The sequence below is a fragment of the Pseudomonas profundi genome (assembly GCF_008638305.1).
Lineage (GTDB): Bacteria > Pseudomonadota > Gammaproteobacteria > Pseudomonadales > Pseudomonadaceae > Halopseudomonas > Halopseudomonas profundi.
The window spans coordinates 1-57,671 of the sequence record NZ_VTPZ01000013.1 but is presented as its reverse complement, the minus strand read 5'-3'; the positions used below and the strand labels follow the sequence as shown (position 1 = coordinate 57,671).

Annotated in this window: 44 protein-coding genes and 1 pseudogene (1 of these 45 running past the window's edge); 24 read left to right on the top strand and 21 right to left on the bottom strand. The window is 58.6% G+C overall.

Going from position 1 to position 57,671, the window contains the following annotated elements:
* Both FZE95_RS15835 and FZE95_RS15830 read right to left on the bottom strand, forming a co-directional pair.
* A protein-coding gene (locus FZE95_RS15835; protein ID WP_150301847.1) for an endonuclease/exonuclease/phosphatase family protein crosses the window boundary here: on the bottom strand, positions 1-586 show its 5' portion. 476 nt of this gene lie to the left of the window's left edge; 586 of the gene's 1,062 nt are visible here — the first part of the coding sequence; its start codon is at positions 584-586; its stop codon lies off the left edge, out of view.
* A gap of 99 nt (positions 587-685) precedes the next feature.
* Positions 686-868, bottom strand: coding sequence for a DUF2806 domain-containing protein (locus FZE95_RS15830; RefSeq protein WP_150301846.1), 183 nt, complete (start codon positions 866-868; stop codon positions 686-688).
* Between the two features lie 275 nt (positions 869-1,143).
* On the opposite strand from FZE95_RS15830, the gene FZE95_RS15825 reads away from it, so the two are divergent.
* From FZE95_RS15825 to mdoH, 3 genes are read left to right on the top strand one after another with little or no spacing between them, the layout of a single operon-like run.
* Complete coding sequence (locus FZE95_RS15825; protein ID WP_223825095.1) at positions 1,144-2,694, top strand: glucan biosynthesis protein G; 1,551 nt, start codon at positions 1,144-1,146, stop codon at positions 2,692-2,694.
* A 10-nt stretch (positions 2,695-2,704) separates the two neighbouring features.
* Entirely contained in the window at positions 2,705-2,956 is a 252-nt protein-coding gene (locus FZE95_RS15820) for a hypothetical protein (protein ID WP_150301845.1), read from the top strand.
* Complete coding sequence (gene mdoH / locus FZE95_RS15815; RefSeq protein ID WP_150301844.1) at positions 2,956-5,109, top strand: glucans biosynthesis glucosyltransferase MdoH; 2,154 nt, start codon at positions 2,956-2,958, stop codon at positions 5,107-5,109. The genes FZE95_RS15820 and mdoH overlap by 1 nt, the downstream gene beginning before the upstream one ends.
* A gap of 429 nt (positions 5,110-5,538) precedes the next feature.
* On the opposite strand, the gene FZE95_RS15810 is transcribed toward mdoH, so the two are convergent.
* The 3 genes from FZE95_RS15810 to FZE95_RS15800 form a co-directional block, all read right to left on the bottom strand.
* A complete protein-coding gene (locus FZE95_RS15810; RefSeq protein ID WP_150301843.1) occupies positions 5,539-6,735 on the bottom strand; it encodes a CaiB/BaiF CoA transferase family protein in 1,197 nt (398 codons plus the stop codon).
* A gap of 256 nt (positions 6,736-6,991) precedes the next feature.
* Complete coding sequence (locus FZE95_RS15805) at positions 6,992-7,681, bottom strand: DUF4142 domain-containing protein (protein WP_150301842.1); 690 nt, start codon at positions 7,679-7,681, stop codon at positions 6,992-6,994.
* Between the two features lie 130 nt (positions 7,682-7,811).
* Positions 7,812-8,189: a Rho termination factor N-terminal domain-containing protein gene (locus tag FZE95_RS15800; protein WP_150301841.1), complete on the bottom strand. Its 378-nt coding sequence runs from the start codon at positions 8,187-8,189 to the stop codon at positions 7,812-7,814.
* A 173-nt stretch (positions 8,190-8,362) separates the two neighbouring features.
* Between FZE95_RS15800 and FZE95_RS15795 the strand changes: the two genes are divergently transcribed.
* Entirely contained in the window at positions 8,363-8,581 is a 219-nt protein-coding gene (locus FZE95_RS15795) for a PLDc N-terminal domain-containing protein (protein WP_150301840.1), read from the top strand.
* A gap of 21 nt (positions 8,582-8,602) precedes the next feature.
* Here FZE95_RS15795 and FZE95_RS15790 read toward each other — a convergent pair whose 3' ends face one another.
* The 3 genes from FZE95_RS15790 to FZE95_RS15780 form a co-directional block, all read right to left on the bottom strand.
* Positions 8,603-8,890: a hypothetical protein gene (locus tag FZE95_RS15790; RefSeq protein ID WP_150301839.1), complete on the bottom strand. Its 288-nt coding sequence runs from the start codon at positions 8,888-8,890 to the stop codon at positions 8,603-8,605.
* Between the two features lie 603 nt (positions 8,891-9,493).
* Positions 9,494-9,772, bottom strand: a complete 279-nt coding sequence (locus tag FZE95_RS15785) for a hypothetical protein (protein ID WP_150301838.1) — start codon at positions 9,770-9,772, stop codon at positions 9,494-9,496.
* A 237-nt stretch (positions 9,773-10,009) separates the two neighbouring features.
* Positions 10,010-10,234 carry a hypothetical protein gene (locus tag FZE95_RS15780; protein ID WP_150301837.1) on the bottom strand — a complete coding sequence of 75 codons (225 nt, stop codon included), beginning with the start codon at positions 10,232-10,234 and terminating at the stop codon, positions 10,010-10,012.
* 176 nt (positions 10,235-10,410) lie between these two features.
* Between FZE95_RS15780 and FZE95_RS15775 the strand changes: the two genes are divergently transcribed.
* The 6 genes from FZE95_RS15775 (at position 10,411) to glgB (ending at position 20,559) form a co-directional block, all read left to right on the top strand.
* Positions 10,411-10,893: an MgtC/SapB family protein gene (locus FZE95_RS15775; protein ID WP_223825094.1), complete on the top strand. Its 483-nt coding sequence runs from the start codon at positions 10,411-10,413 to the stop codon at positions 10,891-10,893.
* A gap of 94 nt (positions 10,894-10,987) precedes the next feature.
* Positions 10,988-11,881, top strand: coding sequence for a non-homologous end joining protein Ku (gene ku, locus FZE95_RS15770; protein ID WP_150301836.1), 894 nt, complete (start codon positions 10,988-10,990; stop codon positions 11,879-11,881).
* 208 nt (positions 11,882-12,089) lie between these two features.
* Positions 12,090-12,944 carry an SDR family oxidoreductase gene (locus FZE95_RS15765; protein WP_150301835.1) on the top strand — a complete coding sequence of 285 codons (855 nt, stop codon included), beginning with the start codon at positions 12,090-12,092 and terminating at the stop codon, positions 12,942-12,944.
* 66 nt (positions 12,945-13,010) lie between these two features.
* Positions 13,011-15,026, top strand: coding sequence for an alpha-1,4-glucan--maltose-1-phosphate maltosyltransferase (locus FZE95_RS15760; protein WP_150301834.1), 2,016 nt, complete (start codon positions 13,011-13,013; stop codon positions 15,024-15,026).
* Complete coding sequence (gene treS / locus FZE95_RS15755; protein WP_150301833.1) at positions 15,026-18,346, top strand: maltose alpha-D-glucosyltransferase; 3,321 nt, start codon at positions 15,026-15,028, stop codon at positions 18,344-18,346. Before FZE95_RS15760 ends, treS begins: the two co-directional genes overlap by 1 nt.
* Positions 18,343-20,559, top strand: coding sequence for a 1,4-alpha-glucan branching protein GlgB (gene glgB, locus FZE95_RS15750; RefSeq protein ID WP_150301832.1), 2,217 nt, complete (start codon positions 18,343-18,345; stop codon positions 20,557-20,559). Before treS ends, glgB begins: the two co-directional genes overlap by 4 nt.
* On the opposite strand, the gene FZE95_RS15745 is transcribed toward glgB, so the two are convergent.
* From FZE95_RS15745 to glgA, 12 genes are all read right to left on the bottom strand, one after another.
* On the bottom strand, positions 20,515-21,564 hold the full coding sequence (locus FZE95_RS15745; protein ID WP_150301831.1) for a lysylphosphatidylglycerol synthase domain-containing protein: 1,050 nt from the start codon (positions 21,562-21,564) through the stop codon (positions 20,515-20,517). The two genes, glgB and FZE95_RS15745, sit on opposite strands and share 45 nt — an antisense overlap.
* A complete protein-coding gene (gene clsB / locus FZE95_RS15740) occupies positions 21,561-22,796 on the bottom strand; it encodes a cardiolipin synthase ClsB (RefSeq protein ID WP_150301830.1) in 1,236 nt (411 codons plus the stop codon). The genes FZE95_RS15745 and clsB overlap by 4 nt, the downstream gene beginning before the upstream one ends.
* Complete coding sequence (locus FZE95_RS15735; RefSeq protein ID WP_150301917.1) at positions 22,793-23,512, bottom strand: endonuclease/exonuclease/phosphatase family protein; 720 nt, start codon at positions 23,510-23,512, stop codon at positions 22,793-22,795. The genes clsB and FZE95_RS15735 overlap by 4 nt, the downstream gene beginning before the upstream one ends.
* A 65-nt stretch (positions 23,513-23,577) precedes the next feature.
* Positions 23,578-24,507 carry a DUF72 domain-containing protein gene (locus FZE95_RS15730; protein WP_150301829.1) on the bottom strand — a complete coding sequence of 310 codons (930 nt, stop codon included), beginning with the start codon at positions 24,505-24,507 and terminating at the stop codon, positions 23,578-23,580.
* Between the two features lie 29 nt (positions 24,508-24,536).
* Entirely contained in the window at positions 24,537-24,707 is a 171-nt protein-coding gene (locus tag FZE95_RS19640; RefSeq protein ID WP_178100957.1) for a hypothetical protein, read from the bottom strand.
* Positions 24,708-25,934: 1,227 nt separating this feature from the next.
* Positions 25,935-26,690: a PIG-L deacetylase family protein gene (locus FZE95_RS15725; RefSeq protein ID WP_150301828.1), complete on the bottom strand. Its 756-nt coding sequence runs from the start codon at positions 26,688-26,690 to the stop codon at positions 25,935-25,937.
* A 59-nt stretch (positions 26,691-26,749) separates the two neighbouring features.
* A complete protein-coding gene (gene glgX, locus FZE95_RS15720; RefSeq protein ID WP_150301827.1) occupies positions 26,750-28,918 on the bottom strand; it encodes a glycogen debranching protein GlgX in 2,169 nt (722 codons plus the stop codon).
* Between the two features lie 33 nt (positions 28,919-28,951).
* On the bottom strand, positions 28,952-29,314 hold the full coding sequence (locus FZE95_RS15715; protein ID WP_150301826.1) for a DUF2934 domain-containing protein: 363 nt from the start codon (positions 29,312-29,314) through the stop codon (positions 28,952-28,954).
* On the bottom strand, positions 29,311-32,121 hold the full coding sequence (locus FZE95_RS15710; RefSeq protein WP_150301825.1) for a malto-oligosyltrehalose synthase: 2,811 nt from the start codon (positions 32,119-32,121) through the stop codon (positions 29,311-29,313). Before FZE95_RS15710 ends, FZE95_RS15715 begins: the two co-directional genes overlap by 4 nt.
* A gap of 35 nt (positions 32,122-32,156) precedes the next feature.
* Positions 32,157-34,238 (bottom strand): 4-alpha-glucanotransferase, encoded by a 2,082-nt coding sequence (gene malQ, locus FZE95_RS15705; protein WP_150301824.1) that lies wholly within the window; start codon positions 34,236-34,238, stop codon positions 32,157-32,159.
* Positions 34,235-35,986: a malto-oligosyltrehalose trehalohydrolase gene (treZ, locus tag FZE95_RS15700; RefSeq protein ID WP_150301823.1), complete on the bottom strand. Its 1,752-nt coding sequence runs from the start codon at positions 35,984-35,986 to the stop codon at positions 34,235-34,237. Before treZ ends, malQ begins: the two co-directional genes overlap by 4 nt.
* The gene (glgA, locus tag FZE95_RS15695) at positions 35,986-37,536 is read right to left on the bottom strand and encodes a glycogen synthase GlgA (protein WP_150301822.1); all 1,551 of its coding nucleotides are present in this window, start codon (positions 37,534-37,536) and stop codon (positions 35,986-35,988) included. Before glgA ends, treZ begins: the two co-directional genes overlap by 1 nt.
* 303 nt (positions 37,537-37,839) lie before the next feature.
* Between glgA and FZE95_RS15690 the strand changes: the two genes are divergently transcribed.
* From FZE95_RS15690 to FZE95_RS15670, 5 genes are all read left to right on the top strand, one after another.
* The gene (locus FZE95_RS15690) at positions 37,840-38,325 is read left to right on the top strand and encodes a CinA family protein (RefSeq protein ID WP_150301821.1); all 486 of its coding nucleotides are present in this window, start codon (positions 37,840-37,842) and stop codon (positions 38,323-38,325) included.
* Between the two features lie 161 nt (positions 38,326-38,486).
* Positions 38,487-39,026 carry a YaeQ family protein gene (locus FZE95_RS15685; protein ID WP_150301820.1) on the top strand — a complete coding sequence of 180 codons (540 nt, stop codon included), beginning with the start codon at positions 38,487-38,489 and terminating at the stop codon, positions 39,024-39,026.
* Positions 39,026-40,744: a single-stranded-DNA-specific exonuclease RecJ gene (gene recJ / locus FZE95_RS15680; protein ID WP_150301819.1), complete on the top strand. Its 1,719-nt coding sequence runs from the start codon at positions 39,026-39,028 to the stop codon at positions 40,742-40,744. The genes FZE95_RS15685 and recJ overlap by 1 nt, the downstream gene beginning before the upstream one ends.
* 114 nt (positions 40,745-40,858) lie before the next feature.
* Complete coding sequence (locus FZE95_RS15675; protein WP_150301818.1) at positions 40,859-43,558, top strand: cation-translocating P-type ATPase; 2,700 nt, start codon at positions 40,859-40,861, stop codon at positions 43,556-43,558.
* 103 nt (positions 43,559-43,661) lie between these two features.
* Complete coding sequence (locus tag FZE95_RS15670) at positions 43,662-45,932, top strand: putative bifunctional diguanylate cyclase/phosphodiesterase (RefSeq protein ID WP_190324587.1); 2,271 nt, start codon at positions 43,662-43,664, stop codon at positions 45,930-45,932.
* 39 nt (positions 45,933-45,971) lie between these two features.
* On the opposite strand, the gene FZE95_RS15665 is transcribed toward FZE95_RS15670, so the two are convergent.
* Complete coding sequence (locus tag FZE95_RS15665; protein WP_150301816.1) at positions 45,972-48,380, bottom strand: phosphoketolase family protein; 2,409 nt, start codon at positions 48,378-48,380, stop codon at positions 45,972-45,974.
* A 256-nt stretch (positions 48,381-48,636) separates the two neighbouring features.
* Between FZE95_RS15665 and prfB the strand changes: the two genes are divergently transcribed.
* The 9 genes and pseudogenes from prfB to FZE95_RS19810 form a co-directional block, all read left to right on the top strand.
* Positions 48,637-49,732, top strand: a protein-coding gene (gene prfB, locus FZE95_RS15660; RefSeq protein ID WP_150301815.1) for a peptide chain release factor 2 whose coding sequence is annotated in 2 segments (ribosomal slippage) — positions 48,637-48,708 and positions 48,710-49,732 — 1,095 coding nt in all. Because the reading frame shifts where the segments join, the coding sequence is not laid out codon by codon here.
* Positions 49,733-49,863: 131 nt separating this feature from the next.
* Entirely contained in the window at positions 49,864-51,366 is a 1,503-nt protein-coding gene (gene lysS / locus FZE95_RS15655) for a lysine--tRNA ligase (protein ID WP_150301814.1), read from the top strand.
* Positions 51,367-51,736: 370 nt separating this feature from the next.
* The gene (locus tag FZE95_RS15650; RefSeq protein WP_150301813.1) at positions 51,737-53,020 is read left to right on the top strand and encodes a flavohemoglobin expression-modulating QEGLA motif protein; all 1,284 of its coding nucleotides are present in this window, start codon (positions 51,737-51,739) and stop codon (positions 53,018-53,020) included.
* Positions 53,021-53,031: 11 nt separating this feature from the next.
* Positions 53,032-53,358, top strand: a complete 327-nt coding sequence (locus FZE95_RS15645; protein ID WP_150301812.1) for a hypothetical protein — start codon at positions 53,032-53,034, stop codon at positions 53,356-53,358.
* A gap of 5 nt (positions 53,359-53,363) precedes the next feature.
* Positions 53,364-53,579, top strand: a pseudogene (locus tag FZE95_RS15640) (uracil-DNA glycosylase); the annotation flags it as partial.
* Between the two features lie 147 nt (positions 53,580-53,726).
* Positions 53,727-54,896, top strand: a complete 1,170-nt coding sequence (locus tag FZE95_RS15635; protein WP_150301811.1) for a tyrosine-type recombinase/integrase — start codon at positions 53,727-53,729, stop codon at positions 54,894-54,896.
* Complete coding sequence (locus FZE95_RS15630) at positions 54,889-55,515, top strand: uracil-DNA glycosylase (protein ID WP_223825093.1); 627 nt, start codon at positions 54,889-54,891, stop codon at positions 55,513-55,515. The genes FZE95_RS15635 and FZE95_RS15630 overlap by 8 nt, the downstream gene beginning before the upstream one ends.
* A 5-nt stretch (positions 55,516-55,520) precedes the next feature.
* Positions 55,521-57,140 carry an integrase gene (locus FZE95_RS15625; RefSeq protein ID WP_150301809.1) on the top strand — a complete coding sequence of 540 codons (1,620 nt, stop codon included), beginning with the start codon at positions 55,521-55,523 and terminating at the stop codon, positions 57,138-57,140.
* Positions 57,133-57,671, top strand: a 539-nt coding sequence (locus FZE95_RS19810) for a hypothetical protein (RefSeq protein WP_223825092.1), incomplete at its 3' end; no start/stop codon positions are given. The genes FZE95_RS15625 and FZE95_RS19810, both read left to right, overlap by 8 nt.

Genomic DNA, 57,671 nt, shown 5'->3' with positions numbered 1-57,671 from the left:
TGCCATCCCTGAGTTCGACGCCACCATGAATCGACGGAATGTCGTCCTGGATCAAGCGCTTGACCTCGATATCCTGCAACAACAAGCGTGAATACAGATGCATGCCGTACAGGTTGTCCTGGGGAATGCTGACCCGGTGTGGCCAGTCAGTCAGCGCGGCGTCCAGTTGCTCACCCCACCAGCTGTCAGACTCCAGAGTCAGAATAATGTCTGGCTGATGTTCCAGAATCTGGCTGATCAGACCCTCCGCGTTGCGGTTGGGGGTCAGCACATTGGAGATGAGCAGCGTAATGCAACTGTCCTTGTCCGCATCATCGGCGCTCAATACCTGCAATTTCCACAATCGCGTCCAGGGCAGAATACGGTACAGCTGGCCTGCCAGAACCAGGCCTCCGCAGACCAGCGTCGGGATCTGCCATGGCTCTTCGCTCCAGGCTGAAAGCACGATCACCAGCAAGGCCAGGGTTGCGATCTGCAGGCGCGGAAATTCGCACGCGCGCAGCCACCAGTCGTGCAGGCGGATTTTCGCCAGCAGTGTCATGCTCAGCAATAACAGGGCCAGAACGAATAATGGCAGTGTCAGCAAAGTCTCCTCCGTAAACGCACGTTATGGATCAGGCAACGCGGGCGCATGCCCTTTTCAGGGGCAGTTGAAATTACCAATGGGCAAATCAACAAGCGCGGGCTATTCACTCCTGCCGGTGTCGTCCTGGGCATTTTCATCGGTAGCCGGATCGCCCGCAGTCGGGTCGGTCTCACTATCACCTGCGGCTTTACGTGCGAGCTTTTCCTGACGCTTTTCCTCCTGCTGTTTGCTTTTTTTCAGCGCTCGCTGACGTTTTTCAAACGAGTAATTTGGCTTGGCCATGTAGCGCTCCTGATTGTGTACCCAAACAGTGTAAAGGATGTAGCGGCCGGTTGCAGAATACGCCCGTCCGGGTGAGTCCGGAACTTCATGATGGTTCCTGGCACTAATCAGCTGCGTATTTGTGTGCGTGGTCAGGGAAGTGGCCGACGGCCTGGCGGCCGAGGACACCAGGGCTGGTCCCGTTTCATCGCAGCCCGCGATCAAACGGAAACCGACCCTAACGGCCCGTTCGGGGTCAACTGTTTAGCGCTTGAATGCTCGCAAGGAACGGCTTAATGATGATCAGGTTTCTCCTCAGGGCATTGCCCTTCGTTTTGTCTATGCCGCTTCTGGCCCAGGAACAGAATTTCGACTTCGAAACTGTTATCGGAAAAGCCAGAGAACTGGCGTTGAATCCCTATGCGGCACCCGCTCAGGTGCCGCGCTTTCTTCGCGATCTCAATTACCAGGATTATCAGGGGATTCGCTTCAAGCCAGAGAGCAGCCTCTGGCACGACGACGAGACGCCGTTCAAGGTCATGATGATCCCGCCGGGGCTGTTCTATAACCATGCGGTGCGGATCAACGTCGTGGATCAGGGAGCAGTGGATCCGGTCAACTTCGAGAAGCGGCAGTTCACCTACCCCAATCCGGATATCGAGCGGTTGGTACCCGCCGATATGGGCTACGCAGGGTTCAAGCTGACCTTTCCCTTTGAGGGGGCTGATGTCATGAACCAGTTCCTCGTTTTCGCTGGCGCCAGCTACTACCGCGCGGTGGGCAAGGAAAACAATTTTGGCCTGTCGGGTCGCGGCATAGCAGTCGACACCGGATTGCCCAGCGGCGAGGAATTTCCCTCGTTTATTGAGTTCTGGCTCGAGAAGCCCGCAGGTAACGCGGAAGCCATGACCTTTTATGGACTGCTGGATGGCGAAAGCCTCGCCGGCGCCTACAAATTTACAGTTATGCCCGGCGAACAGACTGCGCTCAAGGTCGAATCGGCACTGTTCCCCCGCAATCCGGTGGAAATGCTCGGGCTTGCGCCGCTGACCAGCATGTTCTATTACGGCGAGAATACCTTGCTGCCGCCCGGTGAGTGGCGGCCGGAAGTTCACGACTCGGATGGTTTGCTGATACACGACGGCGACAGTGATGAATGGTTGTGGCGACCGCTGCGCAATCCCCAAACCCTGAGTATTGATTACTTCGCTACGCATAATGTGCGCGGCTTTGGTCTGCTACAGCGCGATACCGATTTCACCAGCTATATGGATCTTGAGGCCCGGTATGAAACGCGACCCAGCGCCTGGATCGAACCTGAAGGTGACTGGGGCCAGGGCCATGTAGTACTGGTGCAACTGCCGACCTCAGACGAAACCAACGACAATGTGGTGGCGTTCTGGCGCACTGATGGCCAGATCAGCAAGGAGCAGTCGCTGCATTTCAACTACACCGCACGATTTGGCGGTGACCGGGTGGCGAATGAACCTCTGGGACGTGCGGTAGATTCCTATCTTGGTGATGGCATGCGCGTGGGCGGCGGGACCCAGCCAGGTTCGGTTCGGGTGATCGTGGACTTTGCTGATGGCCCGCTCGCTGATCTTGAGCCAGACGCACCGGTCGTTGGCCATGTCAGCGGTCTGGAAGGCACCGAAGTGCTCGAGCATTTTGTCGAGTATGTTGAACCGCTGCAGCGCTGGCGATTATCCGTTCTGGCGCGGCCGGTAGCGGACAAACCCCTGGCACTGCGCGCCTATCTCGGTCAGCACGAAGACACTCTCAGCGAAACGTGGAGCTACGAGCTTCCGCCTGGCAACGGCGTGCTCGGTGTGATCCAGCGCAAATAAGGAGCTTTCCATGCAGCCGATCCGGGCTGAAATTGCGCTTGCCAGGGTGCTTGCGTATTTACAATGGACTGGTGTGAACATCGATGCAGGCGTCGAGCGACAGGCCTTGCGCATTGTCGCCGAGGCGCTTGAAGCGGATGCGCCGGATTTCTTTCAGACTTGCATGGAGATGGTCAAAGAGCGCTTCGAATTATTGCCTGCCGGTGTGCCGGTGCCGGCCCCGCCGATCTGCCGCGGCAGTATCGGTTACGGCACGCACTGATGACTGCCCTCCGTTCAGAGTTACCCGAAGCCGACCGGCACCTGAGTGCGTCGCGCTGGCGCTGTGCCGCGGCGTGGCGCCGCAGCTTCCTGCTGCTGGCGGTGTTGCTGCAGACGGCCGTTGCTACCTATTTCATGCTTTCAGTGCTGCCTTATAACGGCGGCACCGCGCTGGAAATAGCCATGGCGGTGCTGTTCGCTATTCTGTTCACCTGGATTTCCATCGGCTTCTGGGTGGGGTTGATCGGCTTCTGCATTCGTCGGATGGGCGGCGATCGTCATTCACTTCTGGCACAGCAGGATCAGGCCACGCTGGCGGGCACGGCGCTCGCGCGCACGGCGATCGTCATGCCGATCTACCACGAGTCGGTCGAGCGCAGTCTGAGTGGGCTGAAATCGGTATATCGCAGCCTCGAGCGCACCGGCCAGCTGGACCATTTTGACTTCCATATCCTCTCCGACAGCCGCGATCCGGACATATGGCTAAGGGAACAGACTGCCTGGGCGGGCCTGTGCAAGGAGCTGGGTGCCGAGGGCCGGTTGTTCTACCGACGCCGGACGCTGAATCTGAACTACAAAAGCGGCAATATCGGAGACTTTCTGCGCCGTTGGGGACGTAATTATCCGTATATGGTTGTGCTCGACGCCGACAGCCTCATGGGTGGACGAACGCTGGTGCGCATGGTTCAGCTGATGCAGCGTCATCCCCGTGTGGGCATTCTGCAGACCTCTCCGGCGTTGCTCAACGGCGAATCGGTATTTGCCCGCGTACAACAATTCGGCAATCAGCTGTATGGCCCATTGTTCACCACTGGCCTGGCAGCAGTGCAGCTGGGCGAAGCTGCATTCTGGGGACATAACGCAATTCTGCGGACCCAACCCTTCATGAAACATTGCGGGTTGCGCAAGCTGCCGGGCTGGGGGCTGTTTCGCGGACCGATCATGAGTCATGACTTTGTCGAGGCCGCTTATATGGGACGGGCCGGTCTGGAGGTCTGGCTTGAGCCAGGGCTGGATCAGAGCTATGAAGAGTCGCCGCCGACCCTGGTAGAAGAGCTGACCCGTGACAGACGCTGGGCGAAAGGGAATATGCAACATCTATGGTTATTGTTGCGCGGCAAGGGCATGCGCGCCGCGCACCGCATGGCGCTAGTCAACGGCATCATGTCGTATTTTGCCTCGCCACTCTGGCTGGCATTCCTGGTGCTGACTACCGTCGAAGCAGCGCGCATGGTGCTGATGCCTATCGATTATTTTCCGGATCCGCACCAGCTCCATCCGCTCTGGCCGCAGTGGGAGCCGATACGCGCTGTCGTCCTGGTCGCCATTACCATGACGTTGCTGTTTCTGCCTAAATTCCTCGCGTTGATCGACGCGCTGTTGAGCGGGCGGGCCGAGGCGTTCGGTGGGTTCGTGCGTATGACTGCAGGCGTTTTGATGGAGATCTTTATCTCGGCCTTGCTGGCGCCAATTCGCATGCTGGCGCACTCACGGTACATCCTGGAGGCGGTGCTGAATGTCACTTTGCGCTGGGCCGGGCAGAACCGTGCGGGTGAAATTGGCTGGGGCAAGGCCATTCTCAACCAGGCGATAGGGACGTTGCTGGCGATCTCCTGGTCCTCCTTTGCCTGGTGGCTGGACCCGATGTTTTTCCTCTGGTCTCTGCCGGTCGCGCTACCACTGGTACTGGCTGCACCGATATTTGTCATCCTGGGCAAAGTGCGGGTAGGGCAAGGGCTGCGTCGTCGGAAGCTGCTGATGATTCCAGAGGAGACGCAAGGCTCGGACCTGGTCGATGGGCTTGCGGACACACGCGGGCTGGAGACGGCCAGCAGTGATTTCCCGGCTTTCTATGAAGCGGTCATTCATCCGCGAATCAATGCCCTGCAAGTCTCACTCGCCCGGGACAGGCGCCGTGGTCCACGTGCTGCCTGGCTTGAGCATCTCTGCCATGATTGTCTGGACCAGGGGCCGCGAGCGCTGGACAAGGTTGAGCAGAGTGCCCTGGCTGGCGATGCAACCTCTCTGCTCTGGTTGCATCGCCAGGCATGGCAGGCGCCAGTAGATTCGCCGTGGGGTCGCATACTCGGAATCCGCATGCAGGCGCGCCGGCGTGAAGACCAAGGGCTGCCCCCCGCGATTCTTACTGACTAGAACCTGATGCGGCATTTTCAATAAGCAGGGCTTCCGTCATATCTCGCACCGCTCGCGCAAGATTATAGGCAGGTTGCTGCACCTGCCTGAGTTGACCGCCGTAAGTTGCCCGCAGCGCAAAATTATATGAATGCTAACGTGAGATCAGAACAAACTTTTATGGACGTTGCGCTGTCCAAAATTTCAACGGGAACGGCCTAGGGGTATTCAGGCCCGACCGTTAAATAAATGGGACCGCAGATACATGCGGTTCAGCTCTTAATTTCATAAGAGGTAACCTCATGAATAACATCGTATACATCGTTGGCGCTGTGGTAATTGTCCTGGCTATCCTTTCCTTCCTTGGATTCCGTTAATCGCCTAAACGATGGCGCGTAACATAAGGCGCCTCGCAAAGCGGTCGCGTCGTGCAGGCACGGCGCCGTCCGCTTAAACGATCTTGCGTTGTCTTAATGCTTCGATCTGTCCCTGTGCATACCCGAGGTCTGACAGTACCGCATCGGTATGTTCTCCAAGGGCTGGCCCGGTCCACTCCGTCGACCCTGGGGTAGCGGACAGTTTGGGGATGATTCCCGGCATCTTGAACGGCTTGCCGTCTGGTAGTGTGCCCTGAGTAAACATTTCCCTAGCCAGGAATTGCGGATCGCTGAACATATCGGCGATTGAAAATATTCGGCTTGCAGGGACTTCCGCGCGCGCGAGTACATCCAATACCTGTTCCTGTGTCTGGCTTTCTACCCACTCATCAATTACCGCATAAAGTTCGTCACGGCGCACATCCCGCCCGGCATTGTCGGCCAGGCTGGCGTCCTCCGCCAGGTCGTTGCGCCCAATAGCATGCATAAAGCGCTTGAAGATGGCATCGCCGTTTGCGCCGATCTGAACGGCCTTGCCATCACCACAAGTATGGATAGAAGAGGGCGTGATGCCCGGCATGATGTTGCCGCTGCGTTCCCTCACGAATCCCATAACGTCATATTCCGGCACCATGCTTTCCATCATGGCGAAAACCGCTTCATATAGCGCCACGTCGACCATCTGGCCCTCGCCGCTGCCGGCGTCGCGATGACGCAGCGCCATGAGCGCGCCGATCACTCCCCATAGGGCAGCGATGGAATCCCCGATCGATATGCCGGTGCGTACCGGTGGGCGATCTTCGAAACCGGTGATATATCTCAGACCTCCCATTGATTCGCCGACTGCGCCAAACCCCGGTTGATCTTTCATCGGACCGGTCTGTCCGAAGCCTGAGAGTCGAACTATGACCAGGCCCGGATTGAGTTCGTGCAATGCTTCCCAGCCCAGTCCCCATTTTTCCAGGGTGCCAGGCCTGAAGTTCTCAATCAGTATGTCTGCGTCGGCCAGGAGTTCGCGCAAGATGCGCTGGCCTTCCGGGTGCTTGAGATCCAGCGTGAGCGACTTTTTATTGCGCGCCTGTACGAACCACCAAAGGGATGTGCCTTCATAGATTTTGCGCCATTTGCGGAGCGGGTCCCCACCATCGGGCGACTCGACCTTGATGACCTCTGCGCCAAATTCCGCGCATATTCGCGCGGCGAACGGACCTGCGATCAACGTACCGAGTTCGACTACCTTGAGGCCCTTCAGGGGTTTGTTCGCGTTCATGCCAGCTCCGGTGCGTCGAATATCGAATCATTCTAACCGGATTGCGCTGCGCTTTAGCGCGGTGGCGTGTTCGAAGTTTGTTGTGCGCGCGAATCAAACAGCTGAAAAAGTTAATCCCCCCTGACCCCCCTTTGTCAAAGGGGGGAATGGTCCGAGTTATTGTTTGTTGTTTTATTCCAGGCGATATCTTTCTGCTGCGAGCCTTCAGCCTCCAGCGATAGCTTCCAGCTTCGATCTTCTAGCCCGACGGGTATGGTCAGTGCTTCGGATTAGCGGCATTTCCGCGGTTCTGTTGGGGTGTTCCTGTGCTGACCTCGGGCGCATCTTTATCGACCAACGGCATGCTGCTCGTCTGCGGGGCGGGCTTGTTCCCCGCGTCGTCTCCGGGCGATTTACGGTCGGCTTCGGATTTGTCGATTGGATGTGTTGGTGCTTCGCGCAGGTTTTTGGTCAGGGCCCTGGCCATTTTGAGATGGTGTTCGAGTTTGCTCAGCGTGGTCTGGGCAAAATTGCTCACTTCAAAATCGTCAAGTTGAGCGCCTTGCTGGAATATGGCAACGATCTGCTCATGTGCCGCGACCTGATGGTCCGCATAAGCAACATCGAAGCTATCCGCTTCCCGCAGGCTGAGCAGCATTGAGCGAGCTCTATTGATCAGGTCTGTTTCTTCGTCCAGTTCATGGCCTTTTTCGCGGGCTAACTGTCTGAGTTCCTTGTTGATTTCAAGGTGATCCTCAATCATTTTATAGGCGAAGGATTTCACCTCGACCGAATTGGTCTTTTCCAGAGCGAGTCTCGCTGCTTCGATTTCTGAGAATCCCTTGGCTGCTGCAGTATCGATAAAGCGCGCTGGCCCAAAGCTCTTCTGCTCTGACATCTTATGATAGATAAACGCGGCGGCCCCTAAGGTAGCGGCCCCGATAGTCAATGCTCGCAAGGTATTCATGAGTTCTCCCGGTTGGAAACTTATCAGTTCCAGAATGTGGTCTTGAGGCGACCGGAAGCCGGCGTGTTATGTAGCTATTGTTCCGGCCGCCGCGATCGCTATGAGTTGCAACGGTAATTCAACTGCTCTGTCAGGATGCTTTTTTCAACGCCTGAACCAGTTCCTGCTTGCGCATCGACGAGCGGCCATGAATGTTCTTTGCCCGCGCTTTCTGCATGAGCTCTTGCTTGGTTTCAGACTCAAGCGAACGATCCTCTCGAGGCTCACCCCGCTTGGTTGCGACTGCGCGCCGCGCGGACTGGCTGGCATCCTGGTGTTTTTGTTGTGAAGATTTCTTTTTTCCGGAGCCGCCGGAGCGTTCGCCGCCACCGGACTGTTTATTGACGGTGGCCCAGGCTCGCGCCTCGGCTTCACCTTCGGAGACGCCTTTCTCTTCGTAGCTTTCTTCTATGTGCTCGGCTTTGCGCTGTTGTTTATCGGTGTATTTGTCCTTGCTTCCGCGTGGCATGGAATATCCTCCTCGCCGCCAATGACAAGTCGTTTCGATTGTGTGAGTTATGACTGGACGCGGTTTGGCGAGTTCATCACGGGGGATGAACGGTGTGGCAGGCGTGGAATTTTTGAACTTGGCCGAGCGGGTGCAGCCATACTACTAGACAGTTTTAGTTGAGGAGCGGAACGATGGAACCCTTTTTACTGGTCGGTGTAACGCTGGTGGTTATTTTGCTGGTAGATATTTGGCTGGCGGCGAATATCCTCAAGAGCGACAAGCCGAAGCAGACCCGGTACGGGTGGATTGCGCTTATTTTTCTGTTGCCCGTCATCGGCTGGATAATCTGGGCGCGGATGGGGCCCCGGGGAATGGCGAAAGCGCCGGCTTCTCCAGAGCACAGTAAGTAGCACGATTTATCTGGGCGGCCCTCAATGGGCCTGAGCCTTGGCGCGCAGTGATGTGTTGTTGCGCATAGCGCTCATGATAATCGTCGCTTCAATCTCTTCGAGGAGATGTCGGCCTAGTTGCCGCAGTGACTGAACGTCACGGTATTGATCTCGGCTGATACCCACTACAGTGAAATCTTCATCCTGATAATTGAGCTGGACGGTAAGGGTGCGATCCGCTTCAACTCTGCATTTGCTACGCACTGATCGCATGGAATTGTTCAATACGGTTTCGATGTCCGTAACGGTTAGGTGTTCAGACCTCTTCATGGCTAGCCCTGTGCTCATTGGATTGCCCCATACGCTCGATATAAGGTTGCTCGTCCCTTGTTTCAAGATCGTGGCAACAAACCGAAATGCGTCGGCAGATGGACACTGGCCGTCGGGATGCTCACCGAATATTCCGTTATTACGGAGAAGGTCCTGAAGCTGAACAGGCGGATTGAAAGGCGCCACAGATCAGCGCAAAGCTGCAGTGAGGCTGAGTCGTCAAGCGGAACCTGTCCGACTCCATTCTTCACGCATTGCTTCGCTAGTCTCGTCAGAAGTTCCTTCGCTATTTAATTTTTTTGGTCTTAGCAGTTACTTTTTTAGCAGTACCGTAACTTGTGAGCAAGCGAATTCTGAGAGTAGCTTAAGATTTGCGACGAGCAAATGCAGTATGGTCTCGCAATGGTACAAATATCGAAAATATATCCGGAATAGTTCGGGGCACGCTGAGGAATTGAGCGTTGGAATTGACTAAGTTAAGCTAAAAATAGTCAGCGTTATTATATTTTGCAATATAAAGCGGTGCGGAACAGCCAACCCGTGGACGGGGTTCTGAGGCGGGCGTTGGGTTTGGTGAGTGCGGACGCGACTGTTAAAGGTAGATCAGTCCGTACTGGTCCGTCTCTGTAGCAACAGCGCAGGTGTGATCGTCGAGGGTAGTCGCGCTATGGCGATCAGCAGCCTGAATCCTTTGGTTATAAGCCACAGGCGTGGGCGAGCGGGGTTGCGATGCGCCAGGTCTTGCTCAGAGATCGGCTCGTTTGCGGTGTCGGGATGTTCGGGGTAGTGCCGACGGGTGACGCGTAGTATTCCCCAAAGCGTTGAGCTGGCCAGCAGTAGCCAGCAGGCGATTAACAGTAATACATAACTTTCCGGGCTCATGGCCAACCTCCCTGGTTTAACACGAAAACCTGCCGGGGCTCCGTGCGTCATAAATGCCAGCTCGTATCATTACCAGCGTTAACCCTGAGTATTGGGCAGGTGCTGGGGCACAACCGCTTCGGCCGTAAATTGAACAAGCGAAGCGGTCATTCGCGATACGCTGTTGTGCTCCTTCGAGAACATGGCCACTTGATAGTTCCCGAATTATTTCTGTTTGAGACAGTCGGTCGGGTCTGCTCAGGACTGAATATGGTGTGAAGGGGTTGTTCCTTCTTCCTTGGGTTCCACCATGTGCTGAACCTGCACATCGGTCACGTTTCCGGTTCCAATGTCAGTGTTTTTATCCTTGATCAGCGGAAGCGCCTGCTCAGGCGTCAGCGTCTGGGCATCGGACTCGATTTCACAGGTCTGCGGTTGGTTGTCCAGGATGTAGCTCACGAGGAACAGGTTTTTCTTAGCCATGGGTCTCTCCATTTTTGGGGTGTGATACTCAGGTAGACCTTGGACTGACACCCATTAGTTCCGTCGCCGCCAGGAGGCAATCAAACTACTAAGCTGAGCGGTAGTCACAGCAGAAGCGGGGCGTTGGGTCGCTGCTGCTCGGCATGGAGCGATAGAGGAATGAGGAGGCAGAACAAGTGTGGGACACGATACTCGCCACCATAATCAGCGAGTTTTCCGATCTGGATGACATCGAGAGCGCAACGCGGGTGACCATGCGTTTGCTGATCGCGGCTTTTCTCGGAGGGCTGCTTGGCTACGAGCGTGAGCAGCAGGGCAAGGCGGCCGGCATCCGAACGCACATGATGGTAGGGCTCGGCGCTGCGCTATTCGTTGTAGCGTCCTTGCAGGACGGCGCCATGGATGACGCCATGAGTCGGGTCATCCAGGGTATCGTCGCCGGGGTGGGCTTCCTCGGGGCAGGGACTATCATCAAGACCGAAAGCCTTATGGACGTCAAAGGGCTCACTACCGCAGCGGGGATCTGGTTCACCGCGGCTATCGGTGTCGCGGTCGGGCTTGGGCATGAGATGACCGCGATGGTCAGTACCCTGATCGCTCTGGTTATTCTGCATCTCCTGCCATTGATGATGCGGCGCGAGGAGGAGCGCGGGCCCTGAGGGTGAATGACTCTCCGCTCATCCCCAGGCCGGAATGAAACTTTTCCCGGTACATCAAGGTCATCCGAAGACAGGCTCAACGCGAGTAACGGCAATGCCCCGATCAATCTGGAAAGGTGCAATCAGTTTCGGTCTGGTCCATATTCCTGTCGGTCTGGTCTCGGCTACTTCCTCGCAGGGAGTGGATTTTGACTGGCTGGACAAGCGCAGCATGGATCCGGTCGGCTACAAGCGCATCAACAAGACCACCGGCAAGGAAGTCACCAGCGACGATATCGTCAAGGGCGTCGAGCTGCAGAAGGGTCAGTACGTGGTCATCAGCGAGGATGAAATCCGCGCTGCGCACCCGGAGGCAACCCAGACGATAGATATCTTTTCATTCGTCGACAGTGCGCAGATTCCGCTGCCCAATTTCGAAAAGCCCTATTACCTGAGCCCGGTGAAGCGCGGCGAAAAGGTCTACGCCTTGCTGCGTGAAGCCCTGGTGGAGACCAACAAGGTCGCCCTTGCCAATGTGGTGATACGGACCAAGGCGCGCCTTGCTGCGCTGATGCCGCTTGACGGCGCTCTGATGCTGGTGATGTTGCGCTGGCCAGCCGATGTGCGTGGGCTGGAAACGCTTGAATTGACCGATGCCGTAACCGAGGCGAAGGTGACCAAGAAGGAACTGGATATGGCTACCCGGTTGATCAAGGACATGAGCAGCGACTGGCAGCCGGAGGAATACCGCGACGACTTCCAGGACAAGATCATGGAGCTGGTCGAAGAAAAGGCGGCCAAGGGCAAGATCGAGTCGGTGGAAAAAGAAGAGAGCGTCGAGCAACGTCGCAGCGCCGATGTTACCGACCTCACCGAACTGCTCAAGCGCAGCCTGGGCGGCAAACCTGGGGGCAAGGGCGGCGGCAAGGCGCCTGCGCGCAGCAGCAAGGCCAAGAGCAGCGACAAGGAAGATGAGGCGCCAAAACCTAAACGGGCCTCACGCGGCTAGATCCAGGGGCGTCCCGCGGGCACATCGCGGTGATAAGACGCCCCGCGACACCTTGGCCAGGTCCGGACAACCACCCCGAAGCAATTCATCTGCGGGCGTTCCCGTCTCCACTTCATCCGCTTATTGCCGATCCGTCCCGATTGACAGGAACCAATGTTTCCGCGGTTCTGTCCGAAGATACACGTGGTTTTCACCTTCGGAGGTCATTATGTCCGAGCAGACGCTTCCCCCCCAGCATCAGAAACACCGCCCCGGCAAAGAGGGCGAAATGCATCCAGAACCCATTTATATTTCCGAGCAGTACAAAGCCGCAGGCAAGCTGGAGGGCAAGGTCGCAATCGTGACTGGCGCTGACAGCGGTATCGGGCGTGCCGTGGCTGTGCACTTCGCCCGGGAGGGGGCCGATATCGTCATGCTGTATCTCGAAGAGCATGCCGACGCAGAGCACACCCGCAAGGAAGTCGAGCGTGCCGGGCGCAAGGTAAAGGTTTACGCCGGTGATGTGGCCGAAGAGGCCCTGTGCCGAAAAGTGGTAGAGGAAACGGTCGCCGAGTGGGGGCAGATTCACGTGCTGGTCAACAACGCCGGCGAACAGCATCCGCGCAAGAACCTTGAGGATATCCCTCAGGAACAATGGGAGCAGACCTTCCGCACCAATATTTTCGGCATGTTTCAGCTGACCAAGACAGCCTTGCCGCATATGCAGGCCGGTGCGTCTATCATCAATACCACGTCGGTAACCGCCTACAAGGGCAGCCCCATGCTGCTCGACTATTCATCAACCAAAGGTGCAATCACAGCCTTCACCCGTTCGTTGTCGATGAACGTGGCGGAGCGCGGGATCCGCGTCAACGGGGTGGCGCCCGGTCCGATCTGGACGCCGCTGATTCCTTCCACCTTTGACGCCGAGAATGTTGAAACCTTCGGCGCCAATACCCCGATGAAACGTCCCGGGCAGCCCGCCGAGCTCGGCCCGGCCTACGTCTATCTTGCCTGTGACGACTCCAGCTATATGAGTGGCCAGGTTCTTCACATCAACGGTGGCAGTGTCGTTAACGGTTGATAGCCGATGAGTGCACCGCCCGACTTTCCACTGCCCGGCCAATCCGGGCTTCAGGAGCCTAAACAGATGTCGTCTGAACATACCAACGAGCATTCGCATGGTGCTGTTCTATCCCTTGATGATGCGGTCCGGCTTCCGCGCATTGCTATTGAAAGCGTGCAACCGCAGGTTGAGTCGGGTCGGTTCGCAGCCAAGGCTATTCAGGGCAGACCCGTTGAGGTCTCCGCCGTGGTCTTTTCCGACGGTCACGACAAGCTCGGTGGGCGCCTGATCTGGCGCTCGATCCGGGATGACGGCTGGCAACGTGTGCCACTGGAATTCATTGCCAACGATGTGTGGCGAGCCCGGTTCGTGCCTGATCAGCTGGGGCGAATGGAGTTTGCCATCGAAGCCTGGGTGGATACCTACGCAACCTACTGCGACGAGTTGAAAAAGAAATTTGCCGCAGGTGTCCCGGTCCCGCTGGAGCTGGAGGAGGGCGAGCAGCTGCTGCGTCAGGTCAAGCAGCACGCGCCATCCGAGCAGGTCAGCGTGCTCGACGATGTGTTGCGCCAGCTGGCCGAGACTTCTGAAGTTGATGACAAAGTTGGCATCATGCTGGCACCGCAAACCGTTGACGCAGTGATCGCCAGCGAATCGCACCCGCACAAAGTGCGCAGCGAGGCCTACCCGGTAGAGGTGGATCGACGCGCTGCGGAATTTGCCAGCTGGTATGAACTGTTTCCCCGTTCCGTGACAGATGATCCGCAGCGCCACGGGACGTTTCGCGATGTGATCGAGCGGTTGCCGGATATCGCCGCGATGAATTTCGATGTGCTGTATTTTCCGCCGATTCATCCAATCGGTCGCACCCACCGCAAGGGCCCTAACAACTCGCTGATTGCGGGGGAGAATGATCCCGGCAGCCCCTATGCCATCGGTAGCCACGAGGGCGGACACGAGGCGATTCATTCGCAACTGGGTACGCTGGATGACTTCCACGCTCTGGTCGAGGCCGCCCAGGCACACAAGCTGGAGATTGCGCTGGATTTCGCGATCCAGTGCTCGCCTGATCATCCCTGGCTCCAGGAACATCCCGGCTGGTTCAGCTGGCGACCGGACGGCGCTATTCGGCACGCCGAGAACCCGCCGAAGAAGTATGAGGACATCGTCAACGTTGATTTCTACGCGGACGACGCGGTGCCATCGCTGTGGGCAGCCCTGCGCGATGTGGTGCTCGGCTGGGTCGAGCATGGCGTAAAAATGTTCCGGGTCGACAATCCGCATACCAAGCCCATGCCGTTCTGGGAATGGTTGATAGCTGATATCCGGGACCGTCATCCTGACGTGATTTTCCTCTCTGAAGCCTTCACCCGGCCACCCATGATGGCCCGCCTGGGCAAGCTCGGCTTCAGCCAGAGCTATACCTATTTCACCTGGCGCAATACCAAACATGAGCTGCAGGAATTCTTCACCGAGCTCAATCAGCAGCCCTGGCGTGATTGTTATCGGCCGAATTTCTTCGTCAATACGCCGGATATCAATCCGTACTTTCTGCATGAATCGGGGCGAGCCGGCTTTTTGATCAGGGCCGCCCTGGCAACGATGGGCGCGGGGTCCTGGGGCATGTATTCAGGCTTCGAGATCTGTGAGTCTGCCCCGGTTCTGGGCAAGGAGGAGTATCTCGATTCGGAGAAGTACGAGATCCGTCCGCGCGATTACCATGCCCCAGGCAACATTGTCGCCGAGATCACCCATCTCAACCGTATCCGCCGCGCCAATCCGGCATTGCAGACGCACCTGGGATTCCAGGCCTACACCGCCTGGAATGACAATATTCTGTATTTCGGCAAACGCACCGAGGATCTTCAGAACTTTATCCTGATCGCCATCAGCCTGGATCCACACAACGCCCAGGAAGCGCACTTCGAACTGCCGTTGTGGGAGTTCGGCTTGCCCGAAGATGCCGAGATGATTGGCGAAGACCTTATGACCGGCCATACCTGGACCTGGTATGGCATGACCCAATGGATGCGTATCGAGCCATGGAACCAGCCCTTTGGTATCTGGCGTCTGCGGCCGTTACATCAGAGAGACCAATAATGCCAAAAAAACAACGTAGTGCAGCCTTTATCGATGACCCACTCTGGTACAAGGACGCGGTCATATATCAGGTGCACGTCAAATCGTTCTTCGATTCAAATAACGATGGTATCGGGGATTTTCAGGGGCTGATCGCCAAGCTTGATTACATCGCCGACCTGGGTGTGAATACCATATGGTTGCTACCATTTTACCCCTCACCGCGACGCGATGACGGCTACGATATTTCCGACTACCGCAAGGTGCATTCGGATTATGGCCGGATGGCCGATGCCAAGCGCTTCATTGCCGAGGCGCACAAGCGTGGCCTGCGGGTTATCAGCGAGCTGGTCATCAATCATACGTCGGATCAGCACCCCTGGTTTCAGCGTGCTCGCAGGGCCAAGCCGGGATCGGCGGCGCGCAATTACTATGTGTGGTCTGATACGGATGAAAAATACGACGGCACGCGGATCATCTTTCTCGATACCGAGACGTCAAACTGGACCTGGGACCCGGTCGCCGGGCAGTACTTCTGGCACCGTTTTTATTCCCATCAGCCGGATCTGAACTTTGACAATCCGCAAGTGCTCAAGGAAGTGCTATCGGTCATGCGTTTCTGGCTGGATCTGGGGGTCGATGGTCTCCGTCTTGACGCCATCCCCTACCTGATCGAGCGCGACGGCACCAATAACGAGAACCTGCCCGAAACCCATGTGGTGCTGAAAAAGATCCGCGCGGAACTGGATCGCCTGTACCCCGACCGTATGTTGCTGGCCGAGGCGAACCAGTGGCCGGAAGACACCCAGATGTACTTCGGTGGCAACGAGGAGGGCCTGGGTGACGAGTGCCACATGGCCTTTCATTTCCCGCTAATGCCGCGCATGTACATGGCGATCGCTCAGGAGGATCGTTTCCCGATCACCGACATCCTGCGCCAGACGCCGGACATTCCGGCCAACTGCCAGTGGGCCATCTTCCTGCGCAACCATGACGAGCTCACGCTGGAAATGGTGACCGACCGCGAACGCGATTACCTGTGGAATTATTACGCCGCGGATCGCCGGGCGCGCATCAATCTGGGTATCCGTCGCCGGCTCGCACCGCTGGTTGAGCGGGATCGCAGGCGTATCGAGTTGCTCAATAGCCTATTGCTGTCGATGCCCGGTACGCCGACGCTGTATTACGGTGATGAGCTGGGCATGGGCGATAACATCTTTATCGGCGACCGCGATGGTGTGCGCACGCCCATGCAATGGTCAGCGGACCGTAACGGTGGTTTCTCCCGCGCGGACCCGGCCAGTCTGGTATTACCACCGATTCAGGACCCGTTGTATGGCTATCAGACGATCAACGTCGAAGCGCAGTCAGCTGACCCGCATTCGCTGCTCAACTGGACGCGGCGGATGCTGGCGGTGCGCAAGCAGCAGCAGGCCTTCGGCCGCGGTACGCTGAAAATGCTGGCACCGCCCAACCGGCGGATTCTCGCTTATCTGCGTGAGTACACGGATGAACAGGGTCAGACAGATACGATTCTTTGCGTAGCCAACGTGTCCCGAGCTGCCCAGGCGGTAGAGCTCGATCTCAGTCAGTATGTCGGTAAGGTGCCAGTCGAGATGATCGGCGGCAGTGCCTTTCCGCCCATCGGCCAGCTCAGCTACCTGTTGACGTTGCCGCCCTATGGTTTCTATTGGTTCCTGCTGGCAGAACAGACGCAGATGCCTAGCTGGCACGTCGAACCTCCAGAGAGGATGCCCGAAATGGCGACCCTGGTTCTGAAACGACAACTTCAGGAAGTGCTCGATGAGCAGCCGCTCAAAATCCTCGAGAAGGAGACCTTGCCGGCCTATCTGCCCAAGCGGCGCTGGTTTGCCGGAGCGGGAGCGCGGCAGCCAAAGGCGCGTATTCTGTATGCGGTTCCCTTCGGGGACAGCGCCCATCAGGCGTTGCTCAGTGAGGTTGAGGTCAAGACCGGTGATCAGGTCGACTACTATCAGTTGCCGCTGGGTTTCATCGGAGAGGACGATAGCAGCGTACTGGCCGAACAGCTGGCGATGGCGCGCATCCGTCGTGGGCGCCAGGTCGGTTTGCTGACCGACGCCTTCACCATGGAAAGCTTCATCCGCGCGTTGATCAAGCAGCTGCGTGACGGGCAATCTGTCGAGACCGAGCGCGGGGCATTGGCCTTCCAGGGCAGTGAAGCCTTGTCGTCGATGGAGTTTGAGGATGATGTCGAAATCCGATATCTGTCCGCCGAGCAATCCAACAGCTCGGTCATCATCGGCGGCAGGATGGTGCTCAAACTGATTCGGCACGTACACGCAGGTATCCATCCTGAACTGGAGATCGGTGCCTATCTGACCGATCGCGGCTTCGAAAACTGCGCGCCGATGCTGGGTCAGGTCACCCGCACCGACCCCTCCGGCGAACCCTACGCACTCATGGTTCTGCAGGGTTATCTGGACAACCAGGGCGATGCCTGGCAATGGACCCTGGTCACCCTGGACCGCGCAATCCGCGACCAGATGGCTGGCGGTATATCGCAACACGAGAACCAGTACGGCGCACTGACCGAGCTGGAGGAATTCTCCGCAGCGCTCGGGCAACGCCTGGGCGAAATGCACGTTGCGCTTTCGTCCCCCACCGATAATCCTGACTTCGCCCCGGAGCCTACCCGCGAGGAAGACACGCAGGGATGGGCACAAAGTATCCGCGAGCAGCTCAAGTCTGCCCTGGGTGCCCTTGAAGGCAGCGAAGCCCAGCTGGATGAGGAGGACGTTGCCCTGGTTCGCAGTCTGCGCAAACAGCAACAGCGCCTCGATCAGCAGATCGACAAGCTGGCGGCGAAAGCGGTCGGCGGGTTGCGTTTCAGGGTCCACGGTGATTTGCACCTTGGCCAGGTTCTGGTGGTCAAGGGCGACGCCTATCTGATTGACTTCGAGGGGGAGCCGTCCCGTCCATTGCAGGAGCGCCGCGCCAAGCTCAGCCCCTACAAGGATGTGACCGGCGTGCTGCGCTCGATCGATTACGCCGTCGCCATGGCATGCCTCAACGCCCAGAGCACGGACAGTTCTGACGAAGCCGAACAGAGCCGCGAGGAGATCGTTCGCGATTATCGAAACAGATCGACCGCCGCCTTCCTGCAGGCCTATCGGCAGGCCGCAGCCGAGATTGCACATGACTGGGCCGACGCTGATGGTGAAAACGCAGCGCTCACTCTGTTCAGTCTGGAGAAGGCTGCCTACGAAATTCTTTACGAAACAGAGCATCGTCCGACTTGGATAAGCGTTCCGCTTAACGGTCTGGCCGAGCTCGTTCAGCAGCTTGAGGACAACTTATGATGGATAGCCAAACGTCCGACGACGATCTTCGCCTGGCGGAAGTCGATACCCAGGCGCTGGTACGGGCCGAACATTGGAACCCCTTCGCGGTACTCGGTCCGCACGAAATTAACGGGCGAATAGTCGTACGCAGTTATCTGCCCAACGCGTTGAGCGCTGAGCTGATCGACGCAGAAAGCGGCGAGGTGCTGGGGCAGATGGAGCAGCCGCAGATTCCGGGATTGTTCGTCGGGCGCTTGCCGGATCGACGTGCATACCGACTGCGCATTCGCTGGGCCAGCGGTATGCAGGAAACAGAAGATCCGTACTGCTTCGGTCTGCTGCTCGGCGAGATGGATATGTATCTGTTCGCCGAGGGCAATCACCGTGACCTGGGACATTGCCTTGGCGCGCAGGTAATGAATATCAACGGCGTCGATGGGGTCCGCTTTGCGGTCTGGGCGCCTAATGCGCGCCGTGTTTCGGTGGTTGGCCCCTTCAATAGCTGGGACGGCCGCCGCCATCCGATGCGCCAGCGACATCCCTCCGGGATCTGGGAGCTGTTCGTTCCACGCCTGCAGCCTGGCGAGGTGTACAAATACGAAATACTCGGCCAGCACGGCATTCTGCCGCTGCGCGCGGACCCGGTAGCGCTAGCCACCGAAGCGCCACCCGCCACGGGCTCGGTGGTTGCCGACCCGCTGCAGCATCACTGGCAGGATCAGGAATGGATGGCGCAGCGGCCTGAACGGCAGTCGCATTCCGCCCCGATGTCGATTTACGAACTGCACGCCGGCTCCTGGCAGCGTGAGGATGGTGATGGCCGTTTTTACAGCTGGCATGAACTCGCCGAACGCCTGATTCCCTACATCAAGGACCTGGGATTCACCCATATCGAGCTGATGCCGATCATGGAACACCCGTTTGGAGGCTCCTGGGGATATCAGTTGCTCTCACAGTTCGCGCCGACCGCGCGGTACGGCACGCCGCAGGATTTCGCTGCGTTCGTGGATGCCTGCCATTGCGTCGGTATCGGGGTGATTCTTGACTGGGTTCCTGCGCATTTCCCGACTGACGAACACGGTCTGGGACGTTTCGACGGCACCGCACTTTACGAATACGAACATCCGTTCGAGGGTTTCCATCAGGATTGGGACACCTATATCTACAATCTCGGACGGACCGAGGTGCACGGCTTCATGCTGGCTTCGGCGTTGCACTGGCTACGTCAGTTCCACATCGATGGGCTGCGCGTGGATGCCGTGGCATCGATGCTTTATCGGGATTATTCGCGCAAGGATGGCGAGTGGATCCCGAACAAATACGGTGGCCGGGAAAACCTCGAGGTGATCGACTTTCTGCGACATCTCAACGATGTAGTAGGGACCGAAGTCCCCGGCGCGCTGGTGATCGCTGAAGAATCCACCGCCTTTCCGGGCGTGAGTCATCCGACCCGGGAAGGGGGGCTCGGCTTTTCCTACAAGTGGAACATGGGCTGGATGCATGATTCGCTCACGTATATGGCCGAAGAAACCGTACACAGGCGTTATCACCACCACCAACTGACCTTCGGCTTGCTGTACGGCTTCACTGAGCAGTTCATTCTGCCGATCTCGCACGACGAAGTGGTGCACGGCAAGAAGTCCCTGCTGGACAAGATGCCCGGTGACCGCTGGCAGAAATTCGCCAACCTGCGTCTGTACCTGAGTTTCATGTGGACGCACCCCGGCAAGAAGTTGTTGTTCATGGGCTGTGAGTTCGGATCCTGGCGCGAGTGGAACCATGACCACGAACTGGACTGGTATCTACTGCGTTATAACGAGCACCAGGGCGTACAGACGCTGATGAAGGAGCTGAATCGCGTTTACCGTGAAGAGCCGGCCATGCATCAGCTGGATGGCAAGGAAGCTGGTTTCCAATGGCTGATAGGGGATGACGAGGCCAATAGTGTCTATGCCTGGTTGCGCAAGGGAGAAGCGGGCGCGCCGTTACTGGTGGTTCATAACTTCACTCCGGTGCCGCGCAATAATTACCGGATTGGTGTGCCTTTGGAAGGCGCCTGGACAGTGTTGCTCAATAGCGACGGCGAGCAGTACGCCGGCTCCAACGCGGGTTGTACCACGGAGACCATGACTGAGGATCAGGTCGCCCATGGTCAGCCGGTATCGCTGGTACTGGATCTCCCGCCGTTAGGCACGCTCATCCTGCGTCCGCAGGCGGGTGACATCGTCTGACTGTGCGCCTTGCGGGTCGGGTTTGTCTGTCCCGGCCTGCTTGCGCAGGGTTTTAGCGCGCTTTTCTATTACCAGATACATGATCAGCGCGATGGACAACGGGAACAGAAAGTAGATAGCCCGATAGCCGATCAGCGCCGCAAGCAGGGTGCCTGCGGGGATCTGATGCTGAAGCAGCGCCAGAAAGACCGCCTCCAGCACGCCCAGCCCGGCCGGAATGTGCGTCACCACCCCCGCGATACTGCTGACCATCAGAATGCCCAAAATAGACGGAAAGAACGCTTCTTCGGGCAGCAACATATAAATCAGCCCTGCCATCAGCGACCAGTTGACCGCACCGAGCGTAGCTTGCATCAGCGCAAGCCGCAGCGAGGGAAGTTCGATCTCGTGGTCACGCCATTTCCAGATGCGTTTGGACGAGAACCGGCAGGCCAGCAGGTATGCCAGCGACACCGCCAGCAGGGCGAAGCCGATCAGCTGCAAGGTCGTCGTGCCGATGGCCCAGTTCTCTGGCAGCTCCATAAGGCGCAGCGAAAACACCGTCCCGGCAAGGATCATGTAACCCACCCAATTGGCCAGCAGGCTGATACTCAGAACACGCGTCACAGTCGCGACACTCAACCCCAGCCTGGAATAAAGCCGGTAGCGCAACGCAATGCCGCCCACCCAGGCGCCAAGATTGAGATTGAAGGCATAACAGACGAAGGCCGTCGGCAGCACCTGCGTGACCTTCAGTTTGTGACCGGTATAGTAACGCCCGAGCAGATCGTAGCTGCTGAACACCAGATAGCTGGCCAGCGTGATGGCGGCACCTGCCAACAAGGTCGGCAGGCTATAGCTCTGCAGGGCCTCTTTCACTTCCTGCCATTCGACATTCTTGATCATGTTGAACAGCAGAACCGGGATTACGATGAAAAAGAACAGTGTGACCCCGCGTTTGAGCCAGGTGATTCTACGAGCGCGTTTATCGTTCTTCGGGGATGCTTCAGAGTGGTTTTTCTTCACGGTGACTTCTCTTGGCTGCAGGCTAGCTCCGGATTTGTGGCGTCCGTATCGACCGGCGTTACTTCGTCCGTTACAGGTTCCAATCGGGGGGTATGCGCGGGCAGCCAACCGATGATGGCCGGGAAATGACGCAGGAAGTGGAAGCTGGCTGAAATCAGCGGAGCCCGCCACCAATAGCCCCTCGCAGCGACCTTCAGGGTAACCGGCTGGCATTTGCTGTTGCCCAGCTCGACAAGGTGCTCATAAAGTTGCTGGTTCAGGTCAGCGTCGCGAATGAACAGGTTCGCCTCGAGATTGAGCGAAAGACTCAGGGGATCAAGATTGCTGGAGCCTACGGTGCACCATTCCTTATCGACCAGTGCGATCTTGGCGTGTAGCGGCCGCTCGCAATATTCGTGGATGACGACGCCGTCGCGCAGCAGATAGTTATATAACAGCACCGACAGCGCCCGCACCCATGCCCGGTCCGGTTGGCCCTGCAGGATCAGTGTCACTTTCACCCCGCGCCGTGCGGCATTGCGTAACTCCCGCAAAATCCGGTAGCCGGGAAAGAAGTAGGCGTTGGCCAACAGCAAGCGGTAATTGGCGGACCGTATAGCGCGGATGTACTGCTCTTCAATGTCGGTGCGGTGGGTCTGGTTGTCACGGATTGACAGCAGGATGCGCGCGTTACCGGCACGTGCCGTAACGGGTTTGATTGCCGGCAGCGGCTCGGTGACCGGGCTGTGCTGGAGGATTGCGCGGCTGGCGCGGTGCAAGTCAGCCACGATGGGTCCGCGTACCTGCACCGCATAATCCTGTTTGGCCAGCGGACCGAAATCTGCGAGATGGTCAGCGCCAAAATTGATGCCACCGACGAAGCCGACCTCAGCATCGATAACGATTATCTTGCGGTGCAACCGGCGGAACAGGTTGGTGCGCATGCCCAGCAGGCGAGGCCGCGGATCAAACATCTGCATGACAATACCGGCTGCGGCGAGCTCGGCGATATAGTCGCTGCTCAGTTCTGCAGTGCCGTAACCGTCCACGATCATTTCCACGTGGACGCCACGCGAGGCCGCCTCAATCAGCGCTTCCTTCAGATCCTGACCTACCTTGTCGTCAAAAACGATGAAGGTTTCGAGCAGGATTTCCTTGCGAGCGGCGCGAATGCACTCAAACACGCGGGGGAAGAATTCTTCACCATTGATAAGCAGCTCGACGTCATTGCCTTCCTGCCAGTTGAATCTCATAGTCGTACCTCGACAACCAGGGGAGCGTGATCTGATAAATGAGACCACGGCCGTTGTGAAAGTACTGCAGGCGCATGGGTCGTCGCGTTGCGCACGTAGATGCGATCCAGACGCAGCAGCGGCAAGCGCGCCGGGAAACTTTTCGCCGGTTTACCGAAGGCGTTGACGAAGGCTTCAGTCATGCCACATTCGTTCATGATGCGGTCGGCGCGCAGGCGCCAGTCGTTGAAATCGCCAGCAACGATAACCGTTTCGTTAGCCGGCAAGCCTTCAAGAAATTTGCTCAACAGGCGCAGCTGCTCATCCCGGTGCGTTTCGCGCAGGCCCAGATGCACGCAGATGGCATGCACATCGCGCTGTCCCGGTACGTCGAGTACCGAATGCAGCATGCCGCGTTCCTCGGTGCCGCTGATGCTGACATCAAGATTGTCGTAGCGCAGAATCGGAAACTTGGACAACAGCGCATTGCCATGGTCGCCGTCCGGGTAGACCGCGTTGCGCCCGTAGGCAAAATCCGGCCACATGGTATCGGCGAGAAATTCGTATTGTGGCGTATCAGGCCAGTTCTGCCAGCGTTCGGCGTGTACCCGGTGCGCGCCTATCACCTCCTGCATGAACACAACATCAGCCGATGTGGTGTTAACCGCGTCGCGCAACTCCGGCAAAATGAAGCGCCGGTTAAAGAAGGTAAAACCCTTGTGTACGTTCGCGGTCATGATGCGTAGGGAATGTACCGGTGGGGCGAGTTGAGTTTTGGCGTGGGCGGAATAAGACGCTTCGGTCACTGCTTGGCTCCCTTGCCTTCGTCCGGCAACTGCCCCGGTACGACTTCCAGTTTCTTCGCCTGGCCCAGCTTTTCCAGCAACTGGCGGGCATCGTAGGGGGCACGGACTTTGATATCGTTGTCGAAATAACAGTACAGATCACAGGCCTGCTCGGCCGTGTCGTGATGCGGCGCAATGAGTGTGGCATCCCTGGGCTGGCGGCCTTTGACCCATAGCTTTATGCGTTTTTTCCAACGATCGAGCGCTTCGTCGGAGTAGCCGCTGCTGTATAGCTCCTTGTCACCGTGCAGACGGATGTAGACAAAGTCGCTGGTGAGATCCTCGTGATAGGGCCATTTGCCCGCGGTGTCGGCGACTACCAATGCGACTTGCTGGCTGCGTAACAGCTCGACAAAATCCTCATCGAGCCCTTTTGGATTACGGATCTCGACGGCATGGCGCATACGGCGTTTCGCGCCGATGTCCAGATAGCCGGGTTTTTTCAACCGTTCGGCGCAGCCTTTGGCGAGTTTGGCTGCGTCGTCGGTGTTGCGCGGCAATAACTCAAGGAAATCCTTGAATTGCTCCCGGTCGAGTTTGAAGTTCGCTGGAAACTGCCACAGCATCGGACCCAGTTTCTGACCGAGATGCAGCGGCCCCGACGCCAGGAAGTTCGCCAGGGGCTCCTCGATGTCGCGGAGCCGTTTGGTGTGAGTGATGAAGCGTGGACCCTTTACACTGAAGACGAAATCTTCGGGCGTTTCGGCAGCCCAGCTGGCATAACGTTCTGGCGTTTGCAATGCGTAGAAGGAGCCGTTGATTTCGATGCTATTGACCGCTCGTGACGCATACTCCAGCTCTCGGCGCTGCACCAGCCCATCGGGATAGAAATCTCCGCGCCAGGGGCGGTAGCGCCAACCGGAAATCCCGATGCGAATATCGCTCATTCAGCGTCCTTTTGCTGCCGATGGTGTGATCAATATTTGGCTGGCGGGTCGCTGGCCGGAAAAGACTCATCGATTGTCTCGTCAACGCGGTCTTCTTCGTCTTCGGGGTGCTCCAGATTCTCTCGTGACCCACGGTCCGGATCGGGTAGATCTTCGGGCCGGATATCCTCGTCTTTTTTCGGCGGCGTAACTGCTTTCATACTGGAACCTCGCAATAAGCTGAACGAATCACAGATCAATACAGACCTCTTCCTTCGGACTTGAGGGCGCGGTGACGGTTCAGTTTTTTTGTGGCCGGCGAATCTGGACCGCTGCCGAAAAAGTAGCACGGCGGGGGTGAATTTAAGGTTCTGCTGTGGCTGCCTTGGTCGGCTATCTGAGTGGCTGAAGCCCAGAATTGCTTCTTTTTGGAATGGTAACCAGCCGCCGCTCGGACAGTTCCCTTGGCAAAAGGGGGCTAGGGGGATTAACTTCGGCGAGTTACCTGGCTGATTTGGAGCTGGTCGCCCGCCGCCTATCAGGGCTGCGCAGACGCCGTGAACCCGTCCCTGGGGGCTTGGTGAAAACATCCCTGTTTTCAACACTTGCTCCACCCTGACAGCCGGCAGGCTTGAATGAGCATTGGCGTGAGGTGGAAATTAAAACCGCTTTGGTTTTCCTCTCAGGCAACTCCAGTGTTCATTGCGAAGCGAGGCGACGGGGCTGAGCCGACCGTGCGATGACATGGATGTCATCGACGAGCTTACAGGGAGGTACTTGCAGCGTGTCGGCGCAGGGCTGTCGGCTTGCGGCAGCTGACTCTGGTGAACCACCCAGCGAACTGCTTGGAATTTGTTTGAATCGGTGGGTATTGCCGCCGACATGGCCGGAGCAGGGCGCCCGCCGGCTGTCAGGATGGCGCAAGACGCCGTAAACCCATCCCTGGGGGCTTGGTGAAAACATCCCTGTTTTCAACACTTGCTCCACCCTGACAGCCGGCAGGCTTGAATGAGCATTGGCGTGAGGTGGAAATTAAAACCGCTTTGGTTTTCCTCTCAGGCAACTCCAGTGTTCATTGCGAAGCGAGGCGACGGGGCTGAGCCGACCGTGCGATGACATGGATGTCATCGACGAGCTTACAGGGAGGTACTTGCAGCGTGTCGGCGCAGGGCTGTCGGCTTGCGGCAGCTGACTCTGGTGAACCACCCAGCGAACTGCTTGGAATTTGTTTGAATCGGTGGGTATTGCCGCCGACATGGCCGGAGCAGGGCGCCCGCCGGCTGTCAGGATGGCGCAAGACGCCGTAAACCCATCCCTGGGGGCTTGGTGAAAACATCCCTGTTTTCAACACTTGCTCCACCCTGACAGCCGGCAGGCTTGGATGAGCATCGGCGTGAGGTGGAGCAATACCGAGCTCACTGCTGCGGCTATCAGGTAATCACCACACCCTAAACAAACACAACCTCGAACGGCTGCTGCATGCGTTCCAGCATGGCGGGAGTCAGCGGGGGTGCGAGGCCGGCCTCGGGGTCGCCGCTGAGTTGACTGGCAAAGGCCTGGATAGCATGGCGTTTACGCGCCTGGGTCCAGCGGTCAAGATGAATCTTGCACGCGCGTTTCCAGGGAATCCGCGGATCCTCAGGGCTTGCCCATTGCCAGGCAAAAACCGGAACTTCATGCACCGCGCAACCGATCTCCGCGCCGACCGCGAGGGCCGCCAAGGCTACGGCCTGGTGGTCGCTATGGCCGTCATCTCGCCAGGGCGTGAATACCACATCGGTGGGGCGAAGATAAGTGCGGAGAAATTCAATCAGGGCAGGTTGTCGACCAGCTAGCTCCGCGTCAGGGAAGCCGCCATGAATCCATTGCAGATGATTCATCGACAGCCCCAGACGCCGCAAGGCTTCGGCGCTTTCCTGCGGGCGGATAATGCCGAGCCGCTCCGCCGTCCAGAGCCTGGAGCCAGGGTGGCTGGCACTGCCGTTGGTGATGGATACCAGCATCAGGTTGCGTTGCTGCCGGGCGAGCAATTGCAGGAGCCCGCCGCAGCCAAGCACTTCATCATCCGGGTGGGGTGAAATGATCACTGCGCGGGCATGTGCCGGAACCAGCTGTTCGCAAGCGATCACCGGGACCGACGCCATACGCTCCGAGCTTTTCCAGGCATGCAGCGGGGAGCCATCCTTGGTGATATCAAAGTTCATCGTGTTCCCAGCTCCGTAGGAGAGTCAGCGCTATTAATACCCGAGGTTGGCCCGAAGCCTTACCGCTGGTCCTTGTGTTGCAACTCGAACAGCAGCAATGAACGGCTGGTCACCGCAAAGTTGCTATCGAACTCATGGTGCTCGATTCGTCTGAGTTCAGGCCTGTTGGTATCGATCAGGCACACCCAGCCAGATCCTTGGGCAACCTCTGGTAGTAAAAAGTTCACCGTCTCGTGATGCGCATTCATGATCAGCAACAGCGTGGCGTCCTCGCCGCCCCGCCGGATACCCGTTGGTTGGGCGCGGCCGTCCATCAACATGCCGATGCAGCGGCCGTTGGTGTCATGCCACTGATCTTCTGACATCTCCTCCCCTTCGGGTGTCAGCCAGGTGACGTCCTTGACGCCGAGGTCCTCGTTGTAATGGCCGACCAGAAAACGACCGCGGCGCAGAACCGGGTGCGCCTGGCGCAGCGCGATCAGCCGGCGGGTGAAGCTGAGCAGTGCGGAGCCTTCATCGTCCAGTTCCCAATCGATCCAGCCGATCTCGTTGTCCTGGCAATACACGTTGTTGTTGCCATGTTGAGTCCGACCGAATTCGTCGCCGGCCAGCAACATGGGCGTGCCCTGGGAGAAAACCAGCGTGGCAAGCATGTTGCGCATTTGTCGCAGGCGCAGCTCGTTGATTTCCTCATCATCGGTGTAGCCCTCGACACCGTGGTTCCACGACAGGTTGTTGTCACTGCCATCTTCGTTGTCTTCGCCGTTGGCTTCGTTGTGTTTGTCGTTGTAGGTGACGATGTCGCGTAGAGTGAAGCCGTCGTGGGCGGTGATGAAGTTGATCGAGGCGTTCGGCCGGCGACCGCGCTGGTTGAAATGGTCTCCCGAGGCGGTGAGGCGGCTGGCCATGTCCGGCAGCTTGCCCTCGTCGCCACGCCAATAGGCGCGTACGTTGTCGCGGAACAGGTCATTCCACTCCGACCAGCCCGGCGGGAAGCCGCCCACTTGATAGCCTCCGGGGCCAACATCCCAGGGCTCGGCAATCAGTTTGACCTTGCTCAACACGGGATCCTGGCGACAGGCGACCAGAAAGCCGTGGCGCTCGTCATAGCCGTCGTGATGCCGCGCTAGAATGGTGGCGAGGTCGAAGCGGAAGCCATCCACTCGCATCTCGGTGGCCCAGTAACGGAGCGAATCGGTGACCATCTGCAACACGCAGGGGTGGCCGAGATCGAGCGTGTTGCCGGTGCCGGAGTCGTTGATGTAATAGCGCTTGTTGTCGGGCATCAGGCGGTAGTAACTGGAATTGTCGATACCGCGCATGGATAGAGTGGGGCCCAGCTCATTGCCTTCGGCGGTGTGGTTGTACACCACATCGAGAATCACTTCGAGGCCGGCGCTATGCATGCGCGCGACCATTTCCTTGAATTCGCTTATCTTGCCGCTGGCGAGATAGGGTGCATGCGGCGCGAAGAAGGCGATTGTGTTGTAACCCCAGAAATTGGAGAGTCCCTTTTCTTGCAGGTGCGGTTCGTTGACAAAGGCATGAATCGGTAACAGCTCGACGCTGGTGACCCCAAGCGAGCGGATATGCTTGATGACTTCGTTGTGCATCAGCCCCGAAAAGGTGCCACGTGAGGACTCAGCCACGGCGGGATGCTGCATGGTGAAACCGCGCACGTTTGTTTCGTAGACGATGGTACGGTTCCAGGGAATGCGCGGATGATGCTGATTTCCCCAGGTAAAAGCCGGGTCTATGACCTTGGCTTTGGGGACAAAGGGCGCGCTGTCTCGTTCATCGAAGCTCAGATCGCCGTCCGGCGAGCCGATGGTGTAGCCGAATAGCTCATCGGTCCATTCCAGCTTGCCTACCAGTTGCTTGGCGTAGGGATCGATCAACAGTTTGTTGTGATTGAAACGGTGTCCGGCTTCCGGCTCGTAGGGGCCGTAGACACGGTAACCATAGATAACCCCGGGATGGGCATCAGGGAGATAACCGTGCCATATCTCGTCGGTATATTCAGGCAGCTCGATGCGTTCCAGTTCAACCTGACCGCTGCTGTCGAACAGGCAAAGCTCGACCCTGGTGGCATGGGCCGAAAACAATGCGAAGTTGACGCCCAGCCCGTCCCATGTCGCGCCCAGAGGGAAGGGCGAGCCTTCGGTGACGCGGGACGTCTGCTTGAATTCGGGTACCAGCGGAGTGGCTTCGTTGTGTTGCCTGCTCATGCTCTAACTCCTCAAAACCTGCCCGCGGGCAGGTTATTTACTCTTGGGCGCTTTTGGTGTTTTGGGTGCCTTGGGGGTCTTTGGCACTTTGGGCTCTTTCGCTTCCTTGGTGGTCTTGGCAGCGGATGAGCGAGGAGCACGGGGTTTTTTCGGTGTGCCTGGGCCAGTGGGTGCGCCCGGCACCGCCACCGGTGCTTCGGCCTCTGGCGACAGGTTGGCTTCGGTGGGTCTGGTCACCTTGCGATTGCGTACGGCTGGTCTGGCCGCTTCCTGGTTTTCGGCCTCGACCAGTTTGCGGGCCATTTCCCAGTGCCGGTCATGTTTGCCGGTGGGTCGCCCTTCGGACTCCCAGATCTGGTAAGCGAATTCGCGGATGCGTTCTTCATCTGCGGTCATAACAGGAACTCCTGACAATGTGGAGTGGAACAAAGAAGATTTACTGGAAAGTCAGCCAGCACTTCAGACAGTGCAATGCTGCCCGCGTCAGGCTCGATGGCGCGCGTGGAAAACACACCGGTCAACGCGGCCTCACTAAGCGGGCTGGGCAGGCGGACCCGAGTATTCCCCCACTGCTCGGGCGGAATGTGCGGAGTGTCGTGCTCGGCGAGCCGATCGGATGAATGCAAGGGCGCGACGATGATCATGTAATCTCCTTCATAGCGTCGCGCGAATGCGATAACACGGTCGGCGTGCTCGCCCTCGATCTCCAGCGGAACATAGGCCCCCCGGCTGAACATCTGGGGCTGGGCGCCACGTACAGCCAGAATGCAGCGCAGCAGCCATTGTTTGACGCGGCCATCGCGCCAATGTTCCACCAGCTCCTGCTTGTCTGGCAGGTGTTTCAGTGCGTTGACTCTGGCACTGAAATCAACCGGGCGACGGTTATCAGGATCGACCAGGCTGAAATCCCAGAATTCCGCACCCTGGTACAGGTCCGGTACGCCCGGAACGGTCATGCGTAACAGGCTCTGGGTCAGGCTGTTCAGGGCGCCGGCGGGGGCAATCGAGGCGGCAGCTGCGGCGATGTCCTCACACAGTTCCCGCGCGCCTGGATCGGTGAGCAGCCGGGTCAGAAATTCTCGACAGGCGGTCTCATAGGGCTCGTTGGGCGCGCTCCAGCTGCTGCGTAACTTGGCTTCGCGCAGGGCTTTTTCCTGCCAGCCGATGAGCCGTTGCAAATAGTCATCCATTTTCGCCGGTTCGCCTGGTTGCAGATCCAGCGGCCAGCTGCCGATCAGCGTCTGATACAGGATGTACTCATCCGCTGCGCTGGGGGCGACGCCATCCGCCAGTTCCTGACGCAGCGGAGCTGCGAGTGCCTGCCAGTCCTGCACCCGGTGGGCAAACCATTCGGCGCGCTCACTGAGAACAGCCAGCCGCGCACGGGTATCTTCGCCACGCTTGTTGTCGTGAGTAGCAGTGGTCAGCAGGTTTTCCGGGAAGTGAATCAACCGATCGAGGCAGATCTGGTGGAAGCTTTCCAGTGGCGCGCTAAAGTGCTGCGGGTCATAGCCGACGTCGTAGCGTGACAGCAGCACACCCGCGCGATAACAGGCTGTGTCCTCGACTGCCTTGGCCGCGGCCGGCGAAGTCAGCTGCTGAAACCGGGCGAGAATCTTCTCTCGCAGGTGGCGTTCATTGCCCGGTGGAAGTTCGCGCAGGGGTTGCCCGCCAAGCCACTGATCGAGCTTGTCGAGGATGGGCCAGTCCGCTTCCGACAGTGCTTCGCGCGCGCCTTCGTAGGCCTGCTGAAAAAACGCCTGGTCGGTGTGGGAGCGTCCGCACGCGCCGGCATAGGTCCGGTACACCGGGAAATGCGCCACAAGCTCGGTCAGTGCCCGGCGTATCGAACCCAGTGTCAGATCCCGGGTGTCGATATCCTGTCGAGCTATCTGCAGGAGCCCCTGTGCCACGGTTTCCAGGTCGCCGGCGAGGGAGCTGGCCAGCACCAGCTTGCGCGCCTCATACACTTCGACCATGAAATCCGCCGGTCGGCCGCTCAGTTCGGCCCACAGCTCCGTGAGGGCGGCCTCACCGCGGGGATCGTGTTGCAAAAGCGACACCTGGTTCATGAATTCATAGCCGGTGGTGCCATTGACACCCCAGTCATCGGCCAGGGTTTCGCCTTCAGCAATGATCTTTTCGACATAGATCGGAAACTGCTCGCCGAGCAGGTCAGCCGGACGCTTTTCGAGGAGGCTGTTGACGCGCCGGCGTAGCTTGCGACAGTAGGCGCGGGGATTAGCCAGCCCGTCTACGTGATCGATGCGCAGCCCATTGATCCAGCCCTTTTCGATCATCTCGAATATCTTGGCATGGGTCGCCTCGAAGACGGCCGTATTCTCGACCCGCAACCCGCCCAGCTCGTTAATGTCAAAGAAGCGCCGCCAGTTGATGTCGTCTGACGCGGTCCGCCAGCTGGCGAGACGATAATGCTGCCGTTCGAGTAGTTGGTGCAGCTTCTCCTTGCCCTGCGGCGTTTGTGGATCAAAACGCGCGAGCGCCGCTTCGATGGCCTTCAGCGTGTCGGTATTGGCCGCCTGAATTGACAGGTCGCGGCGCAGCACCCGGGCCGCTTTCCATGCGCCAGCGGTATTTTCCAGCTCGGCGAATTTGCTCGACAGCGCGACCAGGGTCGCATCCTCACTTGCCTGTAATACGTCGGCGTAGGTCGGCGGATACAACGGAAAGCGGTGGTCATAGTGGCTGGCATACAGAGCGCCTTCCTTCTGATCGAAATGCAGCTCGATTTCGCCGGTGGCGAGCACTTCGCCGTAATCCGTGCGCAGAAAGGGCACCAGCAACTGACCATGCATCAACGGATCCTGTGACTGCCACTGGATGTCGAAGAACTGTGCGTAATGGCTCATCGGGCCCCATTCCAGCACGTCGAGCCACCAGGGGTTGGCATCGCCGCCCACCGCCATATGATTCGACACGATGTCGAGGATCAGCCCCATGCGGTGGTCCCGCAATTCGTTGGCCAGCCGCTCCAGCGCAGCCTCGCCTCCCAGTTCAGGATTGATCCGGGTCGGATCGACGACGTCGTAGCCATGCATCGAGCCGGGTCGGGCGGTGAGCAGGGGTGAGGCGTAGAGGTGGCTGATGCCCAGCCGGGAGAAATACCGGACCAGAGGTACCGCGTCGTCGAGGGTGAAGCCCTTGTGAAATTGCAGTCTTAGCGTCGCCCGCAGATCATTCATGGTGTGCTGTTCCGCTTGAAATGTATTGCTTTTGATCAAGGCTTGCTGCTGCGCGATTGCGCCGAGGCGCGAGCAGTCGCCAGGCGTTGCAAGCGGCCCTTGACCTGTTTGTCCTCCAGCATGAGCCGCGCTGCCATTGGCCAGCGGCGGCGCCAGTTGGGATGTTCGTTGCCTGGCCCCGGCAGGTTGGGTTGCTCTTCGCTGGCCATGGCATCTTCAATGGGCAACAGCGCCAGCGAGGCCGGCGTGCTGCCGATGAACTCGATGCTTGCCTCGAGTTTCTTGCTCAGTCCCGCCTCGGTCACATCGAGGCAGCCGGCTTTGGTGAGTGCTGCGGTCAGCGCGCGTTTTTCCTTTTCCCGTTCCGGGCGGTCAGCCTCGGTCTGCTCGGCAGAACTGTGGCCGGCCTCGAGTCGCCAATCGATATCGCGACCCTTTGACCACCCGCACAGGCTGGGTAAATCATGCGTTGTGGTTGTGGCGAGTGCGTCTCTGGGCCATTTGCCGGGCGGTATGAAGCGCCCTTCGTCCTGCTCGAACAGCAGTACGCGCATTCCCAGAATGTTGCGGCTGGCAAGTTCTTCGCGCAGTCCCGGCGGGACGGTGCCGAGGTCTTCGCCGATAACCAGCGCGCGGTGGCGCCAGGCCTCCAGGGCGATCAGCCGTAACTGATCCTGGAACGGATAATCAAGGTAGGCGCCCTGGTCAGGCGAGGCGCCATGGGGGACGATCCATAGACGTTTCAGGCCCATCACATGATCGATGCGGATGCCGCCAGCGTGCGCCAGGTTGGTCTGTAACATTTCGATGAAAGCGCGGAAACCGTTAGCGCGCAGGCCGGAGGGAGAGAACGCCGATATCCCCCAGTTCTGACCCGAGCGGTTGAGTATGTCCGGCGGAGCGCCAACGCTGACAGAGGGCAGAAATTCTGCCTGACGTGTCCAGGTCTGGCTGCCGGAGCCGTGGGCACCGACGGCCAGATCGGCGATCAGCCCCAGGCGCATGCCCGCATTGCAGGCGGACTTTTGGGCGCTGCGCAGGCTACGGTCGATGAGCCACTGGGCAAATACATGAAATCCGACCTCTCCAGCGTGTTCACTGGCGAAGCGTTCGACTTCTGCACTGTGGGGGTCGCGAAAGGCTGGCGACCATTGCCGCCAATCGCCTGGCTGACCGCTGGCAAGCATATACCCGTGCAGGGCCTCGAAACGGCAGTGCTGGGCCAGCGCTTCGCCGCCCTGGTCTTCGAAGCGGGTCAGGTCCTCGTGGAGTTCGCTCTGGGTCCCGGTGAAATTGCGGTATAGCTGACGCAGCAAGGTCAGCCGCACCTGTGATGCCGCTGGCCAGTCGATCAGATCCAATGCTTCGAGCCGCTGCATTTCCGCAGCCAGGTCGTACTCGGCAATAGCCTGCGCTACCGCCTGCTCGCCCAGAACGCTGGCCGGCGCCGAGTGCAGTATGTTGAAGAACATTCGACTCGAGGGGGAGTAGGGGCTGTAGTTACCGGTATCGGCACTGAACATCGCATGGACCGGACTCATCGCCAGGGTATCTGCGCCGGCAGCGGCAGCGCTTTTTGCCAGGTCGGACAGGGCCGCAGTATCACCCAGACCGCCATCACCTTCGCGCCGCAGCGAATAGAGCTGCGCAGTCAGGCCCCAGAGATGCGCATTGGTCTCGCCGGTCAGTTCGTCAATACTGGGGCAGGCAGGCGGTGCAGTGGCCAGGATAATCCGTTCGTCGCTGATTTCCAGCTGATGGTAGCCCCAGTCCGCGATAGCCGGCAGCGCTCCCGAGGCGTCCAGTTTACCCTCGCGGGATTCGCCGTTCTCCAGGGTGAGCCGGAATGCAGTGCCGGGGCCGAAGTGGGGCGTCAGCGAGAGGTTCTGACCTGCTTCGAGGGTCATCAGAGGAGCCAGCTCCTTGCCGCTCTGCTGGTCCTCCAGGTGCGCCAGGCTCTGCCTGATCTGCGCGTCGTCGCCAGTGGCGTGGCCGAGTGCTTCCAGCAGATTGCGCTGGACCTCCACTGACACCTGTTGTTCTTGCTCGAAGGCATCAGTCCACTCGATATTGATACCGGCCGCTCTGGCCAGCTGAGTTAGCAAGGTGTCGCTCATGCTGCAGGCTCCAGAGAGGCCAGGGTGCTGCGAGGCCCAAGCACGCCGGTTTGCGGTTCACCATTGTAGGCAAACAGTATCTGGGCGGTTTCCGCTAGCGGATCGCAGGTGACGTAGGCGTCGCTGAGATTGATATCGATCCGCAGCAGGCTCCCATCGCCCATCTGCCAGGACGCTGACACGGCGTTGTCGGCCAGCACGCTGGTACCGGCAAAGCGCGCACCGGCGAGACGCGGGATGATGTGTTGATGGCGCAGCTCCAGCAGGCTGGTATAAAAGTCGCGCCAGTGCTGATACTCGGGCCGGCTTATGGCGACATAGTCGGGACGCGATGCCGAGAAGGTTTCAACGGCGTTGGGATCGGGAATCTTGCGTTCGGGATGTTCGGCAAACAGCGAGAACTCGCTGAACTCCTTCTGCCGCCCTTCACGCACGGCCTGTGCCAGCTCTTCGTTATGGTCGGTGAAGTACAGGAAGGGTTTCTTCGAGCCCCATTCCTCGCCCATGAATAACAGCGGCACCATGGGAGAGAGCAGCATAAGCACAATGGAAGCCTTGAGGGTGCTCTCATCGGCCAGTCTCGTCAGGCGCTCGCCAAAGGCGCGGTTACCAATCTGGTCATGATTCTGAAGGAACAGCACGAAGGACGAAGGCGGCAGATGGCCGCTGGGCTCGCCGCGGCTGGAACCGTGCCGCGAGTTCTCGCCCTGAAAGATAAACCCTTCACCCAGGCATCGGGACAGCTTCAGGGTTGGCTCTTCGACGAAGTCGGCGTAATAGCCTTCCTGTTCACCGGTCAGCAGGGTGTGCAGTATGTTGTGCGCATCATCGTTCCACTGGGCGTCGAAGCCGCGTTGCAGCAGATTGGCCGAGTTATCCTCGTTCTCCAGCACGAGATGCACATGGCGATCCGGACCTGCCGCGTCGCGTACCCGCTGCGCCAGTTCGACCAGAAAATCCTTTTCGCTGATGGCATGCACCGCGTCGAGGCGCAGGCCGTCCACACGGTAGTCGGTGACCCACATCAGCGCGTTTTCGCAGAAGAAGTTCCGGACTTCGGGGCGCCGGAAGTCAATTGCCGGCCCCCAGGGCGTCTCGATGTCCTGGCGGAAAAAATCACCGGCGTAGTGACCAAGGTAATTCCCGTCGGGGCCGAAGTGGTTGTAGACCACATCGACATAGACCATCAGCCCTAAAGCATGCGCAGCATCGATCAGGCTTTTCAGCTCTTCGGGCGTGCCATAGGACGAATCCGGGGCGAACGGCAGTACCCCATCGTAGCCCCAGTTACGCGCGCCTGGAAATTCCCCCAGCGGCATCAGTTCTACCGCAGTAATGCCCAGCTTTTGCAGGTAGGGCAGATAAGCCTGGACGCCTTTGAACCCGCCGAGCAAACCGACGTGCAACTCGTAGATGATGGTCTCGTGCCAGGGCCGTCCCTGCCAGGCAGCGGTCTGCCAGTTGAAGGCGTCGTGGTCGACTACCGAGCTGAAGGCGTGCACATCGCCAAGTTGAGCGCGGGAGGCGGGATCGGGCACACGCAGGTCGCCGTTGATGATGAAGCGGTATCCGGTCCCGGCCGGGCAGGGTACCTGCCCGCGGAACCAGCCGTCTGGAGTGGATCCAAGGTTATGGATCGCACCGCTGACGAGCTCAACCGATACTTCGCGTGCATCAGGAGCCCAGAGACTGAAACGGGTATCGCCGTTGGCCAGCACCAGTGCGCCATGGGTGGGCGCGGCTGCCATCAACTCCGCCTCCCAACTTCAGCCGCTAGCGCGCGGGATACGCGTTCGCGGACCAGGCTGCGGTAGAGCTCGTCGTAGGGTTTGACCGACTCGGCCCAGTACATGGGGGACATCATGGCACGGCGACGCATGGCGTTCATCAGCTCCGGATGCTGGAAGATGTTGATAGCGCGCATGACGGCATCACGATAGCTGTCCGCAGTGGCGTCACTGAAGAGGAAACCGGTTACGCCGTCTTCGATGGTATCGACCAGGCCACCTGTACGGTGCGCTATAGGCAGCGAGCCGAAGCGTTGGGCGTACATCTGGCTGAGGCCGCAAGGTTCAAAGCGCGATGGCATGAGCAGGAAATCGCTACCGGCAAACATCCGCCGTGCGTCCAGCTCGTTGAAGCCGATGTTGACTCCGATACGGCCTGGATACTGTTCCCCCAGCTCGACCATTTCAGCTTCCAGCGTGGGTTCACCCCGACCAATGACGGCGATGCGTCCACCCGCGGCAACGATATCGCCGGCAATTTCCCGGGTCAGGTCGATACCTTTCTGATGGACCAGGCGCGAGACCACAACAAACAGGGGCCCATCGCTGTGATCCAGCCCGAAGGTTTCTTCGATGTAGCGGGCATGTTCGGCCTTGCCTTCTGCTTCCAGGTCGGTGAAACCTTCTATCAGGTGGGGATCGCTGCCCGGCTCCCAGCTGCGATCGATGCCATTGGTGATGCCGGTCAGGCGGCCTTCGATCGCGCGGCGCCTGAGCAAGCCATCAAGTCCGCAGCCGGCTTCTTCGGTGGTGATCTCCTGGGCATAGGTCTTGCTGACGGTGGTGGTGTGGCTGGCATACGCGACGCCAGCTTTGAGAAAGGATAGTTTGCCGTAGAATTCGACACCTTCGGGTACGAATGCTTGCTGGGGAATGCCCAGCTCGGGCAAGCATTCTGCATCGCACAAACCCTGGTAGGCCAGGTTGTGGACGGTAAACACACTAGGCGTTCGCTCGCCACGCAGAGCCATGTAGGCCGGCGCCAGAGCGGCGGGCCAGTCATTGGCGTGCACCAGTTGGGGGCACCAGCTGATTCCGGCGTGCCCCGAGGCGAGGTCGGCAGCCGCCAGACCGAGGCGGGCAAAACGGATATGGTTGTCGGGCCAGTCACGGCCCTGGGCGTCGCCGTAGGGGCTGCCTTCACGCTCGTAGAGTTCGGGGCAGATAAGTACGTAGACAATGAGTCCATCAGCCAGATCCATACGTCCGATCCGGCATGGCGGAATAGCCGCCCGACCCTCTACCTTGCCAACAATTCTGATCGGATGGCCGCTGTCCATGACCTGGCTATAACCGGGTATCACCACGCGTATATCGTGAAACTCCGACAGCGCCCGTGGCAATGAAGACGATACATCCCCGAGCCCCCCAACTTTAATCAGATCGGAAAATTCCGGCGTCACAAAAAGCACTTTTTTCTTCTGGTTCTGCTGACTTTCCACATGAAGCTGTGGCCGGACTTTTACCTGAGCCGGATCGGCGGATCGCACTGTTGAAACAACATTTCCCATACTCCATATCCTCCGGATAATCGTGCGTCTGGCGAGGCAGCTCCTGTCTGAGTGCTGTGCACTTGTTCGGTGCGCAGTGCTGACCGAGCCATCCGTGGCAAAAGGCCTCTGATCCGCGCGCTATAAGCAAGGGGGGGCTGCTGCTGCGAATAGAAGATCCGCTTACTTTGATGACCTGATTCGGGAGGCTTAGTTCCGGTTTTGTGGAGTGGTCGACAAAAGTAAATCGCCGGAACTTTGGCACCTGCGATTGCCTCCTATTCAGACAGCTCGTTGCGCACTAACAAAGGGGGGAGAGCAAACATGCAAAGTGTCAAAGTGGTGATCGATTTTCTCAAATCGCATCAACTGAAACTGGCTACCGCCGAGTCGTGCACGGCGGGCTTGATGGCAACCAAGTTGGCCGACATTCCGGGTTGCGGTGCGGTATTTGAAAGGGGATATGTAGTGTATGCGCCCGAAGCCAAAAACGATTGCCTGGGGGTCAGTTTCGAGACTATCAACGAGCACGGCCTGACCAGCGAACCCGTAGCCAGAGAAATGGCGCTTGGCGCGCTGCGCAATAGCAAATCCAATATGGCGATATCCGACACCGGTGCGGCAGAGGCGGAGGATGATGACCTGGATGGCACGGTGTGTTTTGCCTGGGCACTGATGCTGGACGGTCGCGAGCATGTCATCAGCGAGACAAAGCAGTTCGACGGCAGCCGTAATCAGGTGCGAGAGCTTGCCGCGCAGTACGGGCTGCTGAAGATTCCGGAGTACTACCGTCAGATGCTTGCGGGTTGAGGCGCAAGCGAATGCGTTCCGGCTGATCGGTATGCCCGCGATTTGGCGGCCGGTTGGTGGGTTCGCCAACCGCAGCCTGGAACCCGTAGCAGGATCCGCCCGCTGCAGCGGCGTGGCCGTTTAGGGTACACTGCGTGCCCTTTTTCCCGTCGATGAACCCCATGGCCCTGCAAGCGACACCCTACAAAGTTCACCTTGGTCTGTCCGACGTTGACCGTGGCATCTACGAGTCGGTACGCATAACCATCGCGCGTCATCCGTCCGAAACCGAACAGCGCATGACCGCACGCATTCTTGCCTATGGACTGTGGTATCAGGAGCGACTCGCCTTTGGTCGCGGGCTGTCGGACGTCGATGAGCCGGCGTTGTGGCATAAAAGCCTTGATGACCGCGTCGAGCACTGGATCGAGGTCGGCCAGCCGGATGCCGATCGGCTCACCTGGTGCTCGCGGCGGTCCGAGAAACTCTCCTTGCTGGCCTACGGCAATATCCGCGTCTGGGCGAGCAAGACCCTGCCCGCCGTCGCTGGGTTGAAGAACCTGAATATTGCCGTGTTACCCCAGGAGCCGCTTGATGTCCTGGCAATTGATCTGCCACGCAGTATCGACTGGGGGCTGATGATCAGTGATGGCGTGCTCTACGTGAGCGATGCCCGCATGCAACACGAATTGCCGCTCGAATGGCTACAGGGCGAGCGTTGATGCGCATCGAATCCCGCCCCGTTCCCGCTCATCTGCCCGAACTGGGTGATCTGCCTCCGTTGTTGCAGCGCTTGTACGCTGCGCGCGGCGTTGTGTCCGTTGCTGAGCTGGACCGTAGTCTGAAATCATTGCTTCCGTTTGGTTTGTTCAAGGGTATGCGCGAAGCGGTGGCAGTCCTGCGCCGCGCGCTAGAACTGCAACAGCCGATCCTGGTGGTGGGGGATTTCGACTGTGACGGCGCGACCGCCAGCAGTGTTGCGGTGCTGGCGCTGCGCGCCCTTGGGGCCGGTCACGTGGATTACCTGGTGCCCAACCGGTTTGAATACGGCTATGGCCTGACGCCGGAAATTGTCGAAGTGGCGCTGGCACATAAACCCCAGGTGCTGGTGACCGTGGATAACGGCATATCCAGCATCGATGGGGTGGCTGCCGCCAAGGCGGCGGGGTTGTCGGTAGTGGTCACCGATCACCATTTACCGGCCGAGCAACTGCCAGCCGCCGATGCCATCGTCAACCCCAGTCAGCCCGGATGCGATTTCCCCAGCAAGGCGATTGCCGGGGTTGGGGTCATCTTCTATGTCATGCTAGCGCTGCGTGCCGAGCTGCGCGAAAGCGGCTGGTTCAATGCCATGCGCCCCGAGCCGAATCTCGCGGAGCTGCTCGATCTGGTGGCCCTTGGCACCGTGGCTGACGTGGTGCCGCTGGATGCCAATAACCGGATTCTGGTGCACCAGGGGCTGGCGCGCATTCGCAGCGGCCGGTGTCGCGCGGGCATTCGCGCGCTGCTGGAAGTGGCCGGGCGGCCGGCGCAGCGGCTGGTGTCCACCGATCTGGGCTTCATCGTCGGGCCGCGCCTGAATGCAGCGGGGCGCCTGGACGACATGAGCATGGGGATCGAATGCCTGATCACTGACAACGAAGATCTGGCGAGGGATATCGCCCGCGAGCTGGACGGGCTGAACAAGGATCGCAAGGCCATCGAGCGGGACATGCAGCAGCAGGCCCTAGCTAGCCTGGAAGCCGTGAGCGTCACTGAACAGGAGCTCCCGTTTGGATTGTGTTTGTTTGACCCCGACTGGCACCAGGGCGTCATCGGCATTCTTGCTTCGCGATTGAAGGATCGCTACCACCGCCCGGTCATTGCCTTCGCCGATGCCGGAGACGGCATGCTCAAGGGCTCGGCCCGCTCGGTTGCGGGCCTGCATATTCGTGATGCGCTGGATGCGGTGGCGGCGGCGAATCCCGGTCTGATCAGCAAGTTTGGTGGGCATGCCATGGCAGCGGGATTGTCCCTGCCTGAAGCGCTGTTCGAGCAGTTCCGCATTGCCTTCGACGCAGAAGTGCGCCGTCAACTGGTGGCCGATGACTTGACCGGGCGCGTGCTGTCCGACGGTGAGCTCTGCGCCGAGGAATTCACGCTTCCGCTGGCAGCACAGCTGCGCGAGGCGGGCCCCTGGGGCCAACATTTTCCCGAGCCGGGCTTCCATGGCGAGTTCCAGATCATTCAGCAGCGTCTCGTAGGCGAGCGTCACCTGAAAATGGTGGTACAGCTACCCGGCTGCACCAACTTGCTCGACGCGATTGCCTTCAATATCGATCCTGCCATCTGGCCAAATCCGGCCATCCAGCGAGTTGTGCTGGCCTATACGCTGGATATCAACGAGTTTCGCGGGCAGCAGAGCCTGCAGCTGCTGGTCAAACACGTTCAGCCGGCCTGATTGGTCGCTTTCCCGCAGCGGGCGTCCAGATCTTGACCTGCGCCAATGCCCGGCCCGATGTCGGCGGCTACACTGCCATCTGTTGCCGTCGTCATTCGTTGCCGGGAAATCATTATGGATCAGAAGCAGTCACCCTCCAGTTGGCACACGCAATCTGTAGCAGAGGTCCGACAGCAGCTCGACAGCCACGATAGGGGTCTGACTGCTGCCGAGGCGGCTGAGCGGCTTGCTCAATACGGGCCCAACGAGCTTGGCGCCGCGAATGCCCGGCCATGGTGGCGGCGGTTGCTTGCCCAGTTCCAGAACGTTCTGATCTATGTGCTCCTGGTGGCGGCGCTGGTTACTGCGCTGCTTGGCCATTGGCTGGATACATCGGTCATCCTGGCAGTGGTATTGCTGCAGGCTGTGGTCGGTATCGTGCAGGAGGGCAAGGCCGAGCAGGCGCTGGCCGCTATCCGCCATATGCTCGCGCCCAAGGCCACGGTGATGCGCAACGGCGAGCGCCAACGGATCGAGGCCAGCGAGCTGGTGCCAGGGGATGTGCTGTTGCTGGAGGCGGGCGACCGCGTCCCGGCGGACGTGCGCCTGGAACAATTGCACGGCCTCAAGATCGACGAAGCGTTGTTGACCGGCGAGTCGGTGCCCGTGGACAAGCTGACCGACACACAGCCCGGCGACGCGCCATTGGCAGAGCGTTTCAATATGGCGTATTCGGGCACGCTGGTGAATGTCGGCACGGCGCGTGGCGTTGTCGTCGCAACGGGCGAACAGACCGAGATTGGTCGGATATCGGGTTTGCTCAGCGGTGTGGTTACACTGCAAACCCCGTTGCTAGAACAGATGAATCGCTTCGCCAAATACCTTTCACTGGTCATTGTGGTGATTGGCGCATTGGTATTTCTGGCGGGCTGGATGTTCAGCGAACGCCCGCTCAATGAGTTGTTCATGGCGGTCGTTGCACTGACTGTATCGGCGATACCCGAAGGCTTGCCAGCCATCCTGACAATCACTATGGCCATAGGGGTGCGGCGCATGGCGTCTCGCCAGGCCGTGGTGCGGCGCATGCCGGTCATCGAAACCCTTGGTGCGGTATCAGTGATCTGTTCTGACAAGACCGGTACCCTGACCCGCAATGAAATGATGGTCGCCGCGCTGTTGCTGGACAGGAACATTTATCCGGTCAGTGGCGAAGGCTATGCGGTTGAAGGCCGGATCGGCGATGAGCAGACCGGCGAGCCGGCGCCGTTGTTGCTCGGTCATATGGCTCAGGCAGCCTTGCTTTGCAATGACGCCGAGCTGCAGCGCCAGGGCGAGACCGTGAAAGTCATCGGTGATCCGATGGAGGGTGCCCTGTCGGTGCTGGCCACAAAGGCCGGGCTGGATGCAACCTCCTACACGGCGGAATGGCCGCGCCGCGATGAAATCCCCTTCGACGCTGACAAGCGCTACATGGCGACCTTGAATCATGATCACCACGGCCAGGCTGTGGCATTACTCAAAGGCGCTCCGGAGCGCGTCATGGCGTTGTGTAACAGCGCGCTGGATGCACAGGGGGCGCCCGTGGCGCTGGACTTTGCCGATTGGCAAAAACACATCGACGAGCTGGCGGGGCAGGGATTGCGGGTATTGGCTTTGGCGCGCAAGCCTGTAGGGGCGGAGCAGCACGAACTCGATGGCGATGCGCTGGGCGACGATTTCCAGTTGATCGGGGTCGTCGGGCTGCTCGACCCGCCGCGGCAGGAGGCCATGGAGGCGATAGCCGAATGTCACCGGGCTGGTATCCGGGTCAAGATGATCACCGGTGATCACGCCATGACGGCGCGGGCAATTGCTGCCCGTCTCGGTCTGCGTCACACCGAGCGGGTCGCCACCGGGCATGAGCTGGACAGCCTGGATGACACCCAGCTAATGCAGCTGGCGCAGGATGTCGACGTGTTTGCCAGGACCAGTCCGGAGCACAAGCTGCGATTGGTGCAGGCACTGCAATCCGTGCATGGCGTGGTAGCCATGACTGGCGATGGCGTAAACGATGCGCCAGCGCTCAAGCGCGCGGATGTTGGCATCTCGATGGGCGTCAAGGGGTCGGAAGCAGCCCGTGAAGCCTCGGATATCGTGCTGCTGGATGATAATTTCGCCAGCCTTGCCGCTGCGGTCCGTGAAGGCCGCACGGTGTATACCAATCTCAAGAAAGCCATCAGCTTTCTGCTGCCGATCAACGGCGGCGAAGCAGCCAGTCTGATCGTTGCCCTATTGATCGGGCTCACCCTGCCGATAACCGCCTTACAGATCCTGTGGGTCAATCTGGTCAGCTCCGTGGTGCTGGCGATGGGACTGGCCTTCGAGCCGGCCGAACCCAGCGTGATGGAGAAGCCGCCGAGGCGTACCGGCGAATCGCTACTGAACAGCTTTCTGGTATGGCGCATTGTGCTGGTGTCGCTGTTGTTCCTGGCGGGTATTTTCGCCAGCTTCCAGTGGGCGGTTCAGACCGGCTACAGCACAGAAATTGCCCGCACCTTGGCAGTTAATACGCTGGTAGCGATGGAAGTGTTCTATCTGTTTGCGGTGCGCTATCTGGATAGCCCGTCGATTACCCTGCGCGGGATGCTGGGCACGCCGGCGGTGTGGATTGTGGTGCTACTGGTGACGGCCCTGCAGATGCTCTTTACCTATGCGGGATTCATGCACACGCTGTTCGAGTCAGCGGTTTTGAGTCTCCCGCTATTGCTGATCCCGGTTGCCGCGGGTGTGGCAGTGTTGGCGGTGCTCGAGCTAGAGAAACGCATGCGGAATGATGATCGGACGGTTTTCAAATAGATTTCATGATGAGACAAATGTGTGTAATGCTTCACAAATCCGAGCGAAACGGTAACCCGTAAGCAGTTGCATGATGGTGTTCGATACCAGGGAGAGCCAGGTCTTGCCTGACTTGAAGAAACGTCTGAAGGGAATGCAGAACCATCTTGGCCTGAATGTGGACAACATCCGCACGCGGCTACGTCTGCTGCTAGTGGATGATCAGAGCATCAGAGAGCTGGCTGACTATCTTCCCGAACTGGAAGCTCTGCATGTCCAATGCATAGATGCGTTGCATGAGCATCTGCTGCAGTTCCCGCATGCCGCTGGATTGCTCAATCGTCCGGGTATGCTGGTGCGCCTCAAGGAGCAGCAGCGACACTACTACCAGCAAATGCTGCGTGGCCCCTACGACATGCAATACGTGCGGCTGCGCCTGCTGGTCGGTATCACTCATGAGAGCGTCGGGCTGGGACAAAATGTGTCGCTGGCCAGCTATCATTTCTACCTGGATTTCATGCATGCACAGCTTCGCGAGCGCTGGCCCGGGCAGCCGGAGCTGGTGCACCGGCTGTTCAGCTGTCTGCTCAAGGTGGTGTTTTTCGACATGACCCTGGCGGTTGATACCTATTCTGCCGCCAGCCAGCTTGCGCTGCAGGAAAGTCAGACCCGCTACGCCCGTGCCATGCACGGAACCAACGACGGTATCTGGGAATGGCGCGTCGCGGATGATCGGCTTGAAGTATCCGAGCGCTGGCTGGCCGTGCTTGGACTTGATGCCACTAACGCGCCGGTAAGGTTGGACGAGTGGCTGGATATGCTGCCGCAAAGCCAGCGCAGCGGATTCAAGGCGTCGGTGATGGCGCATCTGGAGGGCTATCGATCCGAATTGAAGATCGAGTGCCAGTTGCGTCACGCCAGGGGGGAGTATCGCTGGGTACTGGTGCGTGGCGAGGTGACCGAAGACGTGCATGGCGACCGTCTGTTGTCGGGCTCCCTCACAGATATTCACATTCGCAAGACAGCCGAGCAGGAGCTGGCGCACGCCACCCTGCACGATCCGCTGACAAAACTACCCAATCGCGAACGCATGAACCAGCTGCTGCTGCAGGCCCTGCAGCGACAGGCCAAGCCTGGCGCGCGGCATGCGGCGGTACTGTTCATCGACCTGGATCGCTTCAAACTGATCAATGACAGTCTCGGGCATCAGGTTGGTGATCAGGTGTTGATCCAGGTCGCCGCACGTATCGAGCGTTGCTTGCGGCCCGGCGACCACCTGTGCCGTTTCGGCGGGGACGAGTTTGTTGTGCTGCTTAACGATATGGCCGAGCCGGCTGATGCAGAAAAGGTCGCCAAGCGCATCATGCAGGGATTGTTGTCGCCGCTTTTGATCGGCGAGCAACGCCTCACCGTGACCGCCAGCATCGGCCTGGCCCCGCTCAAGGGGCACGATCAGGAGCAGGATGCGTTGCGCGAAGCTGACCTTGCGCTATACCGGGCCAAAACCTTCGGCAAATCGCAGCTGGCGCTCTACAGCGAAAACCTGCAGCACGAGGTTCACCACCGCCTGGCGCTGGAGAGTGCGCTCAGCGAGGCGCTGAATCGCAAGCAATTCGAACTGTACTACCAGCCCATCGTCAAGGTAGAGGGCGACAGCTCCAGCGTCATCGGCGTTGAGGCGTTGCTGCGCTGGTGGCGTGACGGCAAGATGATTCCGCCGGATGAATTCATTCCTGCTCTTGAAGATTCCGGCCAGATTGTCGAAGTAGGCGCATGGGTGCTGCGCCAGGCCTGTGCGCAGGTGCGCGAGTGGCACGAAAACGGTCACCCGGCGTTGCGCTGTTCAGTCAATCTGTCCAGCCGCCAGCTGCGGGAGGAGAATTTCGCGGGAACTGTCGCGGCGGTCTTGGAAGAAACCGGCTTTCCCGCCAGCAGCCTGGTGCTGGAAATAACCGAAAGCCTACTCATGCAGGACGGCCCCGATACCCTCGCTACGCTGCGTGAACTGGAAAGTCTGGGCATTCGGATTGCCCTCGATGATTTCGGTACGGGCTTTTCCTCGCTCGGCTATCTGCATCGCTATCCGCTGCATATCATCAAGGTCGACAAAAGCTTCATCTCCCGCGCGCCGGATGACGAACGGCTGCGGGCCATCAGCCGCGCCATTATCGGGCTGGGTCGCGGCCTGAGCATGGACGTGATCGCCGAAGGCATCGAGACCATCGAGCAGATGGACTTTCTCAGCACTGAAGGTTGTCACTACATACAAGGCTACTGGTTCAGCCGCCCGTTATCGGCCAGCATGATCAAGCCGGTGCTGAATACCTTGGCGGGGTTGGATGTTGATGTGCTTGCGGAAGGCATCGTTGGCGAGCGAGGTCTTCCCCGAACCTGAAAGGTTTCGTCGCACGAGGGCAACGAAACCTTTGCGACCTTACCGCAACACGCTCGGGCTTCCCTGGCCCTGTACCGCTTTCAGTTCTTCCTCTTCCAGCCACTGAGCAGGCTCAACGCCGCTGACTTCGGCCGCTGCGGCGACTACATGGGCCCAGCTGGAGCGGTTGGTGAACAGCATGCCGGCTTCATCCAGTGTACCGCCGCGGTTGATATAGCCAAGCACGCGGCTGTGTTGCGGGTCGGGCAGCAGCTTGTGCAGGTGGCCACGGAAGATCTCAGGGCGCATGTGGGTGAGCATGATCCGACGGGTTATCTCACCGGGGAATATTCCTTGAATCAGCTCCTCGCTCGCGGCGTATTCTGCTTCGAGCTCGTCGCGGGGGATAGTGAAGCGGCCGGGTTCCTGCAGATACACCAGACGCCAGCTGACGTTATGTGCAGACAAGCGCTCCGCTGCGCGCTGCATGGCGCCCATCTGGTACGCACCGCAGGCCACCAGTAGCACGGGATCGCCATTGCCCTTGTGCTCCTCGAACACCAGCGCGCCTTGTTCCGCCAGTTGCACTGCCTGTTCAGGCGTGAAGCGTGAGGGCTGGTCGCGCTTGGCGATAACCATGCAGCTCAGCCGGCCGCGCTCGGTGTAGATGCTCGGCAATACGGCCATGGTGCTGTTGTAGTCTGCCGTCAGCACGACGCGCATGACGTCGTGCATCTCGCCCAGCAGCGCCTCGCAGAAAGTTGTGTCCTGGTGGGATTGTTCGTTCTTGCCGTTCTCCCAGGTGTGGGAGGTAGCAATAACCGGAAAGCCCAGCCAGGCAGCCGGGCGGCCAACCTCCTTGCGATGCCGTGCGAAGATAATATCCTGGCGCACAGCGCCGAGCATCTTCACGCAGAAGGCCTCATAACTGGCGACCAGGTTCAGGCCTGCCTTGTTGCCAAGGCAGGCCGACACCACGGCTTCTTCGTTCAAGGCGGTAATGATCCGGCCGTCGATTGCTTCCAGGTCGCTTTCCGGCTCACTTACGCGGTGCTTGAGGGTGCGCAGCACACCGCCGAGCTTGTTGCTGGCCAACTCGTCCGGATTGCCGACGCGGGCGCGCAGACCCGGGTTGGCCTCGGTCATTTTCACGAAAAATCTGTCCACGGCCAGCATCGGCGAGGCCGGTTCGCTTATCCATTCAGGCTCGGGCAGCACCGGCGTCTCCGGATGACGCTTGGCCAGATCATGGTCACGCTCCAGCGGCCGACCCTGCTCGGAATGTTGGGTCAGAAGATCTCTGGACTGCTCCAGTTGCTCAGGGCTGACCCAGAGTTTGCCGGCGTGCTGGTTGAACAGATTCCGTGCGGTTTCGTCATGCCGTGGATTGCCTGGCAATGGCAGGTTATGGGCGGCGTTTTCCCCGGCACCGTAGAAGCCGAACCCTTTGGTGGTTTCGGCGATGGCGTAGGGAATCGGTAGGGGATAGCTCAGCAGGCCCCGCTGACACTCCTCTACACGACGATCAAGCCGTTGCTCCATTTCATACAGCGTGCAGACGAAAGCCGCTGGATCGCGGCCGTCAAAGCGTATCGGGTCGAAGCCGCACGCGGTCAGATGCTCGACGAAGCCATCCAGGCCCTTCACCGTTCCCAGCTCGGTGCGCTGCTCTATGCGCCGGCCATTGGCGATCATCACCGGCATCGCGACGCCGCAATCCTCGGCGCGCCACCAACGCGGTATCCAGTCGCTACCACGCTGCTCTTCGGCCGCACCATCGGACAGGAACGCAACCAGCTTCTCGCCCGGCAGCGGCATATGAGCATAGAGCAACTCGGCGAAACCAAGATAGCCGCCTTCTATGATGCCGCCAGCGGTGTAAGGGTTGACGTGACTTCCCAGGGGGGCGGCAGGTCGCCCGTCGGGTTGCTGGGCGTATCCGTAGAAATCTTTCAGCAGCCGGTCGAGGCCGCCGTCTTCGCCGTAGCGTTCGGCTTGTTCGGGGTGAAGATTGCCGGTGAGGATATTCAGCGCGTCGATTGCCGCGACGCAGTGCCCCTGGCCCATCAACCAGCTACGGGTGCTGCCGGTGAGGTTGTTCAAAGCCAGATAGGCAGCATAGCCGGGCACCATGTTCAGCGCGCCGCCCGTGTGGCCCTCCGGATTGCGTTTGAAGTCCTCTGCATTCAACGGCGTGCCGTCCGGGCGGCAGCGTTTGGCGTAGGTCATATGCACCACCAGCCACAGCCCGGCACTGGTCAGTCGATCAAGTGCGGTGAGCATTCGATAGACAGTGTCCACATCGGGCTGCATGCCGCTTTGCTGAAGCTGGTGGGCCAGCCTGTATACTGCCGCCTGCGTGGCCGGGCTGTGGTCTATGACGCCATAGCCTGCGCGCCATTCGGCGAATGTGGCATGCTCTTCAGCGTGTTGATCGAGAATGCTCTGGTCGGGTAATAACTGGCTCACAAAAGACTCCTGACGGGTAATGGTGGCTAGCGGATACATCCAGTCTAGCGTGATTTCGGAGATTGCCTTCCTGACCTGTATCAAGCCCTGGCAGGTTCGCTGTCATGGCGGAACAGCGTCTCCGTGAGGTAGGGGAGTGCACGGGTTTGCGCGTACGAACCGGACCCTCATGTCTGTGCGGTGCCGCTGAGAACGCTGCACGGCGCTGCGAAATTCCGCTACAATGACGCCCTTTTTCCTGACGGGATCTGTCACCATGGAAATCAACCCGATTCTCAATACCATCAAAGATCTGCGTAGTCGCTCCGAGACTATCAGGGGGTATCTTTGACTACGATCACAAGCGTGATCGCCTGACTGAAGTAGAGCGCGAACTGGAAGACCCCAGCGTCTGGAATGATCCGGAACGTGCTCAGGGTCTGGGCAAGGAACGTGCGCAGCTGGCGCAAATTGTCGAGACGCTGGACGGGATGCATGCCGGTCTGGCTGACGCCTCCGAGTTGCTCGAAATGGCCGCCGAAGAAGACGACGAGTCAGCCGTGGCGGATGTCGTCACCGAGCTGGAGCGCCTGCAGGTGAGTCTGGAAAAACTCGAGTTCCGTCGCATGTTCAGTGGCGAGATGGACCCGAACAACTGTTACCTGGACATCCAGGCTGGCTCCGGCGGTACCGAGGCCCAGGACTGGGCGAACATGTTGCTGCGGATGTATTTGCGCTGGGCCGATCAGCGCGGCTTCGAGACCGAGATTGTCGAGCTGTCCGCTGGCGAGGTGGCGGGCATCAAGAGCGCGACCGTGCATATCAAGGGTGAATACGCCTTCGGCTGGCTGCGTACCGAAATCGGCGTGCACCGCCTGGTCCGTAAAAGCCCTTATGATTCGGGCAACCGTCGGCATACGTCATTTTCGGCAGTATTCGTGTCACCCGAAATTGATGATGACATCGAGATCGACATCAACCCCTCTGATCTGCGCGTGGACACCTATCGCTCATCCGGGGCGGGTGGCCAGCACGTTAACACCACCGATTCTGCGATCCGGATTACCCACGTCCCGACGAACACTGTGGTCAGCTGCCAGAACCAGCGCTCGCAGCACGCCAACCGTGATACCGCGATGAAGATGCTACGCGCCAAGCTCTATGAGCTGGAGATGCAGAAGCGCAACGCGGCCGCTCAGGCGCTGGAAGATACCAAGTCGGACATCGGTTGGGGACATCAGATACGCTCCTACGTACTCGACCAGTCACGAATCAAGGATCTGCGTACCGGCATCGAAAACAGCAACTGCAACGCAGTGCTCGATGGCGACCTGGACGAGTTTATCGAGGCAAGCCTCAAACAGGGGCTTTGACCCCTCGCGGGCGCAATGCGTAGCGCCATGGTCCCATCTGGGTTCGCCACCCGTTGCCAGGCCGGTATAAGCCGGTGAGCGGGCAGCGGGACTCGGTACTATCAATACAGTTTTTTCAGGATTAGCGAAAAATGACCGATCAGCCGCAAGACCAGCAAGCTCAGCACGAAGAAGAGAACACTTTGATTGCCCTGCGCAAGGAGAAGCTGGCAGCTGAGCGGGCCAAGGGTAACGCCTTTCCCAATCGCTTCCGTCGTGACAGCTATGCCGGCGCGCTGCAGAAACAGTACGCCGAGAAGAGCAAGCAGGAGCTCGAAGAAGAGGCTTTTCCGGTCAGGGTTGCCGGACGCATCATGCTCAACCGTGGCGCTTTCATGGTGATCCAGGACATGAGCGGCCGCATTCAGGTGTATGTCGATCGCAAGGGCCTACCCGCCGAGACGCTTGAGGCGATCAAGAGCTGGGACATGGGCGACATCATTGCTGCCGAGGGCACGCTGGCGCGGTCTGGCAAGGGCGATCTGTATGTCCATATGCGCGATGTGCAGTTGCTGACCAAGTCGCTGCGGCCGTTGCCTGACAAGTTCCATGGCCTGACCGATACCGAGCAACGCTATCGTCAGCGTTATGTCGACCTGATCGTCAATGAGGAAACGCGCCACACCTTCCAGGTGCGCTCGAAGGTGATTTCGCATATCCGCCAGTTCCTGGCCGAGCGTAACTTCCTTGAAGTTGAAACGCCCATGCTGCAGACGATCCCCGGCGGTGCCGCGGCCAAGCCCTTCGAAACCCATCACAATGCGCTGGATCTCCCGATGTTCCTGCGCATAGCGCCGGAGCTGTATCTGAAGCGTCTGGTTGTGGGCGGCTTCGAGCGGGTGTTCGAGATCAACCGTAACTTCCGTAATGAAGGCGTTTCGACCCGGCACAATCCCGAATTCACCATGCTCGAGTTCTACCAGGCCTATGCTGATTACGAAGATAATATGGACCTGACCGAGGAGCTGTTTCGCGAGCTGGCGTTGGCGGTCTTGGGAAGCACAGACGTGCCCTATCAGGGCAAGGTATTTCACTTTGGCGAACCCTTTGCGCGGCTGTCAGTATTCGACGCGATCCTCAAGTACAACCCCGAAATCACCGCTGCCGATCTGCAAGATGTCGACACCGCCCGCGCTATCGCGACCAAAGCCGGCGCCAAGATTCTCGGTTTTGAGGGCTTGGGCAAGCTGCAGGTGATGATCTTCGAAGAGTTGGTTGAGCACAGACTGGAACAGCCAACCTTTATTACCCGTTATCCGTTCGAAGTGTCACCGCTGGCGCGGCGCAGCGATGATGATCCGAGTGTGACGGACCGTTTCGAGTTGTTCATCGGTGGCCGCGAAATCGCCAATGCCTACTCGGAGCTTAACGATGCCGAAGATCAGGCCGAGCGCTTCCACGCCCAGGTGGCCGACAAGGATGCGGGTGATGATGAGGCCATGCACTATGACGCGGACTTCGTCCGTGCGCTGGAATACGGCATGCCGCCGACTGCAGGCGAGGGCATCGGTATTGATCGTCTAGTGATGCTGCTGACCGATGCGCCTTCGATCCGCGACGTGATTCTGTTTCCGCATATGCGGCCTGAGCACTGAGTTTCGGTTTGACACATAAACCCCGATCCGAACTGGTTTGGGGTGGTGTGCGCGGAGGTGGACCATGGCGGACACGCTGCGAGCCATCCCTGGGACTCGATGATGGCCATCCATGGCCATCGACGGTCCGCCATGGTCCACCTCCGCGTACGCTATGAATGCCGCTGTAGGCTGAGATTCTTGGCGAGCTCGGAGCCTTTCTGCGGTGCCGGTTCGTTGAACTGATGGACCGTCGATAGCCATGGATGGCTATCGCCGAGCCTACAGGGACGTACTTGCGGCGTGTCCAGCAGTTCAACGATCCGGCAGAGCGTTGCACCTATCCCTGATGCCTCGTAATGTCTTGGCACTAAGAGCAGGAATAAACAGCATGGCAATCAAGCAAAGCGAGCAATACCAGCTGGTCATACGCAGCCTCTCAGACAGGCTGGTCGAGGCGCAGGCGCCGATTCGCATACTCGATGCCATCAAGTGGGACGACAGCCTGCGTGACGAATTCTTCCGCAAGGGCTGCAATACCATTCCTGACGTGGGTCCGGACTACTACGCCGGGCGCCCGCTGAACTTCGATCCTGCCGAGCGCTTGCAGGTGTTTCAGGATATCGAGCGCGATATCACCCGCCAGCTCGGCACCTTCAACCCAGTCGGGCAGATCATGCGCCGCATGTGTCGCGAATACCGCATGGTTATCCGCATGCTGGAAGGGCGGGGCACACCGGAGCTTGGACGTATTTCTCAGGAACTCTATGGGTCCGCTTCGGATGCCTTTCATGCGGGCGATCCGACGCTGACCGATTTGAGTATCACGCTCAGCGAATCACTGGCCAATATTGGCTCGGACCTTGGTCGGGAACCCAAGCACATCGCAGCACCCGAGGCGGTGGCAATCCTGCAGGAGAAGATGAATCAGGCGTTTCCGGACGATCAGGCGGTGCGGGTGTTCGAATCCGACGGTATCGTCGCCGATGCTGCGGCAGGTGCCGACTACATCAAGATCCGCAGTGACGCCATGTTCAATCAGCGTGACCTGAAAATTCTTGCCGTGCACGAAGGCATGGTGCATGTGGCGACCAGTCTGAACGGTCAGCATCAGCCTATCTGCACCTTCCTGGCCAAGGGGCCACCGTCATCCACGGTGACCCAGGAGGGCCTGGCGATCCTTATGGAAGTGATTACCTTTGCTTCCTATCCTGCCCGACTGCGCAAACTGACCAACCGTACCCGGGCGATCCAGCTGGCTGAAACCGGTGCGGATTTCATGGACGTGTTCAGGTTCTACCAAGAGGAAGGCTATTCGAAACAGGACAGCTACACCAATGCCAGCCGGGTGTTCCGCGGGTCAAGCAGTTCTGGTCTGCCTTTTACCAAGGACCTGGCGTACCTGAAGGGTTTCATCCTGACTTACAACTATATCCAGCTGGCCGTACGCAAGGGCAAGTTGCAGCAGATTCCGTTGTTGTTCTGCGGCAAGACTACGCTCGAGGATATGCGCACGCTGGGGCAGCTGGTGGAGGAGGGGCTGGTGGTACCGCCGCGCTACCTGCCAGAACCTTTTGCTGACTTGAATGCACTCAGCGCCTGGATGTGTTTTTCGGGCTTTCTGACCAACCTGAGCCTGGATCGCATCGAGGCCGACTATGCCAATATTCTTTGATGGAGCCTTTGATGTCTGACGATCACGAAATCAACAAGTTACCCATGATTCTCACCGCCATAGGGACAGTGCTGGCCACTGTCGCGATCCTGCACTTTTACGGGTATCTCAATTTCGTACGGGAGGAGGAGGGCTTGCTGGTCGCCGAGTTCAGCCTGATCACGGTGGGCAGCGAAGAGGCCGGACAAGTGCGCAGCAAACCGGCAAGTCAGGTCGCGGAATGCGTTGATGGGGTTCTGGTGCTTCACGACAGCCGCCATAACGGCCTGTCCGGCTTGCTTGTGGATAATCGTCAGCGCGTGGTGCGCTGCGACGCGCAGAGTGTGCCGGTGCTCTGATCGCGATGGTCAATCAATCAAACATCCAGCTGGAGCCGGGTTGGCGGCGGGCGCTGGCCGGGGAGTTCGAAAAGCCCTACATGCGTGAGCTGAAGGCATTTCTGCTTGAGCAGAAAGCGTCAGGCAAGACGATTTATCCCCCCGGTCCGCTGATATTCAACGCCTTGAACAGTACGCCGCTTGAGCACGTCAAGGTGGTGATTCTCGGTCAGGATAAGTGGACGTTGTAACGTTACCTGCTTACGGGTACCATCACCGTTGTAAACAGAAGGTACCTGATGAATCCATCGATTTTTACGACAATCAGAGTCAATAGACTTGCTGACGAAGAACCTACGGTGTTGGCAAGTCTATCTGGAGCTTAAAGAGTGGCTAACTGCGTGCGCCTCTTCTTTACGACCGAAGATTTCAAGATCGAGGGGCTGTCATATCCTGGTATCCCGTTCTTGCTCGATGACAGATTAAAGCTCGTTGATCCTGCAAACGCTTTCCTTATTCATGTTGCTGTCCACCGTGGTGGCTCAGAGAGCCCGAAGACGTGGAGCACCTATGGCTGGCATCTCTACGATTACTTTTCCTTTCTGGAGGCTAACGAACTCAACTGGAATGAGAACCTAGAGGTCGGCTCGCCAACAGTTGTTGCGATATATCGCAACTGGGCAGCTAAGCGCAACGTGGCCAAGACTGTAAACCAACGACTTGGAACTATTATCCGCTTCTATCGCTTTGCGCATGCCAGAGGCTGGATCTCAACCCTCCCTTGGGATGGGGAGGCGAAAGTGGTTCATGGTCGCAGCGGTGGGTTTCTAGCTCACGTTTCATCTGGAGGGCGCCACGCAAACACGCCTGACGTAACGCTTCGAGACAGGCCTAGCGTTATTGAGCTGCTGACACGCGCACAAATCCGCGACCTTTTAACATTTCTGAAGCCCAACCCTACGCATCTTTTGATGGTCAAGCTCGCTCTAGCCACAGGGCTCCGGAGAGAGGAGATCCTGTCATTCCCAAGGTCGTACATCTTCAACCCGGATACCCGGCTCGACGATCGAGTCTCTATTAAGGTCACTCTTAACCCTACCGATATGGAGATAAAGGGGAATCGGCCGAGGTCGATCTTCATGACGCGCTCATTGATGCGAGAGCTATGGGATTACGCGGTAGTAGTACGCTCGCAGTACCAAGCACGATGCCAGCGTTCGGGAAGAGAAGCGGATCCGAGTATTTTCATCGCCGACAAGGGGGGCAGCTATTCGCCGACGATGCTCAACAAAGTGTTGAGCCGTGCTAGCGAGAAGCTCGGTTTCTACGTGCATCCACACATGCTTCGCCATTCATTCGCAACGCACGAACTGCACGCCATGCGTGAGTCGACAGGGCGTACAGATATGGCGCTGTTGTGGGTTAAGGAGCGACTAGGTCACTCCAGCATCAAGACGACCGAAGTTTATTTACACCTTCTGGCCGAGCTGGAGCACGAATACCTCGCAGCTTATCAGTATGACCTTGACCAGCTAACTCAGGATGAAAGTTTTGTTTGAGCAAAAACTAAATAATTGGCGGAATACCACCTGCGTTCGCTGCTCTAACCTTTTCGCCTGCCGAACACAAATCGTCGTTGCCTCTGCGTGCCCTTCCGGCGGTCTTCTCGCCGTTGGTGAGGCGCCAGGGGCCGATGAAGATATCAAAGGAGAAGGGTTCGTAGGAGCGGCAGGTAAGACGCTGAATCGGCTTCTGGCAGATCATGGGATTGAAAGAGAGGCGTACGGGCGTGCCAACATCTGCCGGTGCCGCCCACCTGAGAATCGGAAGCCAACAGCGAAGGAAATAACGGCTTGTTTACCGTTTCTGGCCGATCTTATCGAGTCTTGTCGCCCGCGCGTGATCCTTGCTGTTGGCGGAACCCCAACCTCGATATTTTGTGGGCCAGGTAGTTTGTACTCGAAAATCCTAGAGAGAGAACGAAATAATGACTGGCGAGCTTTCGTTGGTGCCAAACAAGCTCATAAGGAGATTAAGGATGCGCTAGGCAACGTCCTTTATGTCATTCCAATGCCTCATACCAGTCCGCTCGCATTCAATCGGAATGCTCCCTCTGGCGAGAAGTGGTCGAAAATTGCCGAACGACAGGTTGCGCTTGCCGTTTCGCTTCTGGATTGAAGAATATGGCGAAACGGAAGAGTTATCTGCTTGATGAGCGCGATGAGAGCAATATCACATCTATAGTTAATCGCGTCAGGTCGCCGGATATTATTCGTTTGGAGGGATCTGTCCACGCCATCAAGCGAAATCTGGATGTTGGGCGGCTCTACGGCCTCGGTTGCGATGAGGTCGTCGAGCAGCTACATCAGGCGCTCTGGGAACTTTATGGATCAGGTACCCGATCTATCAGCTCGATTGAAACTTACTTCGTTAAGGGACTTGAACCCTTTGTGGCATACCTAGCTGAGCGGGCAAAAATTCTCGGAAGAGATATAACCCTCAGTGATATCAGTCTGCCTCTGATGGAAGAGTACGTCCACTTCCTGGGTGTAACGATAGGGAAAACAGGGAAGACGCTTAGCTTTGCAACGCAGAGGGTGCGATTCTCCAGCATCCGAACGCTTTTGGTATACCTGTCAAAGAAAGGCGTTCTACCAGCGCGTCATAGGCTCATTCCTGCAAGCCCTTATCCAAACGTAGCCAGGCGAACGAAGGGTGAGAGAGCGCTCTCCGAGTCAGAAAGACGCGCTCTGCAAGTGGCACTGCTTCAGGAGCTGGGGGATATTCATGCAGGCAAGTCAGAGCTTCGGATCGGAGAGCAACTCACAGTTCATCTACTTTTGATTGCGGCGGCCACAGGTCGCAACACTGTGTCTCTGCTAGAGCTAAATCGTGATGCTTTGCGATCCCATCCTCTTAGAGAGGATAGATGGTTGCTTATAACGCATAAGCGGCGCGGTCGGCATACGCATACTCAGAGTTTTGCTACTGGCGATGAAGGGGGTACAACAGTTAAAGCCGGCGTGGTTCGTCTCTTTCAGAGCGCGCTTGCGATAAGTGCCGAGGCGGCGGAGAAGGCTCCGTCTGCGCGCCAAGAACGCCTCTGGCTGTACGAGCACAAGGGACAGCTTACGAGCTTAAATCAGCAGGCGTTGAGTCGGTATGGGGGCATCGTCGCAGCCAAGCACAACCTTCGTCGAGATGATGGTTCGCCGCTGCGAATCACTGTGGGCGCTCTACGAAAGACCTTTGTGAACCGCCTTTGGAAGCTGTCCGGCGGCGACCCATTTGTTACGGCTCGATTAGCCGGGCACACCATTGAGGTTAGCAACTCGCATTATCTCGCGGTGACGCCAGAGATGGAGCGGAACCATAAGTTTTGCGGTATTGCACTGGTTGAATCGCTTCGAGGGGACGGCAACGTAAGAGAGGAGCGGTCTACGCCAAGCTCCATTGTTCCCACAGGTGTTGCACATTGTTCTGATCCGATGAATGGGCGCTTTGCTCCAAAAGACGACTCCCCGTGCACTGACTTCCTGAGTTGTTTCCGCTGCCCCAATCAGGTGGTTACTCAGGATGACCTGTATCGTTTGTTCAGCTTCTACTGGTTGTTAATCAAGGAACGCGCATTCTTGGGGGCAACGAGGTGGACAAAACTTTATGGATGGGTCATTCGAGACATTGACGACGTGATCAGCGAGAAGTTTCCGCTGGCTGCCGTTTCTAAAGCGAGAGAGCGCGCAAAAAATACGCCACATCCGATGTGGAAGGATCGCGCCATGCTGGGAGTAAGCGATGTCTAAGCGATTAGTGGCAAGTTCATTGCCGAACTTTGTGGGCATCTTCGAGAGTGGTTCTAGGCCCCCCTCAGACCTACCTATATCAGTTCTTAGCATTCCCGGCAATGAACCGATTGTACTTTCGCGGTATGGAGACGATGTTTGGGATTTCTCTCCTTACATCAAGGTTGTAAATAGGAGTAGGGGCGCAAGTCAGATCTACTGGAACAAAAGAAACCTCTGCAAGCCTTTGATTGAGTCCTGTAAAGCAGCCACCTTAGCCTACTGGAAATTTGGGGCCTATAAATCGAAGAAGCGACCGGAGGCTGGAACATTTATTCCGTTCGCCAGAAACCTGTTGAATTTTTCCCAGTGGCTTCAAGATCGTGGGATTTCGACGTTTAATCAAATTGATCAGGATACGACCGCTGCTTACGCAGCTTGGATTCGGCATCCAGATCGCGATATAAAGACGTCGAGCAAAGAGTTACTTTTGGCTGTACTTGAAACACTGCATGAATCACACCGGGTTTCGTGGAGGCCTCAACTCTTGAG

Coding starts and splice junctions, on each gene's coding strand:
- recJ (WP_150301819.1), top strand. CDS start 39,026: ATGCGCATCGAATCCCGCCCCGTTCCCGCTCATCTGCCCGAACTGGGT.
- FZE95_RS15735 (WP_150301917.1), bottom strand. CDS start 23,512: ATGACCGCGAACGTACACAAGGGTTTTACCTTCTTTAACCGGCGCTTC.
- FZE95_RS15650 (WP_150301813.1), top strand. CDS start 51,737: ATGGCAATCAAGCAAAGCGAGCAATACCAGCTGGTCATACGCAGCCTC.
- FZE95_RS15725 (WP_150301828.1), bottom strand. CDS start 26,690: ATGAACTTTGATATCACCAAGGATGGCTCCCCGCTGCATGCCTGGAAA.
- FZE95_RS15800 (WP_150301841.1), bottom strand. CDS start 8,189: ATGCCACGCGGAAGCAAGGACAAATACACCGATAAACAACAGCGCAAA.
- FZE95_RS15810 (WP_150301843.1), bottom strand. CDS start 6,735: ATGAACGCGAACAAACCCCTGAAGGGCCTCAAGGTAGTCGAACTCGGT.
- glgX (WP_150301827.1), bottom strand. CDS start 28,918: ATGAGCAGGCAACACAACGAAGCCACTCCGCTGGTACCCGAATTCAAG.
- FZE95_RS15645 (WP_150301812.1), top strand. CDS start 53,032: ATGTCTGACGATCACGAAATCAACAAGTTACCCATGATTCTCACCGCC.
- FZE95_RS15785 (WP_150301838.1), bottom strand. CDS start 9,772: ATGAGCCCGGAAAGTTATGTATTACTGTTAATCGCCTGCTGGCTACTG.
- ku (WP_150301836.1), top strand. CDS start 10,988: ATGCCCCGATCAATCTGGAAAGGTGCAATCAGTTTCGGTCTGGTCCAT.
- FZE95_RS15790 (WP_150301839.1), bottom strand. CDS start 8,890: ATGAAGAGGTCTGAACACCTAACCGTTACGGACATCGAAACCGTATTG.
- FZE95_RS15820 (WP_150301845.1), top strand. CDS start 2,705: ATGCAGCCGATCCGGGCTGAAATTGCGCTTGCCAGGGTGCTTGCGTAT.
- FZE95_RS15760 (WP_150301834.1), top strand. CDS start 13,011: ATGTCGTCTGAACATACCAACGAGCATTCGCATGGTGCTGTTCTATCC.
- treZ (WP_150301823.1), bottom strand. CDS start 35,986: ATGGCAGCCGCGCCCACCCATGGCGCACTGGTGCTGGCCAACGGCGAT.
- FZE95_RS15710 (WP_150301825.1), bottom strand. CDS start 32,121: ATGAATGATCTGCGGGCGACGCTAAGACTGCAATTTCACAAGGGCTTC.
- FZE95_RS15685 (WP_150301820.1), top strand. CDS start 38,487: ATGGCCCTGCAAGCGACACCCTACAAAGTTCACCTTGGTCTGTCCGAC.
- mdoH (WP_150301844.1), top strand. CDS start 2,956: ATGACTGCCCTCCGTTCAGAGTTACCCGAAGCCGACCGGCACCTGAGT.
- FZE95_RS15805 (WP_150301842.1), bottom strand. CDS start 7,681: ATGAATACCTTGCGAGCATTGACTATCGGGGCCGCTACCTTAGGGGCC.
- FZE95_RS15780 (WP_150301837.1), bottom strand. CDS start 10,234: ATGGCTAAGAAAAACCTGTTCCTCGTGAGCTACATCCTGGACAACCAA.
- FZE95_RS19640 (WP_178100957.1), bottom strand. CDS start 24,707: ATGAAAGCAGTTACGCCGCCGAAAAAAGACGAGGATATCCGGCCCGAA.
- FZE95_RS15625 (WP_150301809.1), top strand. CDS start 55,521: ATGGCGAAACGGAAGAGTTATCTGCTTGATGAGCGCGATGAGAGCAAT.
- lysS (WP_150301814.1), top strand. CDS start 49,864: ATGACCGATCAGCCGCAAGACCAGCAAGCTCAGCACGAAGAAGAGAAC.
- FZE95_RS15795 (WP_150301840.1), top strand. CDS start 8,363: ATGGAACCCTTTTTACTGGTCGGTGTAACGCTGGTGGTTATTTTGCTG.
- malQ (WP_150301824.1), bottom strand. CDS start 34,238: ATGAGCGACACCTTGCTAACTCAGCTGGCCAGAGCGGCCGGTATCAAT.
- glgA (WP_150301822.1), bottom strand. CDS start 37,536: ATGGGAAATGTTGTTTCAACAGTGCGATCCGCCGATCCGGCTCAGGTA.
- glgB (WP_150301832.1), top strand. CDS start 18,343: ATGATGGATAGCCAAACGTCCGACGACGATCTTCGCCTGGCGGAAGTC.
- treS (WP_150301833.1), top strand. CDS start 15,026: ATGCCAAAAAAACAACGTAGTGCAGCCTTTATCGATGACCCACTCTGG.
- FZE95_RS15830 (WP_150301846.1), bottom strand. CDS start 868: ATGGCCAAGCCAAATTACTCGTTTGAAAAACGTCAGCGAGCGCTGAAA.
- clsB (WP_150301830.1), bottom strand. CDS start 22,796: ATGAGATTCAACTGGCAGGAAGGCAATGACGTCGAGCTGCTTATCAAT.
- FZE95_RS15825 (WP_223825095.1), top strand. CDS start 1,144: ATGATGATCAGGTTTCTCCTCAGGGCATTGCCCTTCGTTTTGTCTATG.
- FZE95_RS15765 (WP_150301835.1), top strand. CDS start 12,090: ATGTCCGAGCAGACGCTTCCCCCCCAGCATCAGAAACACCGCCCCGGC.
- FZE95_RS15730 (WP_150301829.1), bottom strand. CDS start 24,507: ATGAGCGATATTCGCATCGGGATTTCCGGTTGGCGCTACCGCCCCTGG.
- FZE95_RS15675 (WP_150301818.1), top strand. CDS start 40,859: ATGGATCAGAAGCAGTCACCCTCCAGTTGGCACACGCAATCTGTAGCA.
- FZE95_RS15690 (WP_150301821.1), top strand. CDS start 37,840: ATGCAAAGTGTCAAAGTGGTGATCGATTTTCTCAAATCGCATCAACTG.
- FZE95_RS15715 (WP_150301826.1), bottom strand. CDS start 29,314: ATGACCGCAGATGAAGAACGCATCCGCGAATTCGCTTACCAGATCTGG.